Below are 57,120 nucleotides of genomic sequence, written 5' to 3'. Positions count from 1 at the left end.
ACTGATCTTTTCGAACTCGCCGTTTGTGTGCGGCTCGATCACCTTCCCCAGAAAGATCACCTCGCCGTCGGCAGGGGCAACCACGGTGTTCCCGTCGCCGGGCGTCGCGCGCTCGGGGTTTCTGAAGAAGAAGACGGCAAACACGGTAAGTACGAAGAAGAGAGTGGCAGGGACGAAGAATCCGCAGTGCAGGAACTGCCCAAGCAGCGCCAGCAGCAAGGTCACTGCGGCGAATCCGGCTATGAAGGGGTACCCCTCTACAGCGATCGGGGTATCAGTGTTGCGCATCAATGTACCTCATTGTCAGTAGTATCCGACGCCATCGGCGTCGTGAGCGGATCCCGCCCGGCGTAAGGGCGATAAAAAGGCCGGATTCGGGCGGACTCCACAACAACGCGGGAGTATAGCCCGAAAACGGCCTTCGGTGCAACGAAAGATTAAAGAGAAGGCGCGCCCGCGGGCTACCCCTTCCACCCCTTGGCGCCCCGCCCGATCACGACCGGCCCGGTGCTGACCAGTTCCTTGAGACCTAGCGGCCTCAAAAGTTCAACCATGGCGCTGACCTTGGCCGGAGCCCCGGTCGCCTCCAGCGTGTAGGACTTCGGGGTGACGTCGATGACCTTGGCGCGGAAGATATCGGCGATCCTCAGCACCTCGGCGCGGCTTTGGTCCTCGGCCGAGACCTTGACCAGCACCATCTCGCGCTCGATGGCGTTTTCCGGTTCGAAGTCTATGACCTTGATGACGTCGATCAGCTTGTTGAGCTGCTTGGTGATCTGCTCGATGATCTGCTCGTCGCCGCGGGTGACCAGCGTGATCCTGGAAAGCGCCTCGTCATTGGTGGGAGCGACGGTGAGCGAGTCTATGTTGAAGCCGCGGCCGGAGAATAGGCCGACCACGCGGGAGAGAACCCCGAATTCATTCTCTACGAGCACTGCTATGGTGTGTTTCATAAAACCCTCCAAAGGCGGGTCTAAAGGCAATTGACAATTGATAATTGACAATTGACAACGATAAACAACGCGCCTTAAAGAACTGAAGACATCGACAATGTGCAAATAGCAATCGTCAACGACTATCTAAGTGAATGGAAATCCCCTTTAACCGCAATGACAGTAATAACTGACTGATGACTTTTCGTTGTCAATTGTCAATCGTCAATTGTCAATTGGGTCACGCCGTCAATTGGGTCACGCCGTCAATTGGTTCTACGACGCCAACACCATCTCGGTGAGCGACGCTCCGGCGGGCACCATCGGGAGCACCTTCTCCTCGCGGGCGACCTTGAACTCCATCAGGACCGGGCCGTTGGTGGCAAACCCTTTCTTGATCACCTCGTCGACCTCGTCGACCTTGGTGGCCTGGAGACCGGTGGCGCCGAAGGCCTCGGCGAGCTTTATGAAGTCGATGGGGAGTTCCATGCAGGTGGAGGAGTAGCGCTTGTCGAAGAAGAGCTCCTGCCACTGGCGCACCATGCCCAGGAAGTTGTTGTTCAAAATGACGATCTTCACGTTGAGCCGGTTCTGCACTATGGTGGCCAGCTCCTGCAGGTTCATCTGGAAACCGCCGTCGCCGCAGACCACCATCACCTGGCGCTCGGGGAAGGCCGCCTGCGCGCCCATGGCCGCGGGAAGGCCGTACCCCATGGTGCCGAGGCCGCCGGAGGAAAGAAGGGTCCTGGGTGTGGTGAAACCGAAGAACTGCGCGGTCCACATCTGGTGCTGCCCCACGTCGGTGGCGACGATGGCGTCGGGGTCGGAAAGGGCGCGCAGCCTCTGGATCACGTACTGCGGCTTGATGGTGGTGGTGGACTGCTTGTAGGACATCGGGTGCTTCGCCTTCCACCCCTCGATCTCGGCGGTCCAGGGGGCGATGGCGTCCTGGCATACCTTCGCGTCGGGGCAAACCTGCTCGGCCGCCTTCAGCATCTTGGCGAGGACGTCCCGGACATCCCCCACGATGGGGAGGTCGACGCGGACGTTCTTCTTGATTGAGGTGGGGTCGACGTCGACGTGCACGATCTTCGCGTGCGGTGCGAACGAGGCGATCTTGCCGGTGACGCGGTCGTCGAAACGGGCGCCGATGGCTATCAGGACGTCGCAGTTCGACACGGCCATGTTGGCGTAGTAGGTGCCGTGCATGCCGAGAAGCCCCAGCGACTGCGGATCGTTCTCCGGGAAAGCGCCGAGCCCCATGAGGGTGGTGGTGACCGGTATGGCGAGGCGCTTGGCAAAGGCGGTCAATTCCGCCGCTGCGTTACCGAGGATGACGCCGCCCCCCACGTAGATCACCGGCCGCTTGGCCTGGGTGATCATGGTGACAGCCTTCTCCACCTGCTTCGGGTGCCCTTCGAGGTTCGGCTTGTAGCCGCGGATCTCGACCGTCTCCGGGTAGTGGAACTCGGCCTGCGCCATCTGCACGTCCTTCGGCAGGTCGACGAGGACCGGGCCGGGGCGGCCGGTTCGGGCGATGTAGAAGGCCTTCTTCATGATGGTGGGGAGTTCTTTGACGTCCTTCACCAGGAAGTTGTGCTTGGTGCAGGGACGGGTGATGCCGATGATGTCGGCTTCCTGGAAGGCGTCGTTGCCGATGAGCGCTGTGGGGACCTGCCCGGTGACGATCACCATCGGGATGGAGTCCATGTAGGCGGTGGCGATGCCGGTGATGGTGTTGGTGGCGCCCGGGCCGGAGGTGGCTATGGCGACGCCGACCTTTCCTGTCGCGCGTGCGTAGCCGTCCGCCGCGTGCACCCCTGCCTGCTCGTGACGCGGCAGGATGTGCCTGATCTCCTTGAACGAGAAGAGCTCGTCGTAGAGGTTGATGACCGTACCCCCGGGATAGCCGAAGATCGTGTCGACCCCCTCCCGTTTGAGGCACTCCAACAGAATTCGTGCGCCGTTCATTTTCATGTTATTCCCCCATGCCGCGGCAGTTTGCCTGCCTGCTATTGATCGATCCCGGGCTTGGTAAGCCTGGAACCACTAGTAATGAAGCCGTCCCCTGAGGCCGACGCCGCCATGGTAAAGGCGTGCCTGCCCCTGCCCCTTGGTAAAGGGGGTCGAGGTTTTATTCAGCGGTGGTGATGGCGCCGGTGTGGGCCGAGGTAACCACCTTCGCGTAGCGGGCGAGCCAACCCTTCTTGATCTTCGGCTCGGGGGCGACCCAGCGGGCGCGCCGTTCTGCCAGCACCTCGTCGCTCACCATGACCTTGAGCGAGCGTGCCGGAATGTCCAGTTCAATGGTGTCGCCGTCTTCGATGAGGCCGATCGGGCCGCCGGCCGCCGCTTCGGGCGCAATGTGGCCGATGCAGGGGCCGCGGGTGCCGCCGGAGAAACGCCCGTCGGTGATGAGCGCCACGGAATCCCCCAGACCAAGCCCCATGAGCGCCGCGGTGGGAGCGAGCATCTCGCGCATCCCCGGGCCCCCTTTGGGCCCTTCGTAGCGGATGACGACCACGTCTCCCCCCTTCACCACGCCACCCATCATGGCGGCCATCGCCTTGTCCTCGGAGTCGAAGCAGCGCGCGGTGCCGGTGAACTTCATCATCTGGTCGGATACGCCCGACTGCTTGACCACCGCCCCCTTGGGGCAGATGTTGCCGAAGAGGACGGCGATGCCCCCTTCCTTCTTGACCGGGTTGGTGAGCGGGTGGATCACTTCCTCGTCGACACCCTTCAGGCTCGCCGCGATCTCCTTGGTGCTGAGCCCCATGAGGGTCGGGCAGTCGTGGATCTTGTCGCCCAACTGCTTCAGCACACCGGCTACGCCGCCGGCGACGTCCAGGTCTTCCATGAAGTGCTCGCCGGCCGGGTTCATGGAGGCAAGCTGCGGGGTCTCCTTGGCGAGGATGTCGAAGGTCTCCAGCGGCAGTTCGACGCCAGCCTCGTGGGCGATGGCCAAGAGGTGCAGCACCGTGTTGGAGGAGCCGCCCAGCGCCAGGTCAACCCTGATGGCGTTCTCGAACGCCTCGCGTGTCAGGATGGAGCGCGGGGTGATGTTCTGGCGCACCAAGTCGACGATGCGCTCGCCGGAGGCGAAGGCGATGCGGCGCTTGAGCGCGGAGACGGCGAGTGCGGTGCCGCAGCGTGGCAGGCTCATGCCGAGCGTCTCGGTGAGTATGGCCATGGTGTTGGCGGTGAAAAGCCCCTGGCAGGAACCCATCCCCGGGCAGGCGTTCTCCTCGCAGCGAGCGAGCTCCGCGTCGTCGATGACCCCCGCCTTGTAGCGCGCCATGGCCTCGAAGGTGTCGGTGACGAAGGAATACTTACGACCTGCGTCGCCGCGGCCGCTCATCATGGGGCCGGCGGTGACCACGATGCAGGGGATGTCGAGCCTCGCGGCAGCCATGAGCATGCCCGGGGTGATCTTGTCGCAGTTGGTCAAGAGCACGAGGCCGTCCAGGCGATGCGCCTCGGCGACCGACTCGACCATGTCCGCGATCAGCTCGCGGGTGGGGAGGGAGTAGTGCATCCCCTTGTGCCCCATGGAGATGCCGTCGCAGACCCCGGGGATACCGAAGAAGAAGGAATAACCGCCTCCGGTGTGAACCCCCTTCTCGATGAAACGCTCCAGGTCGCGCATGCCTACGTGCCCCGGAATCAGATCGGTGAAGCTGGTAGCGATGCCGATGAACGGCTTCCCCATCTCGCTTTGCGGAAGCCCGGTCCCTTTCAAGAGCGCGCGGTGCGGGGTCCGTTCCAAACCTTGGGTGATAGTGTCGCTACGCATATAGATTTCCCCTTAAACCGGCGCGACCCTGTTCGGTATCGCCAAACCGGCAGTTGATATGGTTAAAAACAGAGTGTTTAAGAGAGGTTATAGGAGAACGAAGGATGGGACAACATAATACATTAAAACTGAACTGTCAACAGCTACCAAACGGCGTTAAAGTGCGTCGCGGCGGCGTTTGGCGATCTCCGCCTCGGAGGCGCGCAGGTAGGTGGGGTTCAGCAAAGCAAGCGGGGTGAACTTCCCGGAAAGCGCGGCTTCCCGCGCGATGACCGCACCGGCGCAGGCCCGGGGGAGGTTGGCGTGCCAGGGAGGAAAGATGGCGAGCTCCCCCAGGGTCGAGACGATCAGTTCGCGGTAGCGCACGGCGCCGTCGCCCACGAAGATGGTGGGCTTTACGATCCCCGAAAGAAACTCCTTCGGCCCGATCACCGCGTCTGGGCGGAGCGTTTCGGGAAGCGAACCGCAGCGGTAAAGCGCGGCGTAGACCTCGCCCTTGCGGGCGTCGTACATGGGCGCAACCGGGTGGGAGCTGAAGGGAAGGTTCATGGCCAGCATGGCCAAGGACGAGAAACCGACTACGGGCTTCCCGGTGGCCAGGGCAAGCCCCTTCACCGTGGCGATGCCGACCCGGACCCCGGTAAAGGAGCCCGGCCCCAGCGAGACCGCGAAAGCGTCGAGCCCCTCGGGGGTAAGCTTGGCCGCCTTCAAAAGGCCCGAAACCGACTCCAGCAGGCGCCCGGAGTTGGAACGGTCCTCGCCCAGGATGCACTCGCCCAAAAGGGTGGAGCCGTCGCTCAAGGAGACGGAGGAGCAGTTGCTGGAGGTGTCGATGGTGAGTAGCTTCACGTCGGTTTCCTGTGGCCGCTACGCCTTTTGGGCGAACATGCGGGCGATGTCGTTGTAAAAGGCGAGCATCATGAGGCCGATCAGGAGCACGAGCCCCACCTGCTGGGCGATCTCCCGGGCCCTCTTGCTGACCGGTCTCCCCGTCACCAGTTCGATCAGGAAAAACGCCAGGTGCCCGCCGTCGAGAATCGGCACCGGCAAAAGGTTCAGGACGCCCAGGTTCACCGACAAGAGCGCCACGAAAGCGAGGAAGCTCACCCCGCCGGCTGCCGCCTGTTCCCCCGCCATCTTCACGATCATGATCGGGCCGCCGATGTTGTCCAGCGGGATGGCGCGCTCGACCAGGCGCACCAGCGAGAGCACGGTGAGCCGGATCACGTTCCAGCACTGGGCGCTCCCCCTAGTTATCGCCTCACCCGGGGGGAAATGGTCGATCACGGTCTCGCCGGCTGCAACCACGCCTATCACCGGCTGGGTCACCGTGTCCCCCAAGAGGTTCTTGCTGGTGCGGCTCTCGGGGACCATGGTGAATTTCATGGGGGTCTGGCCGCGCTCTACCTCAACCTCGACCGGCGCGAGCTTCCCCTCCGAGATGATCTTCGCGAAGTCGTCCCAGCGCGCCACGGGCTTGCCGTTTACGGAGCGGATGGTGTCGCCGGCCTTCACGCCTGCCTTGGCGGCGGGTTTATCGGCAACGACGTCCCCCACCTTGGTGGTGACGGCGGGAACCCCAACCATGAAGATGATGATGAAAAGGATGTAGGCGAAGAGCAGGTTGAAGATGGGCCCCGCCGCGACGATCACGATCCGCTGTAACACCGGCTTTTCGGCGAAGGAGCGGGCACGGTCCTCTTCGGAGATCTCGACGTCCTCCCCCTCCCCGACCATCTTCACGTACCCCCCCAAGGGGAGCGCCGACAGGAGGTACTCGGTCTCGCCCACCTTCCTGCCGTAGATCTTGGGGCCGAAGCCGAGAGAGAATTTCTCCACCCCGACCCCGAAAGCCTTGGCGAAGAGGAAGTGTCCGAGCTCATGGAAGAAAATCAGAGCCCCGAGGGCGATGATCGCGAAAAGTATGCTCATAACGTTTCCTCAACCGGACGGCGGCCGGCAACCGGACCGCACCGGAAAGCTGGTGCCTTCGCGTGCCCTATTGCACCCGAAGAAAAGCCTTTGTTTCAGCAGCCTACGCCAAGGACTTCCTTGGCGGTTCTCCTACCCCAGCGGTCCGCCTCCAGCACCTCTTCGATCGATGCCAGCGTGTGCGGCTCGTGCAGGTCCATCACCTTCTCGATCGCCTCGGCTATGGCCATGAAGCCGATCCTTCCACCGAGGAACGCCTCGACGGCGATCTCGTTGGCGGCGTTCATGACCGCCGGCATGCTTTCCCCGGCGTCAGCCGCGCGGTAGGCGAGTTGCAGAGCGGGGAAGCGGTCCGTGTCGGGCTTGAAGAAAGTGAGTCCCGAAAGCGCGGTGAGATCGAGCGCCTTGACCCCGGAGGGGACGCGGCCCGGGTAGGTGAGCGCGTAGGCGATGGGCCCCTTCATGTCGGGTGTCCCCAGTTGCGCCATCACGCTCCCGTCCACGTATTCCACCATGGAGTGGATGATGCTTTGCGGATGGATGTTCACCCCTATTCTCTGCACCGGTATATCGAAGAGCCAGCGGGCCTCGATCACCTCGAGCCCCTTGTTCATCATGGTGGCGGAGTCAACCGTGATCTTCCTCCCCATGCTCCAGTTGGGATGGTTGAGCGCGTCGGCAACCGTCGCGGCTTGCAACTTCTCTCTTCCCCAGTTGAGGAAGGGGCCGCCGGAAGCGGTGAGGATCACCCGGGAAATGTCCTGGCTGCGGTGCCCCGCCATGGACTGGAACACCGCGCAATGCTCGCTGTCGACCGGGTAGAGCTTCACCTTCTTCTCGCGCACCATCTGCATCACCAGGTGGCCTGCGGTTACCAGCGTCTCCTTGTTGGCGAGCGCCACGTCCTTTCCCGCCATGATCGCGGCCGTGGTGGGAACGAGCCCGGCGGCGCCGACGATGGCCGCCACCACCATGGTGGTTTCGGATGCGGTCGCGGCGGCTATCATCCCCTCCACGCCGTGCATTATCTCGGGCTTTTTGCCGGTGAGCGACCGGCTGAGGGCCTGGGCCTTCTCGGCGGTCAGCACCGAGACCAGGTTCGGCCTGAAGGTCTCTATCTGGGTCTTTAAGAGTTCGAGGTTGTTCCCTGCGGTAAGCGCCACCACCCGGAACATGTCGGGATACGCTTTGACCACGTCGAGGGTGCTGACCCCGATGGAACCTGTGGAACCTAGGATGGTGAGGTTTTTCATTGTCCCTCGCAGTTATCTCGCCGGAAGGCGCCACGCTTTATCAGCGAAGCAGGAAATAGGCGTAGTAATACGCGGCAGGCGCCGCAAAAAGTATGCTGTCCAGCCGGTCCAGTATCCCGCCATGCCCGGGGACGATGGTGCCGGAATCCTTGACCCCGCAGCTTCTTTTGATCAGCGATTCGAAGAGGTCCCCCAACTGCCCCAACACGCCCAGAAGGAGCGCCGTGGCGATGCAGTCAGAGATTGCCAGCTCCGGGAAGAAGGTGTATCTGGCGATCACGGCGCCGATAAGGCTGCCCGCGAGCCCTCCCAGGGAACCTTCGATGCTTTTTTTCGGGCTCACCGCAGGGTAGAGCCTGTTTTTGCCGAAGGTGGAGCCGACGTAGTAGGCGGCGCTGTCGCCGGCCATGACGATGACCATGATCAGGAAGAGCCAGGAGATGCCGTGGGGGAGCATCCGGATCAGGACCAGGTGGGCAAGGAGCAGCGGCACGTAGAGGAACCCCATCAGCAAAAGGGCCGCGTCTGGTGCCGCCTGCCGGATCTCCTTCAGCCTGAAGAGCGAAACCAGACAGAAGGCGAGCACCAGCAAGGTAAGCGCCATGAGGGGGAGGACGGGATTCCCGGCGAAGATGGTGAAAAGGGAAAGCGCACCTGCCGCGGCGGCCGCCCTCCCCTCGCCGCGACGGGCAGGGAGCGCCATCCGGTAGAACTCGTCAAGCCCCAAAAGGGCGAGCAGGAAAACCAGCAGCGAAAATTGGAATGCCGAGGCCTTCAGGATGAACAGTATCACAAGCGGCAGCAGCACCGCTGCGGTGGCTAGTCGTTTGATGGCGTACTCCTATGGGGCTTCCCCCCGGGAAGATTAAGCCTCGGGCTCGCCTTGGCAGAGCTGTTCGCTGGTCAAGCCGAATCTGCGCTCCCTGGACTGGAAGTCCCGGAAGGCGCGGGCCAACTCGTTGCGGTCAAAGTCGGGCCAGTTCACCTCGGTGAAGTAGAGCTCCGCGTAGGCCAACTGCCAAAGGAGGAAGTTGCTGATGCGCATCTCCCCGCTGGTCCTGATCAACAGGTCCGGGTCCGGGATCCCGGCGGTGAAGAGCGAGCCGGCGAAGCTTGCCTCGTCGATCGCCTCGGGGTCGAGCCTTCCCGCCGCCGCATCCTTGGCGAGCCTTTTGGCCGCCGCTACGATCTCCTGGCGGCTGCCGTAGGAAAGCGCCAGGGTGAGCAGCATGCCGCGGTTCCCGGCGGTCTTCTCGATGGCGCTTTCGATCTCGCGGTTCACGTCCTCAGGGAGGTCGCCGCGGTTTCCTATCACGTTGAAGCGGATGTCGTTTTGCATCATCCGCGCGGTCTCGCCGCGGATGTATTGCTTCAGGAGCGCCATCAGTGCCTTGACCTCGGTCTTGGGCCGGAGCCAGTTTTCGGCGGAGAAGGCGAACAGGGTCAAATAGCCGATGCCCAGGCGCGAGCATTCCTCCACTATCACCCGGACAGTCTCAACTCCTTTTTGGTGCCCAACGATCCTGCGTAACATGCGCTGCTTGGCCCAGCGGCCGTTGCCGTCCATGATGACGGCGAGGTGCACCGGGAGGTTCTTCCGATCTAAGCTATCCATGACCATCCTGAAAACAAAAAATCCCCGGCGGGTCGGGGGTTTGCGCAAATGGAGAGGGGCCGGTCGGTCAGCAGGGGGGAGTGCGCCCCCCCTGCCGCACAGGCCGTTAGACCTCCATAACCTCTTTTTCCTTGTGGAGCAGCACCTCGTCCACCTTGGCGACGTGGCTGTTGGTGGAGTCCTGGACTTCCTTCTCGGCGCGCTTTTGCTCGTCCTCGGAAATGGATTTGTCCTTCTCCAGCTTCTTCAACTGGTCGATGGCGTCGCGACGGATGTTTCTCAGAGCGACCTTGGCGTCCTCGGCGTCACGCTTTAGCTGCTTCACGATATCCTTGCGCCTCTCCTCGGTGAGGGGGGGAAGAGTCAGGCGGATCATCTTGCCGTCGTTGGCCGGGTTGAGCCCCAGGTTGGAGTTCATGATGGCCTTCTCGATGGGCGCGATCATCTTCGAGTCCCAGGGCGAAATGGTGATGGTGCGCGCCTCGGGGATGGCGAGGGTCGCTACCTGGTTCAGCGGCGAAAGGGTGCCGTAGCTGTCGACCTTGATATCGTCCAACAAAGAGGTGCTGGCGCGGCCGGTGCGCACCTTCTGGTACTCTTTCCTGAGCGATTCTATGGATTTGTCCATGTGGACGTTCATGCTGGAGATGACATCCTTGACCATGCTATTCTCCTTCCTTGACGAGGGTACCGATCGGTTCACCGTTGACCACCCGGACGACGTTGCCGTCGGTGGTCACGTCGAAGACGATGATCGGGAGGCTGTTGTCCATGCAAAGCGAGATCGCGGTGGCGTCCATTACCTGGAGCCCCTTTCTCAGCACCTCGAGGTAGCTGAGCGTCCCGTACTTGGTGGCGGTCTTGTCCTTGGCCGGGTCTGCGGAGTAGACGCCGTCGACCTTGGTCCCCTTGAGGATCACGTCGGCGCCGATCTCCATCGCCCTGAGGCTTGCGGCGGTATCAGTGGTGAAGTAGGGGTTGCCGGTGCCGGCGCCGAAGATGACCACCCTTCCCTTTTCCAGATGCCTGACGGCACGCCTGCGGATGTAAGGCTCGGCCACTTCGGCCATGGCGATGGCGGACTGCACGCGGGTGTCTACACCGACCTTCTCCAGCGCGTCCTGCATGGCCAGGGAGTTGATCATGGTGGCCAGCATCCCCATGTAGTCGGCGCTGGCGCGGTCCATCCCCTTGGAGGAGGCCGCGAGGCCGCGGAAGATGTTGCCGCCGCCGATCACCAGCGAAAGCTCGACCCCCAGTTCGACCACCTGCTTCACCTCGCGGGCGATAGCGGTGATGGTGTTCGGGTCGATGCCATACCCCTGCTCGCCACCAAGGGCCTCGCCGGAGAGTTTCAGAAGTACTCTTTTATAATGAGGTTCTCCCATCGTTGTCACCTTACCTTCTTTGTTGCGGGAAAAAAACTGCTGTTGGATCGGATTGGGGAGCCGGATGGCCGGCTCCCTTGATCAGCGGGGAAAAACGGACGGTGCCGGGGCACCGGCCTTGCTGCAGATAGAAAAAGAGCCGCCCATGGTTCATGGCCGGCTCTTTTGGGACGTGTTACTGGCCGACCGCCGCAGCGACCTCAGCCGCGAAGTCGCTTTCTTTCTTGGCAAGCCCCTCGCCCAGGACGAACTTGGCGAAGCGGCGGATGCTCATGTTCTCGCCGATGGAGGCGATGGTCTCGTTGAGGAAGGTCTGGATGGTCTTGTCCGGATCCTTCACGTAGGTCTGCTCGAGGAGGCAGATGTCTGCGAAGAACTTGTTGATCTGGCCGTCGAGGATCTTCTCGATGATGGCTGCCGGCTTGCCGCTTTCCTTTGCCTTCTCGCGGTAGATCGCCTTCTCGCGCTCGATCAGTTCAGCCGGCACTTCTTCACGGCGAACGTAGAGCGGGGATGCTGCAGCGATGTGCATCGCGATGTCCTTCACGAAGCCCTGGAAGTTCTCGTTCTTGGCGACGAAGTCGGTCTCGCAGTTGACTTCCACCAGGACGCCGATCTTGCCGCCGGCGTGGATGTAGGAGCCGACGAGCCCTTCGGTTGCCGCACGGCCGGCCTTCTTGGAGGCGGCTGCCAGGCCCTTGGTACGGAGGTAGTCGATCGCCTTTTCGTGATCGCCGCCGGTTTCGGTCAGCGCCTTCTTGCAGTCCATGAGGCCTGCGCCAGTTGCTTTTCTGAGTTCGTTTACCTGTGCCGCTGTAATGCTCACGTTATCCTCCACAGTCGCCCGCGCCCAAGGACGCGGGCTTCATAGATGTTGTTATCGATCGGTACTGCAGTTTCGGCAGGAAGGGGCGGAGCTGATTAAGCCTCGGCCGGAGTCTCTTCCACGACCTCTTCGCCCTCGGTGGAGAACTCTTCCTCGGCGCCGGTCTGGAGGCGTGCGTTCCTTGCCTGACCGCCTTCGAGGACTGCGTCAGCCATCTTGCTGGTCAAGAGGCGAATGGCGCGGATAGCGTCGTCGTTGCCCGGGATGACGTAGTTGATGTCGTCCGGATCGCAGTTGGTGTCGACGATGGCGACGACCGGGATCCCCAGCTTCTTCGCTTCGCTGACCGCGATCTCTTCGTTTTTCGGGTCGACCACGAACAAAACGCCCGGGACCTTGCCCATGCCCTTGATGCCGCCCAGGGTCTTCTCCAGCTTCTCGCGCTCCTTGGCAAGCTTCAGCTGCTCTTTCTTGGTGTAAGCCTCGATGGTGCCGTCAGCGATCATGGCGTCCAGACGCTTGAGACGGTCGATGCTCTGCTTCACGGTGGAGAAGTTGGTGAGCATGCCGCCCAGCCAACGGTCGTTGACGTAGAACTGCCCGCAGCGCTGTGCCTCTTCCGCCACGGAGTCCTGTGCCTGCTTCTTGGTGCCGACAAAGAGAACGGTCTCGCCTGCCTGTGCTGCGTCGGTGACGAAGCTGTAAGCGTTCTTGAAGAGCCTTACGGTCTTTTGCAGGTCGATGATGTAGATCCCGTTACGAGCGCCGAAGATGTACGGCTTCATTTTCGGGTTCCATCTCTTGGTTTGGTGACCGAAGTGGACACCGGCTTCCAGCAGTTCTTTCATGGTGATGTTCGACATGGGGTGTTTCTCCTTTTTGGTTTTCCCTCCGCCACCTGGAATGCCGGAACCCGCGCTGCGGGCACCACCGGCAATGATTAGGGGGCGTGCGAATTTTAAACAGCGAACTTATATAGCACAGTGGAGAAGCGAAGGCAAGGCGAAAACCGTGTCACGCAAAGCCGCAAAGTCGCAAAGACAACAGAGCGGAAACTCCCCCATCAATGACTGTCGCATGGTTTACTTGGCGTCTTTGCGTCTTTGCGTGACCTTCTTTTGATTTATAGACTGCTCCTCAGCCAGTTGCCAGAAGGCCTTCACGCTGGGGCGCTGCAGGTTGCGCTTGCCGCAGCAAAGCCCCACCTCGTACGGTTTCAATGAAGGAGCCTTGTCCAGCACCGCCACTTCGTCCCTGAATGGGCTTCGCTCCAGCACCAGTTGCGGCACGATGCCGACCCCGCAGCCAAGCCGCACCATGGCGATGATGGCCTCGTTGCCCGAGACCTCGGAGGTGATATTGGGCGAAATGCGGTGCTCCTTGAGCCACTGGTCGAGCCTTCTTCGGGAAAGCCCTGTCTGCGGCAACACCAGCGGTGCCCGGGAGAGGTCGAGTTCGCCCCCCTCCTGCGGAACATCAGCAGCAATCGCGTGGCGCGGCGCGATGAAGATGAGCGGTATGGTGGCGATGGGGAGAAATTCCAGGTTCGAGCTATGCCGGTCGGGGAGTGCCGCCACGGCAAGGTCGATCTCCCCGTTTTGCACCTGCGTCACCGCCTGCTCCGCGGCCCCCGTCCTCAATTCCAGTTGAACCTCCGGGTACTTTTCCCGGTACGACTCCAGCAGTTCGGGAAGCAGGCTGTAGACCGCGGTGATGGAAGCGTATATAGATAACGTTCCCGCCACCGACTGCTCGTCCTTTATGGCGGCGCGGAAGCTCTGCCACTCCTGCAGGCAGAGGCGGGCGTAGCTTTTGAGGCGCTCCCCCGCCGGCGAAAGCGTTACCGTCCTGTTGTCGCGCAGGAAAAGCGGCTGTTCCAGTTGCTCCTCCATGCGCTGGATGGTCCGGGTCAAGGCCGACGGGCTCAGGTTGCAGGCCTGGCTGGCACGGCCGAAGTGGAGTGTCTCGGCGACGGTGAGAAATATTTCCAGCTCCCGCAGGTCCATGGTTGTCCTCCGGTGATCATCAGTTCAAGGTTGTCCATCGCGTCCATCGCGTCCATCAAATCCATGAGGTCCATCCCTCCTCGCCCTTCGGGAGAGGGCCGGGGCGAGGGTAAGCCCACGTTGCGCCAGCCGCAATACAATATGCACAATAATTCAATTTACGCAATGTGAAATATGGTATACAGTCGGCACACTTTCAGACTTGTAACCACACCACAACATAGATTCAGGAGGGAATACCGATGGGAGAGAACTATTTCAACACCCTGCCGCTGCGCCGCCAGCTCCAGGAACTGGGCACCTGCCGCTTCATGGACGCATCCGAGTTCGCCAACGGCTGCGAGTACGTCAAAGGCAAGAAGATCGTCATCGTCGGCTGCGGCGCACAGGGGCTCAACCAGGGGCTCAACATGCGCGACAGCGGGCTGGACGTCTCCTACACCCTGAGGAAAGAAGCGATCGAGCAGAAGCGTCAGTCCTACCTGAACGCCTCCGAGAACGGCTTCAAGGTGGGCTCCTACGAGGAACTTCTCCCCGGCGCCGACATCGTCATGAACCTCGCCCCGGACAAGCAGCACAGCAACGTCGTCGAGACCGTCATTCCCTTCATGAAGCAGGGCGCCGTGTTCAGCTACGCCCACGGCTTCAACATCGTCGAAGAAGGGACCCAGATCCGCAAGGACTTGACCGTCGTCATGGTGGCCCCGAAATGCCCCGGCTCCGAGGTACGCGCCGAGTACAAGCGCGGCTTCGGCGTCCCGACCCTTATCGCCGTGCATGGCGAGAACGACCCCAACGGCGACGGCCTTGAGATCGCCAAGGCGCTTGCTTCCGCTCAGGGTGGCGACCGCGCCGGCGTGCTGGAGTCCTCTTTCGTGGCAGAGGTCAAATCGGACCTGATGGGCGAGCAGACCATCCTCTGCGGCATGCTGCAGGCGGGCGCCCTTCTTTGCTTCGACAAGATGACGCAAAACGGCATCGACGCACCCTACGCCGTCAAGCTGATCCAGTACGGCTGGGAGACCATCACCGAGGCGCTCAAGCACGGCGGCATAACCAACATGATGGATCGCCTCTCCAATCCGGCGAAGCTCATCGCCTTCAAGCTGGCCGACGAGCTGAAGGACATCATGCGTCCGCTGTTCCAAAAGCACATGGACGACATCATGAGCGGCGAGTTCTCCCGCACCATGATGGAGGACTGGGCCAACGACGACGTGAAACTCCTCACCTGGCGCGAGCAGACCGGCCAGACCGCGTTCGAGAAGACCGAGGCAGCCGGCGAGATCTCCGAGCAGGAGTACTTCGACAAGGCGATCCTGATGGTCGCCATGGTCAAGGCAGGCGTGGAACTCGCCTTCGAGACCATGGTGCAGACCGGCATCGAGCCGGAAAGCGCCTACTACGAGTCCCTGCACGAGACCCCGCTTATCGCCAACACCATCGCCAGGAAGAAGCTGTACGAGATGAACCGCGTCATCTCCGACACCGCCGAGTACGGCTGCTACCTGTTCTCCCACGCCTGCGTTCCCCTGCTCAAGGACTTCATGTCCAAGGTCGGCACCGACGTGATCGGCAAGGGACTTGCGGCTAAGGACAACAGCGTGGACAACCAGCTCTTGGTCGCGGTGAACGCCGAGATCCGCAGCCACCTGGTCGAGGAAGTCGGCGCCGAACTGCGCGCCGCCATGAAGGGCATGCAGAAGATCGTCTAGCCTTAAGCTGCAGTTCCAAGAGGTAACAAAAAAGGCGCTTCCGTATAACCGCGGAAGCGCCTTTTTCATTTGAGATGGCGGGAAAGTCAGTCCGGGAACCCCATCATCGATTGCTGTTCCTCCACAGGCACCTTCCGCAACGGCCCCTCCAAAAGCGACCCCAGGAGGTACAGAATAGGCTTGATCACGCTGTCATCGGTCCAGTAGGCGGCGTGGCTGGTGGGGTTCCAGGCGGTCAGGATGTTGCCGACGCTCACCTCGATATCCTCGCTCACCGCTTTCCCATAGCTCCGACTGAGCGGCTTCAGCGGCCACCCCAAGACGTCGTCTGAGTCGTAGAGGTTCAACCACTTGGCCTTTTTCCGGTAATCCTCGGCAAGCGAGGAGGGAGGGAATTCTATCGCCGCCACCTCGTCCAAGGCCACAGTCATCATGGGGATATTGCTTCCCAAAGTGATCATGCCGGCCAGCGTCTCCATCCTTTCGAAGGGGGTCGCTCCGTAGTGCTCCTCATCCTTCCCTTTCTGCCGGTCCCAGATGTAGTCGGACATGATCACCGACCCGAGCGAATGGGCGATCACCAGCAGCGGCCGGTCGGCGCCGATGTTTGCGCGCAGCTCCTTGAGCGAGTCGCGGACCAACCCGTGTATCCTCTGATACAGGGAATCCGGCTTGTCTCTGTCAGATGCGTAGGCGGTGAGGGTGCCGAAGCTGTTTATGAAGAACTTGCGCAACTTGGCCCAGTTGAGGTCGTTGTCCGCGCAGAGGTCCACCCAGAGACGGTTCTCCTTGGCGGAGAGCAGCGGGTTCCAGTAGACGGATTGCCAGGCGATCTCGTCGCGGTTCAGGCCACGTCCGGCGATCCGCTCCCGCAGTTCATGCACCGTGTCGTGCGCAAAGTCGTCGGACACCGCACCCAGCCCATGCACCAGCAACACACCGACTTTCTTGTTCATTTATACCCCCTATGGTACCGGCTGGTTGAATGATCGATGCTGTGCCGGTACCTGCTCGTCCGACCCGTACGGTTTAATTTAACGCCACATTAAATTTCGCACATAAATATATCGGGAGAATCAACCTGTGCAAGTACGGGCTCTTGTCACCGACCATGGAACCCTACCCCTTTCCCGCACGAAACTCCCGATCGAAACGGAGCATCTCTTCCGTCGCGCCCCCCCCCAGCGCGAGGTAGTCGTCCACGCTGCGCCCCAAAAGAAATAGAGCCTCGTGACGCAGGTCCAGGTGCAGGTAGAGTTCGCTTTCATTCAAGGTGCCGGACGAAACGGGCTCTGTTTTGCGGCTGGTCAAGAGGTGCTTCACCGACTGGAACCCTCTTCTATCCTCCCCTTTCTTTTGGCGCAGCAGTTCGCCCAGTATCTCCTCTGCGGCCGCAGCCAGCGTGATGACGCTGAAGAGGTCAGCGCCGGCAAAGAAAAGCTTGAGCGCGGTCTGCAGTTGCCTGTAGGCGACATCCTTCTTGTGAAACTTTTCGATATTCATGCTCAGGCTCCGGTTTCGGGGTTCGCAGCCACTCTGGATAAAAAAAGGCCGCGCTCCTTGTCGGGAGCGCGGCCTTTTTGATGATGCCGGCGAACTGTGAAGCAGCTGGAACCGCAGCGCTTAGGCTTTGGTCACGGCCACTTTCAGGGTTGCGCTCACTTCCGGGTGGATCTTCACGGTTGCGGTGAAATCGCCCAGCTGCTTGATCGGCTCGGCGAGGACGATGCGCTTGCGGTCCACTTCGATGCCGCTTGCCTTGAGCTGCTCTGCCAGTTCCATGTTGGTGACGGCGCCGAAGAGCCTGTCGTCTGCGCCAGCCTGATGCGCGATGGAAAGGGAGAGACCTTCGATCTTGGCTGCCAGCTGCTTGGCTGCCTCGAGAACCTTGTTTTTCTTGTATTCGAGGTGACGCTTGGCGTGCTCGAGCGCTTTAGCGTTCTTCTCGGTAGCCTCGATGGCGAAGCCTTTCGGGAGCAGGAAGTTGCGGGCGTAGCCCGGTGCTACCTTCACGATGTCGCCGATGTGGCCGAGATTATCTACGTTTTCTTTGAGAATTACCTTCATGTTGCCTCCTAGCCTGGTTATTTACAGGTTTTCCTGTTTTTTGGGGGATCTGAAATCTCCCCAGAGGTCGAAAACACCCAGCACCGCGACCGCCAGCACCATGAAGGGCTGGATGATCAGGAACAGGGCGGACAAAAGCCTGATGAACTTCGGAACCTGGAGCCTGCGGAAATAGTGGCTGATGACGGCGAAACCCTGAACCGAGTAAAGGGCGCCAACCACGATCAGCACGTTCAGCGAGGCCAGGTAGACGGGGGTGCTCGGCGCCAGCATGCCGAACCCCGACGCAATCAAAAGCCACACCAGCGGCTCGGGATTGCGGTACTTCTTGAAATCTCCAACGTAGAGCGGAATCCGGACCCGGTTGGCAATCCTGGCCAGAACCAGGAGGTTCATGCAGGCCACAAGTCCAAGCGACACTGTGACGAGCGCGGGGTAGATGGTGATCACCAGTTCGCCCGCCTGCTGCATCGACTCCTGCATCGCCTTGAGTTCGTCCCCCTTGACCCCAGCCTTCTCATAGAGCAAAGCGGTCTGGGTGATGCTCGACTGCACCCCCTTGGCCACCTTGGCGTGCAGATCGGCCCCGGTGCCCAAGCTGTAGAGCAAGGCGGCAACGAGCATGACCAGCAGGTTAATGGCGACCGAGTAGACGATCGATCGGGCGCCCCCTTTCAACCGGAGCAAAAACTCAGGAAGCGCCAGGGACAGGACGCCTGCCTGCAGCAGGTAGACCAGCAGGAGCGTTGAATCCGCCAGGCCCAGGAGCAGCGCCGACGAGGTCAGCAGCACCAAAAGCCCGATCTTCCTGTCGTTCTTCAGGGCGTAGTAAGCGCCGGGGACCGGCGCGAAGAAACCCGGGATCATGCCGAGCACGGGGAAGTAAACGAAAGCAAGGAAGAGCGTCACCGTGGCGACGCTCCCCTTCACTACATCAAGAATCTGCCCCTGTACTGGGTTCACCTTAAGCGACACTAGGCGGTAGCGTGGCTGCCGGCGATCGGAAGCAGGGCGATGTTCCTTGCCCTTTTGATCGCTTCGGTGATTTCCCTCTGGTGCTTGGAGCAGTTACCGGAGATACGGCGCGGGATGATCTTGCCGCGCTCGGACACGAAGTAACGCAGGGTACGCGGGTCCTTGTAATCGATGGTTACCTGCTTGTCAGCGCAGAAACGGCAAACTTTGCGACGCTGAAACGGCCTTTTCTTCCTGGGGCCGCTGGTGCTTCTCTGGGGTGCTCTTTCGTCAGCCATCTTTTATCCCTCCACCGTAGTAGTCGTTTCGGCCGGTGCCTCGGTAGCAGCCTCAGCGGCAACTTCCTCGGTCCCTTCCTCGGCGCTCTTCACCGGAGCGGCAGCCGGGGCAACCACTTCAGTTTCGAGCTTGACGCTCTGGTACCTGATGACCTTGTCGTCAAGGCGCAGGCGGCGCTCCAGTTCGGCGATCAGTCCGGAATCGCCGTCGAAGCGGAGGTAAAAATAACGGCCGCGCGGGTTCTTGTTGATCGGGTATGCCAGCTTCCTGGTGCCCCAGTCTTCAAGCCTTTTGAAATCGCCGTTCATACCGGCGATCACGTCCTGTACCTTGGTGGAAAGAGCTTTGATCTCTTCATCACCGAGGTCCGGCTGGACGATGTAGATCGTCTCGTACATCCTGCTCATTGTTAAGCCTCCTCACGGTTAATTTAGCCCCGGTCCGACCCGGAGCAAGGAGATACGGCACTAGGCCGTTCTGGTGAACGCGTTTATTTACTACAGATAATCCTGTTTGACAACTAAAAAACAGAGGTGAGGCTGATAAAGATAAAGATTGAGAAAAGACACCCCCCTGCAGTCCGCCTTCCCTCAATCTCAACCACCTATCTCAAACAGCCTCCAACCCTGTCTTTCCTTTATCTTTATCTTTATCTTTATCTTTATCTTTATCTTTATCTTTATCTGTCTTTTAGACGTTGAATCTGAAGTGCATCACGTCGCCGTCCTGCACCACGTATTCTTTTCCTTCCAGACGCATGAGCCCCTTTTCCTTGGCGCCGGCCTCGCCGCCGGAGGCGATGTAATCCTGGTAGGCGATGACTTCGGCACGGATGAAGCCCTTCTCGAAGTCGGAGTGGATGACGCCGGCGGCTCCGGGAGCCTTGGTCCCCTTGGTGATGGTCCAGGCGCGGACTTCCTTGACACCGGCGGTGAAGTAGGTGATCAGGCCCAAAAGCTCGTAGCCGGAACGGATCAGGCGGTCAAGGCCCGACTCCGCCAGCCCCATTTCCTCGAGAAACGCCTGTTTCTCCTCGCCTTCCAGTTCGGAGATCTCGGCCTCGATGGAGCCGCAGATGAAGACGACGCCGTTTCCTTCCTTCGCTGCCAGTTGGCGCACTTCCTCGACGTACGGGTGCTTCCCTTCCAGATCGTCCTCGGCCACGTTCGCCACGTAAAGAACCGGTTTGGCCGTCATGAGGTGCATGTCGCGCAATATCAGCTTCTCGTCCTCGGTCTCGGCCAGGTCGCGCGGCGAGAGCCCCTGCTCCAGGGTGGATTTCACCTTGAGGCAGAAGTCTACGTCTTCCTTCGCCTTCTTGTCGCCGCTTCTGGCCTGTTTCTCGGTACGCTGCAGGCGCTTTTCCACCGTGTCGAGGTCTGCCAGCGCCAGTTCGGTCTGGATCACCTCGATGTCGCGCACCGGCGAAACGCTGCCGCTTACGTGCACCACGTTCTCGTTGTCGAAGCAGCGCACCACGTGCAAAATGGCATCGACGGAACGGATGTGCCCCAGGAACTTGTTCCCCAGCCCCTCACCCTGGCTTGCGCCTTTGACCAGCCCCGCGATGTCGAGGAACTCGATGGTGGTCGGCTGCATCCGCTCCGGGTGTACGATCTCGGCGAGCTTGTCCATGCGCGGATCGGGAACCGCCACGATGCCGACGTTGGGATCGATGGTGCAGAAGGGGTAGTTGGCGGACTCGGCCCCGGCCGAGGTGAGCGCGTTGAAGATGGTGGACTTCCCCACGTTGGGGAGGCCGACGATACCGCAATTGAAACCCATGACGTATCCTTTTGAAAACTCAACCCATTGCCGGGGGGAGTGCTATAAAGTCCACCTTCGTGAAGTGGGGGGATCTGCTACCTGGCGTTGAAGATGCTCATTGCCTTGGGCATCCCTTCCTTGATCATCATCTCCAGCGCGTCGACCGAGGTGTCCAGCACCTCGAGGAGAGAATCCATCTCCTCCTTGGCGAAGTTCGTGAGCACGAAGTTCACCACGTCGCCGTGCACGGGGCGGCCGATGCCGACGCGGATGCGCGCATAGGCTGAAGAACCGAGCTCCTGGGCCAGCGAGCGCAGGCCGTTGTGCCCGCCGTGGCCGCCTCCCTCCTTGAGCTTTACCTTGCCGAACGGGATATCCAGGTCGTCATGGATCACGATGAGATCAGAGAGGGACAACTTGTAGAAGCGAAGCGCCTCCGCGACGGAGCGCCCCGACAGGTTCATGAAGGTCTGCGGCTTGAGGAGGTAGACCCGCTCGGCGGACCAGTTTCCGTCACCAGAAAGGCCGGAGAAGGCCTTCCTGGTGACCTGGATTCCCGAGAGGCTGGCTAAGCGGTCCAAAACCATGAAACCCGCGTTGTGGCGGGTCCATGAGTACTTTGGCCCGGGGTTGCCGAGCCCTACGATAAGTTTTGCTGCCATACGATTCCTGGATTAGGCGGCGGGAGCGGCCTCTTCCTCTGCGGCAGCCTTGCGGCCGAGGATGCTGACCACGGACGCTTTGGGGTCGGAGAGGATTGCGGTGCCGATCGGAGCAACGATCTCGGCTACGTGCACGGAGTGGCCGATCAGCAGTTCGGTCACATCGACGTTGATGTGGGGCGGGATGTGGACCGGGAGGCACTCGACTTCGACTTCGTGCATGGCGAAGTCAAGGAAGCCGCCTGCTTTGACGCCGGCCGGGGTGCCGACCAGGTTCAGCTTGACATGAACCTTAACCTTGTCCGCCAGGTTGATCTTGTGCAGGTCGACGTGGCGCGGCACGTTCTTCAGGCTGTCGCGCAGAAGGTCGGCGACGATCACGTTGGCGCCGTTCAGCTCGCCCGCGCACTCAAGGGTCAGGATGTGGTTGCGGCCACCCTCGCCTGCGATGGCTTCGGAAAGTTCCTTCTGCCCCAGGGAAATGGATACGGGAGTGATCCCTTTGCCGTACACAACGGCCGGAACGCGGCCGGCAGCCCTCAGGCGGCGGCAGATACCCTTGCCAGTTTGCTCTCTCAGTTCAGCTTTCAGCACCTGCTTACTCATACATCCTCCGATGTCGATCTTGGTATTTAATGACCCAATGACGTTTTTATTATTTATTACACGAAAAGCGAGCTGACCGATTCATCCTCATGGATGCGGCGGATCGCTTCTCCCAAAAGTTCTGCAACGGAAAGCACCCTGATCTTGTCCGAAAGCTCAGCTTTCTCGCCCAAGGGAACCGTGTCGGTTATGACGACTTTCTCTATGACCGAGGCGTTGATCCTGTCGATCGCGGGACCGGAAAGCACGCCATGGGTGGCGCAGGCGTAGACGTTGGCGGCGCCGTGCTGTTTCAGGGCGAGAGCTGCCTGGGTCAAGGTCCCTGCCGTGTCGATCATGTCGTCCAGGATGATGGCGTTTTTACCTTTCACGTCGCCGATCAGGTGCATGATCTCGGCCACGTTCGGGCCGGTACGGCGCTTATCGATGACGGCCAGCGTGCAGCCGAGCCTCTTGGCGAAGGCCCTGGCGCGTTCGGTCCCGCCTGCGTCCGGCGACACCATGACCAGGTTGTCCGGATCGTCGGCGAAGCGGCTTTTCAGGTGGGCGAGCAAAACCGGAGCGGCGTAGAGGTTGTCCACAGGGATATTGAAAAAGCCCTGGATCTGCCCCGCGTGAAGGTCCACGGTCACCACCCTGGCGGCGCCGGCAGTGGTGATCAGGTCGGCCACGAGCTTGGAAGTGATCGGGGTCCTCGGTGCGGCCTTGCGGTCCTGGCGCGCATAACCGTAGTAAGGGATCACGGCGGTGATGGTAGCCGCCGAAGCCCTCTTCAGGGCGTCGATCATGATCAGCAGTTCCATCAGATTGTTGTTGGTCGGACAGCAGGTCGACTGCACCACGTAGATGTCACGCCCGCGGACGTTCTCGCCGATCTCGACCATGATCTCGCCGTCGGAGAAGGTCTTGACCTTTGCCTTCCCCAGGGGCACCTTCAGGCAATCACAGATCTTTTCTGCCAGAATAGGATTGGAGTTACCGCTGAACACCCTGATCTTGTTTTCCATTGAAGCTCTGCCCCTCATAACTTCTTTTATTTAGGTTCTGCGCGGCCTGCAGGCTTCCCAACCCCACCTAGACCGGCATCACAAATCCAGGAAACGCTACTTAATACAATAGTTGCCCCCTGAAGTCAATGGAAAAGCTGTCCGAACACGCGCCCGGCGGCCTTGCTGCAGAAGTCGACAGAGCCCCGCGCAACGGCAAAGAGAGTCGGCACCCGCACATCGTTAGGCTGTAATAATTTTTCCAAAAATTCCTATAGTCGGGTATCCTCTGTGACGATAAGAATCCTGCCCATTGTCTACTACACTGCAGAGGGGGATGCTATATGGAACAGCGGCGTTTTCACCGGATACAAAGCAGGGCGCCCGGCCAACTGTCACATTTTGGGATGGACTACAAGTGCCGACTGGAGAATGTCTCGTTGAGGGGCGCGCTGATCAGCGCGGACGAGTGCATAATGATCCCTGTCGGCGACTGCTGCACATTCTCTGTCGTTTTGGAACCCGAGACCGCGCCTGTAGTCATAACCGCCTGCATCGTGCACTGCTTTTTTTCCATGGTGGGGGTGAAATTCGTAAATTTTTCGGGGGACGCCGAGGAGCGGTTGCTCAGCTTCATGCAAAGGTTGACCACTGAACCGGACAAATTGAAGCAGGAGTGGGAAATGATACAGGAGAAAAGACGTAAAAGCCGCGAAGAGTGCTGCCTGCCCACAGCAACCAGATCCTGATCCCCCAAAAAAGAAAAGGCCCGCCGCCTTGTAGCGCCAAGCCTTCACGAATCAGTAAGCCCGCCTCCCCTTCCCTAGCTCACGCGCTGGTTACCGCCTCTCCCCTGGGAGCAGTTCACCCGCAGCTCGTAAGGGAGGCAGCTGTTGATGTTGAGGACCTCCTCGGCGAGGGCCAGGCTCTTGTATCGCAACGAGACCTGCTCCAGCTTGGACTTTAACTGCACCAGCACGACCAGATCCTCAGTTCTCGCGTACTCGTTGTACAGCTGCAACACCTCGTCAAATACCATATCTATCGACGCTTCGACCGGCGCCTTGGCGCCTGCCGCGTAGGTTAACACCTTATCCTTGTCATCTTCAAGTTCGCCCCTGAGCACTGCGGATTGCCGGGCTTCGCGCATGAATCTTTTCAGCGCGTCACAGTTGATCTCGTACTTGGCATTACCGATCTCGAGAATGGTTCTTACCATTTTATCCCCTCGTGCATCTCGATATAACATTGAAGCAATGTAAGTGCGTCCACGCAAATTCCGCATTCGCATTGATTATCTTCGGCAAATCTAGTGGAGACTTTAAGCCTTTTTACTGTCTGGAAAGTTGAGACACTACAATCCTTTCACAAAAGCGGATTCCCTCTGACAAAAGTCCCGGAACCAACTGATTGAAAAGCAGCCTTGACATGCTCCATACCTTGCGCTATGTTTCCAGCACATTTCAGCATAGATAGACGACAATACTAAACCATCCGCGAGGATGGGACGGAAAGCCTACAGGGTCTCCAAGAGACAGCCGGGTCGCCGAAATATCGATCGATATTTTTGGCCCCGGCTTTTTTGTTGCCGCAATCCCGGAGAAGGACCGGCTCGGCGACACGCCTGGCGCCCCTAAAACGGAGGAGAAAATGAATAAAGTCGTTTTAACCCTGGCGGTTGCAGCCGTCGCCGCCTTCGCCGTCGCTGGACCGGAAGCGGCCCAAGCCAGCTCGGTGGACCTGAACATCCAACTGGGCGCTTACATCCCGGCCCCTCCGGGGGTGAGGATCTACGTCGAAGCCGGGCGCCCCTACTACGTGGAGAACCACAGGCGCGTCTACATGAAAAAAAGGCACCACGAAGACCACGGCAGGCATCTGGGGCACTACAAGGAAGAAGACCATGACAGGGAAGAGGGGCACGGGAAAGAGCACGGCAAGCACGGCCGCGACTAAAAGCAAACTGTGACTAAAAGAGGAGGAGAGACCATGAAAAGAATAACCGCAGCATTCAAGCCGGCTGTCATAGCTATCTGCGTTATCGTGGCAGCCTTCGCGTACCTTGCCGGTTGCAGCGGCGGAGGAGGCGACGCCAGCAAAGGGACCCTCAAGCTTTCCATAACCGACAGGCAAAGCGACAACTTCGGCAAGGTAATCATCGCCATACGCGAGATACGGGTAGTCCCCAGAGGATTTGAAGGCGCAGCCGACAACGATGTCAACCTGCCGGTGCTGGTCCAGTTCACCACGCCTAAGGTTATCGACGTCATGGCCTTGCGCTTTGCCCAAGAACCGTTGGGAGAGATCGCCCTTCCCGCCGGGAATTACAGCCAGATCAGGCTGATACTGGAGCCCAACCCCACGGGCAACCGTCCCCCGGTCAACTACCTCACGCTCAGCAGCGACGTCAACGGCACCAATCCGATTCCCCTGGACACCCCCAGCGGGCAGCAGTCCGGGCTCAAGGTGCTCGGACCGATCGAGGTAAAGGCAGGAATCATCAATGCAGTCATGATCGACTTCGACCCCAACACCGCCATAGTTTCGCGAGGCAACGGCGGCTACAACCTGAAGCCGACCGGGATCAGGATGGTGCAGATGGCAAACGAACTGCCGCAGTTCGGTTCCATCGTCGGCAACGTCAGTTCCAGCTTCGGGCATTGGTCCAGCGCCACCGTCGCCATCAAGAGGCGCGGGACGGTTAACGACACCGACCCCATCGCCGCCGGGCGCATCTTCTCCAGTTACACCAGCGGCAGGTGGCAGGCCCCCTTTGCCGCCTTCGTACCGGCGGCCAGCGGCAGCCTCGGCTATAAGACGTTCATAACCACGAACGGCTTCGCCTTGTATTCGTCCCAGACAGTATCGGCGGTACAGAATCAGGCGACCGATCTGGGCGAGATAGTACTGACACCACGGTAAGAGCAAACCTGCGACGCCGGTCCTTCATAGAGGGCCGGCGCCGTTGTTGGGAGAGCGGTATGCCTATAATTCAATGGAATGTAAATCTTTTGGTGGGAATACAGGAAATCGACCGGCATCATAAGCAGTTGGTGCAATCGCTGAACACGGCCTACGACGAGTTTCGGGAAGGTAAAGAGATCGAGCTGTCATTCCTGCAGGAGTTGATCGACTACGCCGCTCACCACTTCACCTGTGAAGAGCAATGGATGAAGAAGACGGGGTACCCCAAGCTGCAAGCCCACCGGGAAGAGCATGCCCTCTTCACCAGCAGGGTCGCCGATTTCAGGACGGGCCTGAAAGACAACGGCAAGATATCAGTAGAGTTGATCTGGTTTTTGTGCAACTGGGTGACGCACCACATAGGCGAAAGCGATGCCGAGTTCGGCCGCTTCGTCGATGTCCACAACATCCGTACCAGAGGCGACCAGCCCGGCTAGAGCGCCGGCGACAGCTGACATCAGCGCACCGTTCAGGGCTGCGGCAACGAGTTCAGGTACGCCCGCAGCGCTTCCACATGCTCCCTGTCGTGGTCCATCATCGCCTGAAAGAGCTTCTCCAGTTCGCTATCGGCGAAGATCACGATGGTGGACATGTGCAGCACCGCCATCTGCTCCTCCAGCTTGATCGCCAGGTTGAGCGCCTCCACCTCCGACAGGGTCGACGCCATAAGCTGGTCGACCTTCTCTTCCAGCTTCTGCAGGCTGACCATCGCCTTGGTCAGATCAGTATTTACCCCTGACATCCCCACGCCCTGCATCCTGGCCGCCATGGCGAACTGCTGCGCGTGGCTCTCTTCCTCAAGTGCCGTCTTGCTCCAAAGCCTTGACAGCGGCTTGTTGTCGGCGAAGCTGCGTGCGAAGTGGTAGTAGAGCTCCGCACACTTAAGCTCGAACCGCTTGCACCTGTCGATGAAGTGGAGTTGGTCCATGGTCAATCTGGCTGCGGCTTCCTTTTCGATCATAAAAACACCTCGGAACAATACGTTTGCAGCATATAGGTCTATTCGGACAGAGGAAGATTTACTTGAACAAGCATACTCCCCCCTGCGGTTTCAGTGAGAGAGGGAGTAAAGAAACAGGGGACTAGCTGCATGTGCTAGTCCCCTGAATGGTTTGGCTGGGGCGCCAGGGATCGAACCTGGGAATGACGGGATCAAAACCCGTTGCCTTACCGCTTGGCGACGCCCCAATATTTGATTTTTAAATGGTCCTGACGGCGGCTGCGAACCAGCCAGGCGATTTTGCTATCTCAGCTGCCGCCAGTCGTGCCGCGCTTTCGTTGTCGAAAAGACCGAAAACGGTGGAACCGCTTCCAGACATCAGCGACCCGCGGGCACCTGCTGCCAGCAGTACCTCTTTCAGTTCGCTCACCAGGGGGAATCTCCCGCAGGTGACCGGCTCCAGATCGTTGGAAAGGAGCTCGCAGACCTCGTCGAGGCTGCTGTATGAACGCGGGATTATAGTGGCGGGATCCGGCGTTGTCAACCTTAAATTTTGATAGACCCAGGCAGTGGAAACATGTATCCCGGGGTTCACCAGCACCACCCAGAGGGAGGGAACTTCTTCCAGTGCGGTGAGGCGGTCGCCGATCCCCTCGGCCAGGGCGGGCTTTTTGAAGATGAAGAACGGAACGTCGGCACCGAGCTTGACGCCGATCTCCATCAGCCGCTCGTCCGTAAGACCCAATTCGAGGAGCTCGTTCACTCCCATCAGGACAGTGGCGGCGTCGCTGCTCCCCCCCCCGAGCCCTGCCCCTACCGGTATTTTCTTGGCAATGGTGATTTCTATGCCGACTTCCTTACCTGAAAGCTTCAACAGTGCGTCGGCGGCACGCCAGGCTATGTTCCCCGGCCCGTCGGGCACCCCTTTCCTGCCGCAGGTAACGCGGATTCCGGGGGAATCGGCAAGGGCAATCTCTATCTCGTCGCAGAGATCGACCCTCTGCATGATCATGCGCAGCTCGTGATAGCCGTCCGGCCTCTTGCCCAATACGTCCAGTCGGTAGTTGACCTTGGCCGGCGCCAGCAGTTGCAGTTTTTTCACAACGACTCTCCTTGAGGTATTTTCGAGTGCGGTAACCCCTCGCCCTATGGGAGAGGGATGTGAGAAGTCGGCCTGCCTCCCTTCGCCCTCTGGGAGAGGGGATGGATGATGGCTCATACCTATTCGCTCTTCATTATCTCGCTCATGACGCAGGTGGCGTAGGCTCCTCGCGGCAGCGAGAAGCCGACCAAAAGGTCGGCCCCCTCCTGCTGCACATCCGCCCCGGCAATAGGAACCCGCAATGGGCGCCGCTCCCCTTCCATACGCAGACCTCCCGAGAGGTTGAAGCTCTCAAGGGTTAACTCTTGCGCCGCCAGCACCTCGCGCTCCAGTTCGCCCTGCGCGCCGTGAGGCTCCATCATGGTGCAGCCGAACATGGGGCCGGTGGGGGAAATATCGAAGGCTTCGGCGCGCGGCGCCTCCGCTGCCAGATCCTGCACCAGGAAACAGGCGCCGTTCTCGTGCTTGAAGGCGATGTCGCCGACGTTCACCTTGTCGAAGCTATCAAGCCTTTTCTCCAGCACCAGGTCGAAGAGGGAGGACTGGAAGGCGGAGAGATACAGCCTCTTCATGCGCGGCTGCACCGAGTTGAAGGCCCTCTCGAGGCCGTCCGGCCGCTGCACCAGCCGGGTGAGCAGTTCGCGCTCGACCCGGAAATGCCCCGGGAACAGCGCCAGGCTTTCCTCCACTTCGCCGCGCCGGTACGCCTCGATGGCCTGGCGCCAGCGCTCGTCGGTCACCGCAGCCGGGTCGCCGATCAACCGGTCCACCGCCGACTTGAACTCGCGGCGCAGCATGGCAGCCCCGATCTCGTGGGTGTTGCCTTGGGCACCGTAGCGCTGGACCCCGAAACGGTTGGGTACCCCGCGCCTGGTCATGACCTCCAACGCGGCCCCCGCATGCTTCGCCGCGCCTTGGGCCACGTCGCGGACCCTGATGACGAAACGGTTTCCCTTGAGATGCCCGAGCCTTAGCTTGTTGCCATGCATACTGGCCGAGAGGATCTTGATCCCCGGAATCTCAAGCGCCAGCACCTTATCGGGCGCCACGCGCGGTATGGAGACGGTCTGGCGGGTGATGCCAATGGCATCCTTCATCCCGGCGTAGCCCAAATCGCGTTCCTGGACACCCAGGGTCTTCGCGATGCGGCGCAGCGCCTCAAGCGTCGCGATGCCGCGCTTTTCCAGGACCGCGAAACAGTGCTCCCCCTGCCCGCTTGGCAGATAGGCCGGGATCTCCTCGACCAGGAAATCTTCCGGGCTCCCCTTGATGGTGCCGCCGGTCCCCGGGACCTCGGCTGTAAGATATATGGACAATGCCCCTCCCTGAATCCGTTTCCGCAACCGCAGCATCATACCCAGTACCAGCTGCTCTTTCAACATCTTTCCATTCCACCCGCGGACAGAATCTGCAGGAAACGCGACTAAAGAATTCGCCCGTAATGCCGACCAATAAGCATCGTCATAATGCTTCTCTGACAGCAAGATTTATTTGCCGTGACAAAAACCACGATTGAGCAAAAAGGTACAAGTTCGATATACTGGCACCAGCAAAGACAACAGTTACGAGATAAGGGGAACTAAGCATGAGCAGCACGGACAATGTAAAAAAAGCAACATCTGCTGAGCTTGCCGCGAACCGTAAGTGGTTGAAAGAGTCGATAAGTCCATACTTCTTCAGTGCAATGCGCGACGAACCCGAAGCTTTGAGGGTTTTGGAGCTGGGTTTGGGAACGCTCAGGCACAACCGGCGCCTGATACTGGCCGACCGCGACAAATCCCTGATACTGGCACGCGTCAACGCCCCCGGGTCTCTGTACGACGCGTTGCGCCACTTCCAGGACCGCGAAATATCCTACGCCATGATCACCCACTCCGACGCGCCCATGCCCGGGATGCAGGAGGCGCTGGAGATTCAGCGTTTCGAGTTCGACCGCAAGAGAAACGAGGAGGTGCTCGCCTGGAAGGAAACGAAGGTTCCTGCCGGCATCGCGCGCAAGGTGGCGGCGGAACTCAAAAGGAGCTATCCCGAATTCGACCTGAAGGAATTCGACCGTCTGCTGCGTATCCTCTGGCTCAACAACGAAAGCTACGTCAGGGTCTCTTCGCCGCTGCGCGTGGCGCAGGTGCTCCAGTTGCATCAGAAAGCGAGCAGGAGCGGCGGACTCTACCTCTACGTCGAACCGAGCAGCATTCAAGAGGTATCTCGGGTCCACTTCGCCGTAGGCAACCCCCCGCAAAAAGAGTTCCTGCTGCAGCTCATGGAGGTGTTCAACCGGCTCGACCTGGCGGTGAACCGGGCCTATTGCCTCACCATCACCACAGGCGTCCACCCCTATTTCCTGGGGACCTTCCTGGTCAACCGGCGCCACGGCGGCGTGCTTGAGGCGGGGAGCGAGCTTTTCTCCCGCCTGCAAAAGGAGCTCTACAACACCCAGATCGTCTCCACCAGGGGATATACCTACCGCGAGTTCGTCACCACCGGCGTCATGTCCGGCGAGGACGCCTCCCTGACCAACGCCTTTATCGCCTTCTGCCACACGAACCTGGCCCACAACCAGCCCGACCGCTTCGGCCTGGACGACGTGCAAAGCGCCTTCCACTCCCACCCGGAGATGTCGCTGCAACTGGTGAAGCTCTTCCGCGCCCGCTTCGATCCCGCCGTCACCGCAAGCGACCCGCGCTACCAGTCAATCCTGGAGGAAACGGTCGAGGCGGTGGAGGGATACAACACGGGGCACCGCTACCTGGACGAGATGCGGCGCACCATCTACCGCTGCTGCCTCATCTTCATCACCCATACCTTGAAGACCAACTTCTTCGTACTGGAAAAGCAGGCGCTCGCCTTCAGGCTCGACCCGACCTACCTAGCGGCGCTGGAAACCTCGTCCACCTCCGACCTCCCGCCGGCGCAGCCCTTCCGGGTGACCTTCTTCTTCAGCCGCTACGGCTTCGGCTACCACATAGGCTTCTCCGACATCGCCCGCGGCGGCTGGCGCACCGTCATCGCGCGCAACGTGGACGACTACATCACCAACTCCAACACCATCTTCAGGGAGAACTTCGTGCTCGCCCACACCCAGCACCTGAAGAACAAAGACATCTACGAGGGTGGGTCCAAACTGGTGCTGATCCTGAACGCGGCCGACCTGCAACGCGGAGGGGAGCGCGAACTGGAAGTCTGCCGCCTCTACAAGCTGCAGCACGGTGTCGTCAACGCCTTCCTGGACGTCTTCGTCACCAGCGACGGCGTGGCAAAGAACCCAGCCGTGGTCGATTACTATCGCGAAGACGAGCCGATAGAACTGGGCCCGGACGAGAACATGCACGACTCCATGATCGAGAACATCGCCCGCATCTCCAAGCGGCGCGGCTACATCCTGGGGATCGGCATCATGTCCAGCAAGGAAGTCGGCATCAACCACAAGGAGTACGGCGTCACCTCCACGGGGGTGATCAAATTCGCCGAGATCACCATGGCCGAGCTGGGGACCGACATCTACCGCGACCCCTTCAGCGTGAAACTGACCGGCGGCCCCAACGGCGACGTCGCGGGAAACGCCATGCGCATCCTGTTGAACCGCGCCCCCAAGGTCGCCATCAGGCTGATCCTGGACGGGACCGCCGCCTTGTGCGACCCGGAAGGAGCCGACCATGAGGAACTGGGGCGTATCGTGCTCAAGCAGGACCTGGATGCGTTCGACCCGCTGAAGCTGCATCCCGGCGGCTTCATGCTCTTCAGAAGCGGCAGCCGCAGGGAGGGGCTGCGCGAACTCTTCCGGAAGGTCACCCGCACCGGCGACGGAGTGCGCGAAGAGTGGATCTCCACCGACGAATTTTCCAAGTGGTACGGAAGCCTCCCCTTCACCGTCAAGGCGGATCTCTTCATCCCGGCAGGCGGCAGGCCCGAATCCATCGACAAGGACAACTGGCAGAACTACCTGCTGCCCGGGGGCGCACCCTCGACCGCGGCCATCGTCGAAGGGGCGAACTCCTTCATCACCCCCGAGGCGCGCGTCCAGCTGCAGAAAAAAGGGGTCATCATCATGCGCGACGCCTCGGCCAACAAGTGCGGCGTCATCTCGTCGTCCTACGAGATCATCGCCAACCTGCTGCTGTCCGAGTCCGAGTTCCTGGCGGAGAAGGAGCGCTACGTGAGGGACGTGCTGGAAATCCTGGAAAAGCGGGCGGGAGACGAGGCGAGGCTGATACTGAAGAGGCGACGCGAGCAGCCCGGGCTTCTCTGCACCGAGATCTCCGACGCCCTAAGCGGCGAGATAAACGAGGAGTACGCCACCATTTACCGCTTCTTCCAGAACCGGCCCAACCTTTGCCTGCAGCCGATCTACCGCAAAGCGATTCTAGCCCACCTGCCGCGGATGCTGCGGGAAGAGCCGAAGTATTCAAAGAGGTTGAAGAACCTGCCGCGCAAGTACCTCTTCGCCATACTAGCTGCGGAAATAGGTTCGTCATTGGTTTACCGGGGAGACAAAGAGGCGGATCTCGAGGCGACGCTGAAGGGGCATCTGATGCGGCAGTTCGAATAGCGACGATACACGAAGTCCCCCTTTACCAAGCCGGTTTAGGGGGACTTTCAGTTTGCTCATCGGATATTTTTCAAAGGCTCACCGGGGAATACCAGGAAGCCTAGGATGTATCTGCCCACCAAGCATTGCGCGAGCACTCACGTCCCCCCCTTTGCGAAGGGGGGACAGGGGGGATTTGCTCCCCCTACCCTTCCTACTTCACCTTGTAATGCACGAAATAGATCTTTTTCCCCTCGGCCATGAATTTCCGCATGTACTTCGAGAGGTGATAGCCGGGGAACTCGTGCCGGTACAGGTCGGTCCCAAACTGGTTCTGCATCATGGAAACCTTGGGGAGCATCTCCGCCACGTCGATGCCGTAGTCATCGAAGTCGGTGGCGAAATAAAAGTCTGCGCCAGGACGCATGTAGTCCATCATAAACTCGACGAACTCCCGGTTCACCAGGCGGCGCTTGCGGTGCCTTTTCTTGGGCCAGGGATCGGGGCAGTTGATATATACGGCCGACAGCCCCCCTTTGGGGACCCGGTCGGTGACGAACAGGCGCGCCTCGTCGCGCAGCACGCGCACGTTTTTGACCTCGTGCCGGTCCATGCGGCGGCAGGTCTTGTAGCACCCCTTGTTGTAAAAATCGATGGCGACGAAGTTCACGTCCGGCTGGTCCAGCGCCGTCTTCAGCATGAAGTCGCCTACGCCGCAGCCGATCTCCAGCGCGAGCGGGTTGTCGTTGCCGAACACAGCGCTCCAGTTCGGCGGTTTCGGCAGGTCTTCCAAACGGATGTAATTGGGTGAATCAATGTGGATGAATGATTGCGTCATCTGCCCCTCTTGCGTTTTAGTCGCGGGGAAGATAGCACAGCGAGCCGTTGTGGTGAAGGGGATTTTTTCCAGTCTTTCGTCTTTTAGTTGAAGATAGGGAGCCGCCTCAGGTTGAGGCATCCGGAGTGTTGGTGAATCTTTAGCAGAAAGTCGGCGAAGTCTCTGTAACCGTCTGCAATTCGCTTAACCTCTTGATCTGTTGTTGATCACCTCGGAGATCGCCGAGGGGATCTGCTGTCGTCGGAGAGGTGGTCAGACTTCAATCCTGAATTCGGCCCCCTCACCGGTATTGCGCACCGTCAGTCTGCCTCCCATATTTTTCTCGATGATGGTCCTAGACATGTAGAGCCCGATGCCTGTCCCTTTGTCCGCCCCCTTCGTGGTGAAATAAGGATCAAAAATTCTACCCATGACCGCCTCGGGTACGCCGCCGGCATTGTCAGTTACGGTTACCACCGACCTGCCATCTTGCTCGAAGGCGCGTATCGAGATGAGGGCGGAGCCTACACCTCGGGCGACCAACTCATCACGGGCATTCATCAGGATGTTCAAAAGCACCTGGGCGTACTCGTTCGGGTGACCGAATATCTCCAGACCGCCTTCGTGCCGGAAACTGAGCTGGATCTGCTGATCTTTGAAGGTTCTTTCGACCAGGAGAAGCGTCCGCTCGATCACCTCGCCGACCTTGAACACGACTTTTTCCTTGTCAGACCTGAAGAAGTTCAGAAAATCGTCGATGGTGCGGGACATGTGATTGATCAGTTCCATCCCCTTGCCGACATTTTCTTCAAGGAACTCCCTGCTGAACTGGCCCGAGCCATAAAAAAAAGGCAGCTGCTGGAGGATGAGCCCCAGCATGTTCAGCGGCTGACGCCACTGATGGGCGATGTTGTTGATCATCTCTCCCATGACCGCCTGCCGGTCCTGCATGATCAGCATCTGGTCCCTTTGGCGCAGCTCGCTCACCGCCTGCGCGACGCGCTCCGAAAGGGACTTGTTCAGCTCTACAAGCTCCTGCCTGGTGCGGGCGATTTCCTGCCCCGCCCGCCTGCGTTCGGTGATGTCTATGATGGCAACCCGGCACTCCCCGCCCGATTCGTCCGCCACGGCTTCGACCTGCAGAAAGCGCGGGTTGTCCTCTCCAGTGGCGAGCGGCACCTCGCAGCTCACTTTGCCCGGGCCGGCAAACACCTCCCGCTGGAAATCGTTGAAAATCTGCTTGGTTGCCTGATTGAGGAACACCCCGAAGTTGCGTCCCACGAGCCTCGCGCGTTCGACCCCCAAAAGCCTGGCCCCGCTCAGGTTCGCTCCGAGGATGCTTCCCTTTCGGTCCAGGGTGAAATAGCCGATCGGGGCGAAGTCGTAGAGATCGGTATACTTCGCCAGCAGGGATTCTGCCTCATCCCTGGACCGGCGCAGATCGATATTCTGCAGTTCCAGTTCCACCTGGTGGACCCGCAGCTCATAGAGCAGCCGCTGCGTTTGCGGCCCCGACAGAGGGGGCTGGTCGGGGTGCTGTTGCTTCAGGCGCTCTTCGGCCTGACGGCGCAGCTCGGCGTGTTGGGTGCTACGCTGTTTGCCCGGATGCTTAGTCATTGGCTCGTACCTCGCCCGGCTTTCTGGTTCAGGGTGAAATAGAAGCAGGCGCCTTTGCCCGGCTCCGCCTCGGCCCAGATCTTGCCGTTATGGCGCGACACGATGCGCTGCACGATGGCGAGGCCGATGCCGATCCCCTCGTATTCCTGCATCCCGTGCAGCCGTTCAAAAGGGGTAAACAGCTTTGCCGTGTGCTGCATCTCGAATCCGATGCCGTTATCCCGCACGAAATATACGGCCTTACCGTCCAGCCAGCAGGTACCGAACTCGATCCTGGCAGAAACCCGGGCGCCTGTGTACTTCCAGGCATTGCCCAGCAGGTTTGCTAAGAGCTGACGCAACAGATGGGGATCGCCGCATACTGTTACCCCTTCTGCCTGGACGAAATCCACCGCTCGCTCGGGTTCCATCTCGCGCAGTTCGCTCATTATCTTGGACGCCAGCGCTCCCAGATCGACCGTACTTCTACTCAACTTGTGGCGGGTCAGTCCAGTCAGCCGCAGTATGCCGTCCACCAGTTGTCCCATTCTCCCGGCGGCAGCTCCGATTCGCCTCAAAAGCGCCTGGCCGTCTCCATCCAGATGGGCTGCGTGATCCTCCAGGAGAATGTTACTGAAACCGTTCAAGCTACGTAACGGGGTACGCAGGTCGTGGGCCACCGCATAGCTGAAAACCTCGAGCTCGTTGTACGAGGCCTCAAGCGCGGCATAGGAGGCCTCAAGCTCACAGGTGCGTTCGGCCACGCGCTGTTCCAGTTCGCTGTTTAGGCGGGTTATCTTCTCCTCGGAAAGCTTCTGCTTGGTGATGTCGATCACCGCAATGTGGCAAGCCGTGTCCGAATCGGCGACGGCCGCCTCCAGGCGCACGAAGCGGCGAGGATTTACCGGCGCCGCAAGCGGCAGAGCAGCAAGAACCTTTTCTTCCCGCTTGTATACCTTTTCGAGAAAGTGGGAGAAAACCGGAAGTGCATCGCCGGACACATGGAGTGCGAAGCGGCGGCCCCGCAACCTATCGCGCTCGACACCGAGGAGGCTCGCGCCTTTCAGGTTGGCCGAAACGACGATGCCGTCGCGGTCCAGGGTGAAGTAGCCGACCGGGGCGAAGTCGTAGAGTTCGGTGTACCTTTCAAGCAAGGTCTCCTGCTCGTCCCGCGTTCTGGTGATTTCGGCATTTTGCAGCTCCAGCTCGATCTGGTAGACCTGAAGCTCGTGCAGAAGACGCTGGGTCTCGTGGTGGGCTTGCGGAGGAGAGCCGCCCGCCCCCTGGTACAGACTCATCTCGGCCTGGCGGCGCAGCTCCAAGCCTTCCAAACGACGCTTGTTTTCCCGGCTCTTCATGCCTCGCCTCACTTTTATAAAAGGGATAACCTGCCGACCGACAGTCCCGCCGGTCCTAGCTGCCAGGCTCGTACCGGGCCTTGAGCGCGGCGATCTCCTCGCGCAGTTCCGCTTCAACTCTCTTCGCCGCGCTTATCTCCGAAAAGGTGATCACCACGCCGCGGATGGCATCGTCCATTGTGCGGTAGGGCATGATGCGCACCAAAAACCAGCGCCCGTCGTTGGTGGCAATCTGCTTTTCCGAAAAGGCGAGGGTGCGCAGCACCTCATGCGCTTCCCCAATCATATCGGGATAGGGCAGGTCGCTGGTGATCTCGGCCAAGGGACGCCCCACGTCTCCCGGGCGCAGCTTGAAAAGCTGGTTGGCACCGGCGGTGAAGCGCCGAATGTTGAGGTCGCTGTCCAGGAACACGGTTACTATCTCGGTGCTGTTCAGGAGGTTCCTCATATCGTCGTTTGTCCGCGCATACTCGTCCATCTTCGACTGTTGCTCCGCGTTCACCGTCTGCAGCTCTTCGTTCAGGGACTGCAGCTCCTCCCGTGAGGTGGTCAGCTCCTCGTTGGTGGATTGCAGCTCCTCGTTTGCGGACTGCAGTTCCTCGTTACTTGATTTGAGTTCTTCCTGCGAGGATTGCATCTCCTCGCGGGTGGTCTGCAGCTCCTCGTGCAGATGTTTCATTTCCTGTTCCAGCTCCTGAACCCTAACGTTCTCGGAGCCTTTCTGCCTGCCGCGGCCTGTGCCCTTTTTCACCTGCGGCGCCTCCGAGTCGCGGAAGACGATCAGCACCATCCCGCGCAGCGCCTCGGGTTCCTGGACCGGCTGCACCGTGAGATCGAAGGCCTGGGCGGCTGCACCCTCCCCGACGCTAAGCCCCCGCACCACGACGATTTCCTTTTGTACCAGCACCTTGTGGAAGGCGCTGCCCAGCTCGAAGCGGAGCCCTTCCCGGGCCATGGCGAAGACGTTCAAAGTGGCCTTGCCGGCCGCGGGTTCCAGGTACTTGCCGGTCCGCCCGCTGAAATAGAGGATGTCCCCATTGCCGTTTGCCAGCACGGCAGGCGGGGATACCTGCTGCAACAGGAGTTGGTCGGCAAGCGACTGGAGGTTTGCGGAAGTCGGCATTTTTTGCTCCTTTGAGGGTTCCCCCCGGGCCGGGACGAAAGAGGGGGGGAACACCAGATGTTCCGTCGACAAGGCGAATTTGCGGCGCCGGAAGATCCGCAGCTTGAGGTCCAAGGGCGCAAAGAGGTCGGCACAGGCGCTGACGGTCTCTGCGCTCCCCAGGAAAAGGATGCCATCGGTTTTAAGACTGTAGTGAAAAAGCGGCAGGAGCCTCTTCTGCAGCTCCGGCATGAGGTAGATCAGGAGGTTGCGGCAGACGAGAAGGTCCAGCTTGGTGAAAGGGGGGTCCATGATAACGTTCTGGGTGGCGAAGGTGATCATCTCCCTTATTTCCTTGCGGATTCGGTAGCCGTTTTCCTCCTGTACGAAAAAGCGCTGTAGCCGCTCGGGAGTCAGGTCCGCGGCGATGTTTGCCGGATAGCACCCCTGGCGGGCCTTGTCGATGGCGTCAGGGTCCAGGTCGGTGGCGAAGATCTGCACGGTGTATTTCCCCTTCAGATCGCTGCGCTCCAGCGTCTCCTTGAAGGCGATGGCGAGCGAGTAGGCCTCCTCTCCCGTCGAGCAGCCCGCCGACCAGGCCCGAAGCACCCCGCCTGCCGGGCATCGGGCCAAAAGCTCAGGAATAGCCTTCCCCTCCAGTTGCTCCCAGGCCGCGGGATCGCGGAAAAAAGCGGTCACGCCGATCAGAAGTTCCTTGAAGAGCAGTTCCACCTCCTGCGGGTTTTCCTGCAGGAAGCGGACGTAAGAAGCTATCCTGTCTATCTGGTGAATGTCCATGCGCCGCTCGACCCTGCGGTACACCGTGTTCTTCTTGTACAGCGAGAAGTCATGACCGGTATTGGAGCGCAGGAGCAGCAGGATTTTTTCCAGGGAGCTCTGGTCCTTCTCCGCCAGGATCAACCCGTTTTTGGCGATGGCATGGGCGTTGCGGAAATAGTCGACGATCTTCCCGGGAAGGTCCTCCGCCGGGGCCACCATGTCGGCAAGGCCGGCGCCGATGGCGCTTCGAGGCATGCTGTCAAACTTGGCGCCGGAGGGGTCCTGTACCAGAACAACTCCGGCCTTCTCTCTGATGGCCTTAAGCCCCAGGGTGCCGTCGGACCCCATACCGGAGAGGATGACCCCAGCGCTTCTATCCTGACGGTCCTCCGCCAGGGAGCGCAGGAAGAAGTCGATGGGGAGGCGCAGCCCTCGCCGCACGGTCGGCTGAAAAAGGTGCAGCACGCCGTGCAAGATGGACAGGTCCTTGTTGGGGGGGATCACGTAGACGCTGTTTGCCTTGACCCGCATGCGGTCACGTACCTGGTGTACTTGCAGTACGGTGACGCGCTGCAACAGTTCGGGCAGGATACCCGCGTGGGTCGGGTCCAGGTGCTGGACGATCACGAACGCCATACCGCTTTCCGCGGGGACCTGGCGCAGGAACTGCTCCAGCGCCTCCAGTCCGCCGGCGGATGCGCCGATGCCGACTATGGGGAAAGAAAGATCCAGTCGGGAAGCCGGCTCCTGAGAAGGTTTGGAGTTCGTGTCGGCACTTTGAGGCGTTTTCATGCGATTTTCCTATGGGGGTCTACCACGAGTTGACGGGTAATTCGCCATGTATCAACCTGAAAACTGGCGTGTTTCCCGGAGAAGCAACATATCACGACCAACTAATGATAATCAACTAAACAATTCATTGATTAGACGGTTGGGAGGACGAGCGCAAGCGGGAACCGAATGGGGGAAAAGAACCACCACCTCGTAAAGTATTTTTTAGAGTAAGGAGCTGAAGGCCCGGATACCTCAAGGCATGCCGAGACAGCCGATGCGTCAGTTGCACACCAGGCATTTAGCATGGCCGCACCCATTCCTTGCCATTTTTAACGGGACGTGTTAGTTATATCCGGTTGAAATAAGGCAAAAAAAGGAAAGCAAGCATGAAATTCACCGAGCTGCAGATACCCGCGGAGGTCCAAAAAGGGATCGACGAGACCGGTTTCACCCAATGTACACCAATCCAGGAAAAGGCACTTCCCCTGGCTCTCACCGGGAAAGACGTCGCAGGGCAGGCACAGACCGGCACCGGCAAAACGGCCACCTTCCTCATCTCCATCTTCACCAAGCTCCTCAGCCAGGCAAAAACCGGCGGCGAACACCATCCCAGAGCCCTAATCCTCGCTCCCACCCGCGAACTGGTGGTCCAGATCGAAAAGGACGCCCAGGCACTTGGCAAATACACCGGCTTCAACATCCAGGCGATCTACGGCGGCGTCGACTACATGAAGCAGCGCGACGCGCTGAAGGCTGGCGCCGACATCGTCATCGGCACGCCTGGCCGACTCATCGACTACTTGAAACAGAAGGTCTACTCCGTGAAGGACGTCGAGGCGCTGGTCATCGACGAGGCCGACCGCATGTTCGACATGGGATTCATAGCCGACCTCCGCTTCATTCTGAGAAGGCTTCCCCCCTACGACAAGAGGCAAAACCTCCTCTTCTCCGCGACCCTCAACACCCGCGTCATGGAACTCGCCTACGAGTTCATGAACATGCCGGAGAAGGTGTCGGTGACCCCCGAGCAGATGACCGCCGAGCGCGTCGAGCAGGTGCTCTACCACGTTTCGCGCAAAGAGAAATTTCCGCTGCTCTTAGGCCTGCTCAGGAAGATGGGGATGGAGCGGACCATGATCTTCGTGAACACGAAGCGCGAGGCGGAATACCTGCAGGACCGCCTGAACGCGAACGAATTCCCGGGCAAGGTCATCTCTGGCGACGTCGAACAGAGAAAGCGGATGAAGATCCTGGCGGATTTCAAGGATGGAACCCTTCCCATCATGATCGCCACCGACGTCGCCTCCCGCGGCATCCACATCGAGGGAGTCTCCCACGTCATCAACTACGACCTGCCCCAGGACTGCGAGGACTACGTGCACCGCATCGGCAGGACGGCACGCGCCGGAGCAGAAGGGATGGCGATCTCGTTCGCGGACGAGGACGGCGCCTTCTACATCGAGCCGATTGAGGATTTCATCAAGCAGAAGATCCCCACCGAGTGGGCCGAGGACGACATGTTCGTCCACGACTACAAAAGGACCAAGCCCCGCCCCCGCACCGAGTTGCCTGGCAGGGGCGGCAAGCCCGGCGACAGGGGAAGGTCGGGCGACAAGGGAAGACCGGCAGCACGAGGCAGGTCCGGCTCGGGGAGCAGCAAGCCCGCAGCAGGCGAGAAGAAAGTCGCCGCCGAAAAGCCCGCCACCGAGACAGCCGCAACGGCAGGTGAAGGAACCGAGGCAGCCAAGCGCAAGAGGCCGCGCCGCCGCAAGCCGAAGAAGGCTGCCGAAGGTACCGAGTCCAATCAACCGAGCCAGCCCGATCAGCCGTGACCGGGAAGGGACGCCCCGCCAAGAAGTATTCCCAGGCAGGGAGGGTGCATGACGTGATACGCCTCATCGAGGCGCGTCACGGCATCTCCATTTCCGAGCTCACCGAAGAGACCGGCGTCAACAAGCGCACCATCCATCGGGACCTCGCCGCCATCCAGGAGGCGGGGTACCCGCTCATTTCAGACTGGCAGGACGGCGAGAAGGTATATCGCTTCCTGACCCGCTTCAAGGATGTCCCCCCCATCAGCTTCACGCTGCAGGAGCTGATGACCCTCTCCCTGCTCCGCTCCCAGCTCGACCTGCTCAAGGGAACCCCGTTCCTGGAGGACATGCAAAGCGTCTTTAGAAAGGTGAACTCCGTCCTGCCGCCGCGGCTCGCCGCGCACATGGAGCGGATAGCCGAGGTCTCCCTCCCTCTTTTGCAGGGAAAGCGCGACTACAGCCGCTGCGCCGAATCGCTGCAAACGATCCGCCACGCCCTTTTGTACCAGCACAGCATCGTCATCACCTACCACCCCCCCAACCGCCCGGAAGCCGTCGAGTACCTGGTCGACCCGTACACCCTCCTGTTCCAGAAAGGCGGCATTTACCTGTTGGGCTACGCGCAACAGCGCCAGGCGCTGCGCACCTTCGCCGTCGAGCGTATCGCCAAGGTCGAGCCGCGCCAGGAACGGTTCCAGATCCCGGAGGGGTTCCGTCCCGGGGAGGCTTTGGGCGGCGCCTTCGGCATCGTGGCCGAGCCTCCCATGGACGTGGTGATACGCTTTTCCGCCGGCATCGCCCACGCCATCAAGGACCGCATCTGGCATGCCTCACAGCAGGTAAAAGAAGAGCGGGATGGCTCGCTCACCCTCACCTTCCACGCCGGCGGCAAGATGGAGATCCTCTCCTGGCTTCTTTCCTACGGCGCCCACGCCGAACTCATCTCCCCCCCCGCACTGCGCGAGGAACTGACCCGCCTGGTCCAGGACACCTCCCGGCTGTACCATTACCGTTAGGCTTTTACTAGACCGAAACGTCTCCTCCCGCGGCTGAACCTCTGCAGTTATCGTTTTGCTCCCACACTCTCACGCCTGACAACTTGCACAACCGAGCGAAGTCCCCTTGTCTCAAACTTTATTTCACCCTCGCTTTAAAGTATGATAGTGTCGATGACGCTTGTTTCGTAGTGAGTCAATGACAGTACACGCTTCGTCTCGTGCAAGAACCACTCTATCGATTGCCGCCTGACCTGACGCTTGCCAGCACCCGGTAAAAGGCTTGCAAGTATCAATCTATCTCACATCTGAAAGGGACTATGAACGACACTCTCTTGAGACGTTTTTCGTCTTGCTTCGGGACTTTGCTTTTCCACATTCCGCTGTCACCGCTGACGTCACTTGCAGCGACTACGGGTGAAGGAACAGGAATGCACACGCTGCTTTGGATGGACTGTTCAAAGGTCGCCATAGCGGCAGTGGTGGTGATCCTGGCCCTTGTGGCCCTGTTGATCGCCATGCTGTGCAAGATGCGTCGTTTGAAGGCCGCCTTCACATCGCTTGCCGAAGGCGAACGGCGCTTCCGCACCCTGGTTGATCAAGCGGGCGACGGTTTTGAGCTGCTGGGACCGGATGGGCAGATCCTGGATATTAACAACGCCACCTGCGACTGCCTTGGTTACGCAAGAGAAGAACTGCTCAAGATGAACATCACCGACATCGACCCGACAATCGCCAAGGAGACTTTCACCGCCCAATTAGCGGAATTGGTCGATAATCCGCCAGCCACTTTCGAGACGATACACAAACGCAAGGACGGCACTACTTTTCCCGTCGAGATCAACGCCTCCATCTTCAGACTGGGAGGCATGGTCGTTTCACTTTCCCTGACCCGCGACATCTCCAAGCGCCGGCGTCAACTGGAGGAACTCGACTTCACCAACCAGTGCTTTACCCAGGCATTGAACAGCCGGCATCATGTTCTATACCGTCTCAATGTCAAAGAGGGGAGGTATGACTACCTAAGCCCAGCCTTCGAGCAGATGACGGGCTATGCCGTGGACGAATTCAAAAAAAACAGAAGCCTGGAGCTGTTCAGGGAGTACCTCCACCCCGACGACAGGAAGCGCATCTTTGCCGCCATCGAGGAGGCGCTTCTCAAGCGGGATACGGCAACGGTCAATCTGGACCTTGAATACCGCCTGAGGAAGGCTGACGGAGCATATTGCTGGCTGCGCGATTCGACTACCGCCTGCTTTGACGAGCAGGGCGAGCTCGAGTACTTTTTCGGCTCGGCACATGACATCACCGAGTCAAAGCTTGCCGAAAAGGAACGGGAACAGTTCTATACGCTGTTCATGACTATCGATGACCTCATGTGTATCGCTGACCCAATGGGAAACATCCTGAGGGCGAATCCCTCCTGCTCCGAGATCCTCGGCTATTCGGAGGAAGAGATTGTGTCAAGGCCTTTCATTGATTTCGTGCATCCCGACGACAAGGAAAGGACCGTCGATGAAATGAAGCAGCAGGTACAATCCGGGCTCACAAAGAGATTCGAAAACCGCTACGTCCGCAAGGACGGTTCCGTGCGCTGGCTATCTTGGAGCGCGGTCCACAACCAGAAGGACGGGATGACCTACGGCACCGCCCGCGACACAACAGAGCGCAAGCAGGCCGAGGAGGAGCGCAACCACCTGGAGCAGCAGTTGCTCCACACCCAGAAACTGGAGAGTCTCGGCGTTCTGGCAGGGGGCATCGCCCACGATTTCAACAACATCCTCACCAGCATCATCGGCAACGCCGATCTGGCCCTCATGCATCTCGATCCCGCAGCACCTGCAATGGTGAACCTGAAGCGGATCGAAAAAGCGGCAATGAGGGCCGCCGACCTTGCCAAGCAGATGCTCGCTTACTCGGGTAAAGGCAGATTCGTGGTCGAAGCAACCGACATCAACCGACTCGTGGAGGAGCTGAAGCACATCCTGCAGGTATCCATTTCCAAGAAGGCGGTGATGAACTACAATCTCGCCGGTTCGTTGCCTGCCGTCGACTCCGATGCCACCCAGATCCGTCAGGTAGTCATGAACCTGGTCATCAATGCCTCCGAAGCACTCGGCGAGAAGGAGGGAGTGATCAACATCACTACAGGGTGTGTCCAGTACGATGTGAATCATCCACAGGAGTCCTGGCCCACGGATACCAGCCTCCAAGGTCGATATGTTTTCGTCGAGGTAGCAGACACCGGCTGCGGCATGTCTCCCGAGACTGTGAGGAAAATATTCGACCCGTTCTTCACCACCAAATTCACGGGTAGGGGACTGGGGATGGCCGCAGTGCTGGGGATCGTGAGAGGACATAAGGGCACTATCAAGGTTCACAGCGAACCAGGCAAAGGAAGCGTATTCACAGTGCTGCTTCCCGCCTCCGACAAAGCCCCAAACGTCGCCCTCCCCCATCCTTCCGCCGACGATGGCTGGTGCAAAAAGGAAGGAACGGTCCTCGTCGTGGACGATGAGGATGAGGTACGAAACATCGGCTGCGAAATGATTAAAACTCTTGGCTTCACGCCGGTATCTGCCGCCAACGGGCGCGAAGCGTTGGAGGTATTCAGGAATACCCCGAACATTGACTTGGTAATCCTCGATCTCACCATGCCGCAGATGGACGGGAAACAGTGCTTCCGGGAACTGCGGCTGCTGGACCCGGAGCTACAGGTCATTATGGCTAGCGGTTACAGCGAGTACGAGGTGGCTCCCCAATTCATCGGAATGGGGTTGGCCGGATTCGTCGAAAAACCGTTCAAGCTGGCGACCCTGAAAAAGACGATAGGACAACTCCTAGGAAAAAACTATCACCCTTGAAGAGCTGCAAGCTTTAATTCAGGAATTCGATCCTGTTTCTGCCCCCTTCTTTCGCCTTGTAAAGAGCGGCGTCGGCCTCCCCTACCGCAACACTTTCCTTGGTTCCGGAGCGCGGGTACTGAGTCGACACCCCTATGCTCACCGTGACGGTTCCCGCTGTGGGGGCGTTTGCATTGGGCAATTGCAAGCAGCGGATTTCCTCTATCAGTTTTTCCAGTTGCCGCCGCACCATGGCGGCGGTGCTGTTTCCGAAAGCCAGTACGAATTCCTCGCCGCCGTACCTGGCACAGATGTCACTCGGTCGCCGGGCATGGCGATTCAGCACCCCTGCCACCTTGATCAGGCACTGGTCCCCGTATTGATGCCCATATGTATCGTTCAGCAGCTTGAAGTGATCGATGTCTATCATGGCTACTGTCAAGGGAAGCCCCAAGCGGGCACACCGCCTCCATTCATCGCTCAGAAAATTATCGAAGTGGCGGCGATTGAAGAGACCGGTTAGCCCGTCGGTCAGCGACAGGTTGTAAGCATGTTCTTCCGCCAGTTTGCGCAAAGTAATGTTGACATGAGAAATAGCGACATATCGGCTGCGCTCGTGTTCCACCCCGACGACGTTCATCAGGAACCACCTTTTCTCGCTCGGGCTGTGGCAGGGGTACTCCAGTTGAAAGCATTCTTCTCCTCTTATCACTTTGGCGATACCAAACGCTGCGTGTTTGCCGAATTCATCACCTGTTCGTGCTGCATCTTCGCAGGCTTCCAGGTAGTTGACCCCCTCCCACCCGGATTCCCGGCAGCAGCGGTTTTCTGCCCCGAACCGGTTCCAGGCCTGGTTGGTGAATACGATGCATCCCTGACTGTCCAAAACAGCGATGTGATCTGACAACGAATGAATCACCTTCTGTAACAGTTCAAGATCGTGAAGAACTGTCATTGCTCCCTCCAGTTCAGGCATAGAAATACGCCGCCATCACCACTCCCCGAATTGCATCTTAGTGAGTGTAAAACCGTGGACGGGAGTATGATTCACCTTCAACTTGCTAGATGCAGTCAAAGACAAGATCGTCCTTACCCTTTTCTTTCACCTGATACATAAGTTCATCGGCCTTCCTGATGATGTCCTCCGCACCGCAAGCGGGGTCACCAACCGTGAGCACTCCAATACTTAAGGACACTGGCCACTGCTTTTCCTTGACAGCTTCCATTAGTTTCGCCCTGAGGTTGGCCATCGTGGTTTTTGCATGTTTCTCATCACATTTAGGCAGCAAAATGCAGAACTCGTCCCCACCCATACGCGCGAAAACGTCCGTTGCCCGCAAATTGGCCTTTACGCAATCGACAACCGCCTTGAGAAGTTGGTCTCCAGCAGCATGTCCCATCGTATCGTTTACGGCCTTGAAGTTATCCAGATCGAGATATGCAAGAGAACATCTGTAACGATCCCGCCGTTGTCTGGCAAGTTCGTACTCGACCATTTCAATGAAAGCCCTGCGGTTATAGGCGCCGGTGAGAGGGTCGGTCCTGGAAAGGGCAGCCGAGAGATCCAGCAGTACGCGGATTCTGGCTAGCGCCGCGACAGCTGCGAGGAAGACTCCGAGATTGGACAAAAAGTCGAAGATGATTGCGGAGACGGCAAAGTTCTTGTAGTGGTGGGATATCAGGATGCAGACCGTGAGCGAAAGGCCGACTGAGTATCGTGCGCCGGCAAACCAGGCAACGAACGACACCGGAACTAGATAAACGAAAGTGAACAGGTACTGGTCAGGAAGGTAGATATCGAGGAGGAATACAAGGCTCGTCGACAGCAGCGCGATGAGGCATATCCACTTCGCCTCCAGCGTCTCCAAAAAGCGGAAATACCCACCTATCAATTCAAGCATATTTTCGCCCCACCATAAATTTCTGCGAATGCCTAAGTGCAGACGACATTCCACGCCCATCACATGATCGATGCGAGACCTCGGCGATACCCGAGGCCGGTCCCGACGCGCCCCCTGTGCATTGGACCGTGCCCACTGAAGCCGAGTGACAAACTCCGCCCTTTTAAGCCGCAGAATGCTTTCTCAACTGCTTTAAAAAGCTTTTCGGCTCCCGCGATCACTATCTAAAGCGCCGCTGCACGGAAATCTGAAAGGACTGGTCCAATCTGTATTTCGGTTTGCCATTAATCCCAAGCTAGGTCAGTTATCTCGATAGCACCAGGCTTACCCAGAACCATTCATGTTCATCCTGTACGTCCCGTACTTGATCCGAACCAGCACGTTCTTTTCCAGCAGAACCTGAAATGTAGCGACGACTGTCGGCTTGCTGGCTCCAAGCGCCTCTGCTACCTCGTCATAGGTGCCATTGAACATGTTGTTGGCGTCGAGGTGGTTGATGACGTACTCGATGATCTCGGCCCGTCTGCCGCCAAGGGTGTCGAGAATCCTAAGAAGGAACTCGTTTTTCGCGCCCCCCTGAGTCGTTTCCATTTTTGCCGCTACCTTCTGGGTCGCTATGTCGGAGAGAAGTTCGAGCATCTCGTGGAAGTTGAACGGTTTCAAAAGGTAGCCGTCAGCCTTGTGGCGAAATGCATCCAGCAGGTAGTCCGGCTCGGAATGGGCCGAGACTATGACAACGGCGACTGCCGGGTCTTTTTGTTTTATTGCAGTAAGCAGTTCGATGCCGGACAGGCCGGGCATCCTGATATCGGTCAAGACGATATCGGGGCGACGCTCTTCCAGTACTTTCAGGGCATGGTCGGCACTACCGACACAGATGGTGCTTTTGCAAAAACTGCTCAGGACCAGCTTCATCTGCTCCTGCGCAACCTCCTCGTCGTCGACAAAGAGTATGGTCATATCCTGCAACGCAGCAACGTTCATATTTCCTCCGTTTTTATTTTGGCGAATTGCAGACAGATGCAGGCGCCATAGTGCTCTTTCCCTTGCAGCTCGAAGCGCCTGTTTTCCGCCCAGACCCTCCCCTGGTCGAGATTTTCGACAATCTGGCGACAGAGATAAAGTCCGAGCCCGGTGCCGTCCGCCTTGTCCTTGGTGGTTATATAGGGCTCGAAAATTCTTTTCAAAAGATGATCGGGAATCCCGCCACCGTTGTCCTGGAAGGTGACGGTTACCAGTGAACCGGCCTCTTCGCGGCTGGAGAGTAGGATAACGCGCTCACCTGCAACCAGGCCGAGTTGGTCCCGTGCATTCAACAGCACGTTGATAGTCAACTGCACCAAGTCGTTGACGAAACCCATAGTGTGCTCCGGGGAGGTGATCCGGTTTTCTATGGTCACCCGGCTCTGTTCCATGACCGGTGCCACCATCGCTATGGCCCGCTCGACAGACGCCTGGAGCTCGATCACGGCCCGGCTGCTGCCGGACATCAGCAGAGAGCGCCAGTCATCTATGATGTTCGACATGTACTCAATGTTCTGGTTCGCCTGGATAATCTGCTTGTTGAGCAGGGTGTCGTCCAGTTTGCCGAACTGGTTCTGCAGCCCGATATTTTGAACGATGAGCGACAGGTTGTAGAGAGGTTGCCGCCATTGATGCCCGATATGACCCAGCATCTCACCGAGAGCGCACTGTTTCGAGCGCTGGGCCAGCATGTTTCCCTGTTCGGTGATGATGCGCTCATACTTCCTGAACCCGACCATGTTAATACACAGCATGACGGAAGCGGTTATAGCAAAGAACAGCAACCAGATGTAGAAGTAACCCCAGTGACGGCTCCGCAGTTCGGTCATGTCATAGGCCACAAGATATTTCCCGACTTCATGACCTCTGTTGTCGCGAAGTATCTGGGAGGTACTTACCAGGTAATATTTGTCTCCGAGTTCTATATCGTTTTCCGCACGGTTGAAATCGATCCTGTCAATGAATTTACTGAAGAATTCCGCGTCATTCGCCTTCAGCTTCCTGTAGTAATCGTACACGTATTCTGCAGAATCTATCTTATAAGAGCCTTGATTATCTATGAGCTTACCGTTGGAAAAAATAGCCGTCTTGACGTCCTTGAAAAACCATTTGAGATTGTAGTGGAAAAAGGACACGTCGACACCTAATTCTATCGTTCCGACGACGTTTGAAAGACTGTCCCTGATAGGAATGACCGTGCAGAAGTAAAGGGGAACGATATTGGTTTCATACCCGTAGGTATATTTTTTGGCGGTAAAGACCCCTTTCGTGACAGTCGGCCTGAATTGTTCAGGGTCGTGGGCTATGGATGGGTGGATCATGTGATATCTGAGTTTTCCGGTGCCGTCATAGATCAGGACCGAGATAACCGGAACATACCGCTTTCCGAAATCCTGGAAAACCGGTTCGGCAGCCTTTTCGAGGGATTCCGCATCGCCGCGTTTCAACAGCTCGGCAAAGTTCCGCTCCTGTGCCACGGCGCTGACGTAGTTGACCAGCCGGGAGCAGAGGTACTCCGATTCGCTGTCGTGGGCATTCTTGATGAAAGTGTTGATCTTGTTGGCGAAATAGGCGTAATCGGACGTCCTTTTGTGCAGATCCATCAGGGAAAAGAAGCAGAACATGCAGAAGAGCAGGACATAGGTGACGATGACGATGCGGTTTTTGTTGGCTTCGAGGAATTTTCTCATGGGGCGGTCCCTCTTCGGGGTGGTTCCTGGTAGATTATCGAGCCGTTGCTCCTGGCGCCGCGGGAAGTGCTTCAGCCCACCGAGACCCCCAGGCGCCCAAAGCAAGTTTAGTTTACTTCACTTTACCAATAGCTGTAAATAGAAATAAGATAATTTTCCCAGAAATATACTAAAAGTCCCTCCGCCCTCTTCGAAGCTCCCCCTTTCCAACACTCCCAACCCTCGGTAAAAGCGTTGCAAACACTCTCCAGCGGCGGCTCGGTTTCGTTCCGGCAAAAGCGCGCGCTGGAACGGCTGCCGGGTTTGACTTTCACAAAAAAGTAAAAAACATGCTTGACATAGTCATTTTGGTTTTGTTAAATAAACTAAAACGACACGAACGGCTCTTGCTTTTTACCAAAACCACCAGTTAGTAGCATTAAATTAAATTAATAGTTGTAGTAGTACACTTTTACTGTCCTAAGAGCGACAGCACTATCACCAACCTGGCAGTCGGGAGAAAGGAGGAGACTCGACATTCAACACGACACGTCACACGAGGCCGGATTCTGTAGACAACCATATCCATCACAACAAAGGAGAAAGATCATGTCATTCAAATTTGCCAAGACAATCATCAAGAGTTTTGCTCTGGTAGCTTTTTTTGCCGGCACCAGCTTCGCCTTCACCGAAGGGACCGATTACGTCAAGCTGGCAAAACCGATCCCGAACGCACAGGGGACCCTGATCAAGGTGTTCAGCTACGACTGTCCCTTCTGCTACAAGTACGACAAAAAGGTCACCCCCAACCTGGTTCCCAAGCTGCCGAAGGACCTCACCTTCAGACCGTTCCACCTCAAAACCAAAGGGAAGTACGGCGTTCAGGGGAGCGAACTGTTTGCCGTGCTGCTGCTCAAGGACCAGAAGGCCGGACTCTCCGACCGTGATTTGTACACCGACAAGTCCCTGCTGAAAAAAGCCAAAATGGCCTACTACAACGCCTACCATGACAAGAAGGAGCGCTGGGATGCAGGCCCCGACGCCTACCTGAAGACCGGCCTCGACGCCGTCGGCATGACCAGGGCCGAATTCGACAAGGCGAAGAACGACCCCAAGGTCAAGGCGCTGCTGAAGGAATGGGACCAGTCCTATGACGTTGCCAAGGTGCAGGGCGTTCCCGGCTTCGTCATCAACGGCAAATACCTCATCATGACCAAGAGCATCACCTCCGTCGACGGCATGCTGAAACTTATCAACGAGCTGAAGACCAAATAAGGAGACTCGCCGTGAAACTCGCAGAAATATTCAGCAACTTCAGGTCAGAACCGGTAAAGAGCATCAGCCAATGGCAGGACAAGCGGTTTCTCTGGGTTTTCATGGCGGTGCTCAGCCTGTTCATGGTCATCCTGGCCCACTCCGTATTCCAGATCTGGCTCTACATGAGGCCCTGCGAACAGTGCGTGTACATCAGGCTCGCCTTCTTCGCCATCGCCTTCGGGGGCATCGTCGCAGCCATCAAGCCCTCCAACATCGGCCTCAAGATCGTCGGCTACCTGTTTGCCATCTGGGGTAGCGTCAAAGGGGTCGCCTACAGCATCAAGCTCAACAAGATCCACCATGCCGCCCACAGCGACGACCTCTTCGGCGTGCAGGGGTGCTCCCCCGAGCCCACCTTCCCGTTCCACCTGCCGCTGGACAAGTGGTCTCCGGAATGGTTCAAGCCGACCGGCGATTGCGGCTACGACAACCCCATAATTCCCGACGGGGTCCAGCTGAGTTCCATGCAGAAGGCAATCACGGACTTCTATTCCGAAGGGTGGTACCTCTGGCCTCCTTCCCACTTCATGAACATGGCGCAGTGCACCGTGATCACCTTCGGCGCCATCCTCCTGTTCCTGATCGTGGCGGCAGCCTGCTGGATCGTTACCCTGTGGCGCAAGCGCCAATCGGCAGCACAAACGGAAAGCTCAACATGCACCGGAAAGTTGGCATAACGAGGAATAAGGGCGAGAGGGGCGGCATGTTCGCCACAGACAACATCAAAAGGAGAACAGGTATGAACTGTCAAAAAGCAGCACTAGTGAAAACCGGAAGAATGGCGCGGCTCGTGTTGTGCTCTGCCATGCTCGCAGCAGCAGTCCCTACCATGGCCTTGGCCATCGGCGGGGCCAGCGGCGCAAAGGTTGACTACCAGGTCCAGGGGAAACTCGGCGAGGTCGTCATGAACCCCTATGACATCGCCCCCTTGACCGCCGTCATCAAAAACGGCGGATACGTCATCAAGGACGTCACGGTGCGGATCGTCCCCAAGAAAGACGGGCAGGAAATCAAATACACGGTCGCCAACCAGCATCTTCTGACCCACGGCGGCATCCCGGTCTTCGGCCTCTACGCGGACTACGTCAATACGGCCGAGGTCGAATACTCCAAGCTGTACAACGGGAAATGGGAGCAGGTCAAGGAAAGCTACACGCTGTATGCCCCCCCCGTGTATGCAGAGCCTAATGCCACCAAGACGCAGAAAGCGGCCCTCTTTTCCTCGGCTGAAGTCAAGAAAGTCGACAAGAAGTTCAGCGACCGGCTCTATTTCGTCAACAACTTCCTGCACAAGGCAGGCAAAGGCACCAGGGCGGTCTGGAACAACCCGACAGGCGGCGCGCTGGAGTGGAACTACTATCCGCAAAACTTCATCGTCGATACCAAGGGTGAAGTCCGCTGGTACATGAAAGCCGACAGCATCTACGACCTGAAGTCGATCTATAAGGCCGGCGTCATGATGGGCTTCAAGCAGAACAACGACGGCGCCATGAGCTGGGGTTTTGGCCAGCGCTACGTGAAGTACGACATCATGGGGAAAGAGATCTTCAATCGCGAGCTTCCTGCCGGTTACAACGATTTTTCCCACTCCATGGACAATTCCCCCAACGGCGACTACTTCCTGCGGGTGGGCAGCTCGAACCTGAAGCGGGCTGACGGCAAAAATGTCCGCACAGTGCGCGACGTGATCATCGAAATAGAGCCCGGCACCGGCCTCGTCAAGGATGAATGGCGCCTCTTCGACATCCTCGACCCCTATCGCGACGTCAACATGAAGGTGCTCGACCAAGGGGCCGTATGCCTGAACATCGACGCCAGCAAGGCCGGCCATACCATGACCTCCGAAGAACTGGCCAAGCAGGACGCAAACGACAAATTCGGCGACATCGTCGGTGTCGGTCCGGGCCGTAACTGGGCCCATGTGAACAGCGTCGACCACGATGCGGAAGACGATTCCATCATCATCAGCTCCCGCCACCAGTCGGCCGCAGTCAAGATAGGCCGCGACAAAAAGGTCAAATGGATCCTGGGCAGTCCCGAGGGGTGGAAGAAGGAATACCAGGACAAGTTCCTGACCCCGATCGACTCCAAGGGGAACAAAATCGAATGCGTCAGCGGCGGCTCGAAGTGCCCCGGTTACGAGAATGACGAGGGTGGTTTCGACTGGACCTGGACGCAGCATACCGCGTTCAAGATCGACAGTAAGTCCAAGGGCGACATCCTCTATCTGAGCGTCTTCGACAACGGCGACAGCCGCGGCATGGAGCAGCCGGCCCTGCCGAGCATGAAGTACTCCCGTGCCGTCATCTACAAGATCGACCAGAAGAAGATGACCGTCGAGCAGGTCTGGGAGTTCGGCAAAGAGCGCGGCAACGGCTGGTACAGCCCGGTCACCTCGCTGACCGAATACCAGAAAGACAAGGACTCCGTGTTTGTCTACTCCGCGACGGCCGGCGCCGATTTCGACATCGCTACGGGTGCATTCAAGAGCGACCCCAACCCCTACATCATGGAATTCAATTACGGCTCGACCGTGCCGGCGGTTGAAATCCAGCTGAAGGATACGACCGGCTACCAGGCCATGCCGTTCAGCGTGGAAAAGGCCTTCACCAAGTAAACACGTTGCTGCAAACCTCAGGCTGAAGGACCTCCTTCAGCCTGAGGCGCATTAAAGATCACGTAACCGAAAACAGCATCCGAGAGGTTGTCACCATGAACCCACTGTTCCGCTTTATCTGCGCCTCCCTTTTCACCCTAATGGTTCTCGCCGTGGCGGCGCCGGTCCAGGCTCAGGGCGATGGCTGGCCGGTCAGCACCGGCTCGCCGGCGCCGGACTTCAGGCTCCCCACGCTCGCGGGGGAGAGCAAGAGCCTGTCGCAGTATCGCGGCAAGATCGTCCTGGTGAATTTCTGGGCTTCCTGGTGCCCCTACTGCCGCGACGAGATGCCCTCCATGGACCGGCTGCTCAGGTCCTTTCCCAAGGGGGACCTGGTGATCCTGGCGGTCAACGTCGAAAAGCGGATCCCGGAGAAATACCGCAGGGCGCAGGTATCCTTCGACTTTCTCAGCGACGCCTCGGGCCAGGTGCAGCAGAAGTACGGCGCCTATCGTCTCCCGGACACCTTCATCGTCGACCGCAAGGGGGTGGTCCGGCAGCGAGTAACCGGCGGGATCGAATGGGATGCCCCCAAGGTCGTCAGCTACCTGAAGTCGCTATAGTGGAGAAGCCGATATGAACTTAGGACCGGACATCACCTACTGGATCGCCTTCTCCGCGGGATTCCTCTCCTTCTTCTCCCCCTGCGTGCTCCCCCTCATTCCTTCCTACATCACCTACATCACCGGGCTCTCCTTCGGCCAGTTGCAGGAGGCTCACCCTGGGACGAAAGTACGCCTGGTCGTTTTGGCCCACTCCCTTGCCTTCGTCCTCGGCTTCTCCGTGGTCTTCGTCGGCATGGGGGCTCTTGCCGGGGCCGCCTCCTCCACCTTCCAAACGGTCATGAAGGACGGTCTGATCTGGCTGCAGCGGGCTGGCGGCCTGCTGATCTTCCTCTTCGGCATCCACATGTCGGGACTGTTCCATTTCGGGCTGCTGCTAGGGGACAAGAGGGTCCGTATCCAGAACAAGCCGGGAGGTCTCGCGGGGACGTTCCTCGTGGGAATCGCCTTTGCCGCCGGCTGGACCCCCTGTATCGGCCCCATACTCGGGGCCATCCTCGCCATGGCGGCCGGCACGTCGGGCTCGACCGCAAAGAGCATGCTGCTGCTCGGCTGCTATGCGGCGGGGCTTGGGATACCTTTCGTCATCTCCGGACTGCTGTTCCACGGTTTTCTCGATTTTTTCAAACGGTTCAAGTCGCACATCCGGAAGATGGAGTTCTTTACCGGGATTCTGCTGATGGCCGTAGGCATCCTCCTCTTCTTCGGCCTCTTCAACGACTTGACCACGTTCCTCTACCGGTTGCTCCCGGCGGGGGAGTGATTCAACCCACAGGATTCACCGCAGTTCGGCAGAAACGCGATGCCGCACAGAAGAAAGGAGCACGTTATGAAATTCAGCAAGCGCATCATCCCGCTTTCCTTAGCGGCACTTTGCACCTTTGCCGGCCTTTCCTGGGGTGCTGATGCCCCTGTCGTCCCGCAGCCCTTCGGCCCTGCCATTTCCGCCTTCGGTCCTGCCGGGACAGGATTCCCGGTGGGGAAGCTTGGTGTCCTTCTCAATTACCAGTACTGTGAGACCGACGGCATCCGCAAGGGAGGCAGTGAAGTAAGCGACGCGATCAAATTGACTAAAAACGTAGGAGTCGTGAAACTCCGCTACGGCATCACCGAAGGTCTCGACGTGCGCACCGCGACCCCCATCTACGACGTTTACAAAAAAAACCGGGCCACCGGCCAAGGGGAGCATCTGGGTTGGGTCGGCGACACCGCCATTGCACTGCACAAGGTACTGCTGAAGCAGGCGAAAGGCGCCCCCCTTGACCTGGCGGTGGACGTCGGCCTAGTCGTGCCGACGACCGATGTCAGCAACAAGAGTGTCGATTTCGTCGGCAACGGTGCCTGGGGCGCCGGCGGCGCCGTCGGTGTTACCTACACGAACGGCTCACATCGCCTTGACCAGGAGATCCACGTGTACACCTTTACCGAAGGGTCGCACGACTACCGGAAGCCGATGTACATCCGGAGCACCACAGCCTGGGGCTACGCCGTGAACAATTATTTCGACATGGGGGCTGAATCGCAGTTCGACTGGAATGACGAGAGCGAAAAAAACGGAAAAAGCCAGAACGATTCGAAGAACGAATGGTATGCCGGGCCGAAGGTGGCATTCAAGTACAAGCCGGCCGGTTTCGCGGCCGGCCTGGCGGCCATGTTCCCCTTCGCTCGCTGGTATGAGGCCAATACCCCCTCCGAGGGTTTCCGGATCGAGCTGAAACTGAGCAAGACCTTTGACCTCATGTAGCACAAGAAGTGCAACCAGCGGCGATCCGTTACTCAAAGCTGAAATTTAGGCAAGGGGAAGGGGCATAAGGCAGGAGGGAGGCGCAGTAAAGGTAAAGTCCGACTCGGTTCTGCCTTGCTGCCCCTCCCCTTCTTTATGTTAGCGTCCCTCCTGCCTCTCATTCAGCACGTCCCACCATTTGACATCTCACCCAACCTTGATAAGTTTCCATCCCCCCGAGCTGCGCGAGGAACTGACCCGCCTGGTGCAGGACACTTTCCGGCTTTACCAAGCCAGGTAGAAGCCATATCAGACCGAGACTTCCCGTCTCGCCAATGACGCCACAAACGCCTGCAGCTTCCAATTCGTCCCCATTTACAAAATTCTGTACAGGCTCGCCTTTCCCAAAAGTCGCGGTTGAGTGCTTGCTAGTCGTGAGTGCGAGCTTCGTAGTCGTGGATTCCGGCCGATTGCGACCGGCATTCCGATCTGATTGCGACCGCTGTTCCGGCGTGATCGCGACCGGCATTCGGCTGGGAGCATCTGAGCATCTGGGGGACGCCCATCAAAATATAAATTACTGACTGCCGTTGCTGCCTGGGTATCTGCCGTTGATGAAATCTTGCAGACGCAACCCCATCTCCGCAGCAAGTTTCTCTCCGCAGCATCTGGGGGACGCCCATCAAAATATAAATTACTGACTGCCGTTGCTGCCTGGGTATCTGCCGTTGATGAAATCTTGCAGTCGCAACCCCATCTCCGCAGCAAGTTTCTCTCCGCGGCTGACTGCAACGCTTATGGCAGGTTGGGTCATCCCGAGTCGGTGACCCAAAAAGGTCGTGGTAGCACCTAACTCACGAACTGCCCAATAGCAGAATAAACTGCGAGCTTGTACTTTCTTTGGCTGATTACCGTGCGTCTCAAAATCCTCCTTGCTTGTGCCAAGCACGACAGCAACGATATCCGCCACCCTCTCTAGATCAACTCCTTGATTGATGTACTTGAACTTTCTTTCCATCTCCTCTTCAGCAAGGTGAAGAACATTCTCCACGAAGTCGCTGTCTCCCAGTATCCGCTCGTCACTCTTAAGGAAGACTCCCGCTTCGCGAGCAGACACTACTTCACGCCATCCCCCTGCGCTACGCAATAATCCTCCGCCTGTAAGGTCGTCACGTTTGCCAAGGGCAGCCCCATCCGAGATGAACTTTTCATAAGCACGAATAGCAGCCTTTTCTCCATCTGAAAATCGCCGCAGAACTTGCTCTGTTGCCATCCAAGGCACGGTACTACTTTGGTTGACGATACGACTATGGCCGCTATAGCGGAACCTCTTCAGTTCATCGAGAGATGTCACAATGCCAGCACGAAGTGGATTTAGGTGGATGTATCGCACCAGCTCAAGAAGGTATAGCTCCTCTTGGCAAAGAATGGACTTATAACGGTTTTGAAACAAGTGCCCGTGTCGGTTGTGCCGGTGGTTAAAATTAGTAGCATATCCCGTGAGGAGACGACTCATTATGGTAGAAACAGGACATGATCCTGTCTGCAGCAGCAGATGGAAATGATTCGGAATCAATGCCCATGCATAGCAAATGGTCGATGTTTCACTAAGAATATTCCCCAATCTCTCGACAAAATCATCCCGGTCACAGTTGTCGTTGAAGACATCCCTGCGTTCGATGCCGCGGCAAATTATATGGTGCAGTGCACCAGATCCATCTATGCGAGACTGGCGAGGCATACCAATTCCTAGTTTTTTATTTATTAATGGGCGTCCCCTTATTCTACATCAAAATATAAATTACTGACTGCCGTTGCTGCCTGGGTATCTGCCGTTGATGAAATCTTGCAG

The 57,120-nt window shown here is 58.8% G+C and carries 52 protein-coding genes, 1 tRNA gene and 1 riboswitch (1 of these 54 only partly in view); of the genes, 15 read left to right on the top strand and 38 right to left on the bottom strand.

Annotation, left to right across the window (positions count from 1 at the left end):
• The 14 genes from K419_RS0120930 to ilvY form a co-directional block, all read right to left on the bottom strand.
• Window positions 1–288, bottom strand: the 5' end (the start) of a protein-coding gene (locus tag K419_RS0120930; protein WP_026843242.1) for a phosphatidylserine decarboxylase family protein. Its footprint begins 372 nt before the window's first position; 288 of the gene's 660 nt are visible here — the first part of the coding sequence; the start codon lies at window positions 286–288; the stop codon falls past the left edge of the window.
• A gap of 173 nt (window positions 289–461) precedes the next feature.
• Window positions 462–953, bottom strand: coding sequence for an acetolactate synthase small subunit (gene ilvN, locus K419_RS0120925; RefSeq protein WP_012531175.1), 492 nt, complete (start codon window positions 951–953; stop codon window positions 462–464).
• A gap of 255 nt (window positions 954–1,208) precedes the next feature.
• Complete coding sequence (gene ilvB, locus K419_RS0120920) at window positions 1,209–2,909, bottom strand: biosynthetic-type acetolactate synthase large subunit (RefSeq protein ID WP_026843241.1); 1,701 nt, start codon at window positions 2,907–2,909, stop codon at window positions 1,209–1,211.
• A gap of 157 nt (window positions 2,910–3,066) precedes the next feature.
• Complete coding sequence (gene ilvD, locus K419_RS0120915; RefSeq protein ID WP_026843240.1) at window positions 3,067–4,728, bottom strand: dihydroxy-acid dehydratase; 1,662 nt, start codon at window positions 4,726–4,728, stop codon at window positions 3,067–3,069.
• A 156-nt stretch (window positions 4,729–4,884) separates the two neighbouring features.
• On the bottom strand, window positions 4,885–5,577 hold the full coding sequence (tsaB, locus tag K419_RS0120910) for a tRNA (adenosine(37)-N6)-threonylcarbamoyltransferase complex dimerization subunit type 1 TsaB (protein ID WP_026843239.1): 693 nt from the start codon (window positions 5,575–5,577) through the stop codon (window positions 4,885–4,887).
• A gap of 18 nt (window positions 5,578–5,595) precedes the next feature.
• Window positions 5,596–6,660 (bottom strand): RIP metalloprotease RseP, encoded by a 1,065-nt coding sequence (gene rseP / locus K419_RS0120905; protein WP_026843238.1) that lies wholly within the window; start codon window positions 6,658–6,660, stop codon window positions 5,596–5,598.
• A gap of 95 nt (window positions 6,661–6,755) precedes the next feature.
• On the bottom strand, window positions 6,756–7,913 hold the full coding sequence (locus K419_RS0120900) for a 1-deoxy-D-xylulose-5-phosphate reductoisomerase (protein ID WP_026843237.1): 1,158 nt from the start codon (window positions 7,911–7,913) through the stop codon (window positions 6,756–6,758).
• A 40-nt stretch (window positions 7,914–7,953) separates the two neighbouring features.
• The gene (locus K419_RS0120895) at window positions 7,954–8,745 is read right to left on the bottom strand and encodes a phosphatidate cytidylyltransferase (protein WP_026843236.1); all 792 of its coding nucleotides are present in this window, start codon (window positions 8,743–8,745) and stop codon (window positions 7,954–7,956) included.
• 33 nt (window positions 8,746–8,778) lie between these two features.
• Window positions 8,779–9,528, bottom strand: coding sequence for an isoprenyl transferase (locus K419_RS0120890; RefSeq protein ID WP_026843235.1), 750 nt, complete (start codon window positions 9,526–9,528; stop codon window positions 8,779–8,781).
• 106 nt (window positions 9,529–9,634) lie between these two features.
• Window positions 9,635–10,192, bottom strand: a complete 558-nt coding sequence (gene frr, locus K419_RS0120885; RefSeq protein WP_026843234.1) for a ribosome recycling factor — start codon at window positions 10,190–10,192, stop codon at window positions 9,635–9,637.
• A gap of 1 nt (window position 10,193) precedes the next feature.
• Window positions 10,194–10,916 (bottom strand): UMP kinase, encoded by a 723-nt coding sequence (gene pyrH, locus K419_RS0120880; RefSeq protein ID WP_012531184.1) that lies wholly within the window; start codon window positions 10,914–10,916, stop codon window positions 10,194–10,196.
• Window positions 10,917–11,091: 175 nt separating this feature from the next.
• A complete protein-coding gene (gene tsf / locus K419_RS0120875) occupies window positions 11,092–11,742 on the bottom strand; it encodes a translation elongation factor Ts (protein ID WP_012531185.1) in 651 nt (216 codons plus the stop codon).
• Between the two features lie 95 nt (window positions 11,743–11,837).
• Window positions 11,838–12,605, bottom strand: coding sequence for a 30S ribosomal protein S2 (rpsB, locus tag K419_RS0120870; protein ID WP_015836791.1), 768 nt, complete (start codon window positions 12,603–12,605; stop codon window positions 11,838–11,840).
• A 219-nt stretch (window positions 12,606–12,824) separates the two neighbouring features.
• Entirely contained in the window at window positions 12,825–13,748 is a 924-nt protein-coding gene (gene ilvY, locus K419_RS0120865; protein ID WP_026843233.1) for an HTH-type transcriptional activator IlvY, read from the bottom strand.
• A 242-nt stretch (window positions 13,749–13,990) separates the two neighbouring features.
• On the opposite strand from ilvY, the gene ilvC reads away from it, so the two are divergent.
• Entirely contained in the window at window positions 13,991–15,463 is a 1,473-nt protein-coding gene (gene ilvC / locus K419_RS0120860) for a ketol-acid reductoisomerase (protein WP_026843232.1), read from the top strand.
• Between the two features lie 86 nt (window positions 15,464–15,549).
• Here the strand turns inward: ilvC and K419_RS0120855 are convergent, their stop codons facing one another.
• The 10 genes from K419_RS0120855 to K419_RS0120810 all read right to left on the bottom strand — a co-directional run bounded on the left by K419_RS0120855 (window position 15,550) and on the right by K419_RS0120810 (window position 22,826).
• Window positions 15,550–16,419 (bottom strand): hypothetical protein, encoded by an 870-nt coding sequence (locus K419_RS0120855; RefSeq protein ID WP_026843231.1) that lies wholly within the window; start codon window positions 16,417–16,419, stop codon window positions 15,550–15,552.
• Window positions 16,420–16,582: 163 nt separating this feature from the next.
• A complete protein-coding gene (locus tag K419_RS0120850; protein ID WP_026843230.1) occupies window positions 16,583–16,966 on the bottom strand; it encodes a hypothetical protein in 384 nt (127 codons plus the stop codon).
• Window positions 16,967–17,086: 120 nt separating this feature from the next.
• Entirely contained in the window at window positions 17,087–17,530 is a 444-nt protein-coding gene (gene rplI / locus K419_RS0120845) for a 50S ribosomal protein L9 (RefSeq protein ID WP_026843229.1), read from the bottom strand.
• Window positions 17,531–17,551: 21 nt separating this feature from the next.
• Entirely contained in the window at window positions 17,552–18,493 is a 942-nt protein-coding gene (locus K419_RS0120840) for a YybS family protein (protein ID WP_226377751.1), read from the bottom strand.
• An 11-nt stretch (window positions 18,494–18,504) separates the two neighbouring features.
• The gene (gene rpsR, locus K419_RS0120835) at window positions 18,505–18,783 is read right to left on the bottom strand and encodes a 30S ribosomal protein S18 (RefSeq protein WP_012531193.1); all 279 of its coding nucleotides are present in this window, start codon (window positions 18,781–18,783) and stop codon (window positions 18,505–18,507) included.
• Window positions 18,784–18,786: 3 nt separating this feature from the next.
• Window positions 18,787–19,191 (bottom strand): 30S ribosomal protein S6, encoded by a 405-nt coding sequence (gene rpsF, locus K419_RS0120830; RefSeq protein ID WP_026843227.1) that lies wholly within the window; start codon window positions 19,189–19,191, stop codon window positions 18,787–18,789.
• A 283-nt stretch (window positions 19,192–19,474) separates the two neighbouring features.
• A complete protein-coding gene (gene ychF, locus K419_RS0120825) occupies window positions 19,475–20,569 on the bottom strand; it encodes a redox-regulated ATPase YchF (protein WP_026843226.1) in 1,095 nt (364 codons plus the stop codon).
• Window positions 20,570–20,646: 77 nt separating this feature from the next.
• A complete protein-coding gene (gene pth / locus K419_RS0120820; RefSeq protein ID WP_026843225.1) occupies window positions 20,647–21,213 on the bottom strand; it encodes an aminoacyl-tRNA hydrolase in 567 nt (188 codons plus the stop codon).
• A gap of 12 nt (window positions 21,214–21,225) precedes the next feature.
• Window positions 21,226–21,819 carry a 50S ribosomal protein L25 gene (locus tag K419_RS0120815; protein WP_026843224.1) on the bottom strand — a complete coding sequence of 198 codons (594 nt, stop codon included), beginning with the start codon at window positions 21,817–21,819 and terminating at the stop codon, window positions 21,226–21,228.
• 56 nt (window positions 21,820–21,875) lie between these two features.
• Window positions 21,876–22,826: a ribose-phosphate pyrophosphokinase gene (locus K419_RS0120810; protein ID WP_012531198.1), complete on the bottom strand. Its 951-nt coding sequence runs from the start codon at window positions 22,824–22,826 to the stop codon at window positions 21,876–21,878.
• Window positions 22,827–23,149: 323 nt separating this feature from the next.
• Here K419_RS0120810 and K419_RS0120805 point away from each other — a divergent pair, with 323 nt between their 5' ends.
• Complete coding sequence (locus K419_RS0120805) at window positions 23,150–23,554, top strand: PilZ domain-containing protein (protein WP_026843223.1); 405 nt, start codon at window positions 23,150–23,152, stop codon at window positions 23,552–23,554.
• 74 nt (window positions 23,555–23,628) lie between these two features.
• Here K419_RS0120805 and K419_RS0120800 read toward each other — a convergent pair whose 3' ends face one another.
• Window positions 23,629–24,024 carry a hypothetical protein gene (locus K419_RS0120800; protein ID WP_026843222.1) on the bottom strand — a complete coding sequence of 132 codons (396 nt, stop codon included), beginning with the start codon at window positions 24,022–24,024 and terminating at the stop codon, window positions 23,629–23,631.
• Between the two features lie 255 nt (window positions 24,025–24,279).
• A riboswitch (cyclic di-GMP riboswitch) is annotated at window positions 24,280–24,356 on the top strand.
• A gap of 99 nt (window positions 24,357–24,455) precedes the next feature.
• On the opposite strand from K419_RS0120800, the gene K419_RS0120795 reads away from it, so the two are divergent.
• Genes K419_RS0120795 through K419_RS0120785 form a run of 3 tightly spaced genes read left to right on the top strand, consistent with a single transcriptional unit; the run spans window position 24,456 to window position 26,206 of the window.
• Window positions 24,456–24,761, top strand: a complete 306-nt coding sequence (locus K419_RS0120795; protein WP_026843221.1) for a hypothetical protein — start codon at window positions 24,456–24,458, stop codon at window positions 24,759–24,761.
• A gap of 33 nt (window positions 24,762–24,794) precedes the next feature.
• Entirely contained in the window at window positions 24,795–25,727 is a 933-nt protein-coding gene (locus tag K419_RS0120790; RefSeq protein WP_026843220.1) for a DUF4382 domain-containing protein, read from the top strand.
• Window positions 25,728–25,786: 59 nt separating this feature from the next.
• Entirely contained in the window at window positions 25,787–26,206 is a 420-nt protein-coding gene (locus K419_RS0120785) for a bacteriohemerythrin (protein ID WP_026843219.1), read from the top strand.
• A 32-nt stretch (window positions 26,207–26,238) separates the two neighbouring features.
• Here the strand turns inward: K419_RS0120785 and K419_RS0120780 are convergent, their stop codons facing one another.
• The 4 genes from K419_RS0120780 to truD all read right to left on the bottom strand — a co-directional run bounded on the left by K419_RS0120780 (window position 26,239) and on the right by truD (window position 29,163).
• Window positions 26,239–26,730 carry a rubrerythrin gene (locus tag K419_RS0120780; protein ID WP_026843218.1) on the bottom strand — a complete coding sequence of 164 codons (492 nt, stop codon included), beginning with the start codon at window positions 26,728–26,730 and terminating at the stop codon, window positions 26,239–26,241.
• 152 nt (window positions 26,731–26,882) lie between these two features.
• Window positions 26,883–26,957 (bottom strand) — tRNA-Gln (locus K419_RS0120775).
• Window positions 26,958–26,968: 11 nt separating this feature from the next.
• Window positions 26,969–27,811: a 4-(cytidine 5'-diphospho)-2-C-methyl-D-erythritol kinase gene (ispE, locus tag K419_RS0120770; RefSeq protein ID WP_026843217.1), complete on the bottom strand. Its 843-nt coding sequence runs from the start codon at window positions 27,809–27,811 to the stop codon at window positions 26,969–26,971.
• A gap of 119 nt (window positions 27,812–27,930) precedes the next feature.
• Window positions 27,931–29,163 (bottom strand): tRNA pseudouridine(13) synthase TruD, encoded by a 1,233-nt coding sequence (gene truD / locus K419_RS0120765; protein ID WP_051293177.1) that lies wholly within the window; start codon window positions 29,161–29,163, stop codon window positions 27,931–27,933.
• A gap of 233 nt (window positions 29,164–29,396) precedes the next feature.
• Between truD and K419_RS0120760 the strand changes: the two genes are divergently transcribed.
• A complete protein-coding gene (locus K419_RS0120760) occupies window positions 29,397–32,357 on the top strand; it encodes an NAD-glutamate dehydrogenase domain-containing protein (RefSeq protein ID WP_026843215.1) in 2,961 nt (986 codons plus the stop codon).
• A gap of 193 nt (window positions 32,358–32,550) precedes the next feature.
• On the opposite strand, the gene trmB is transcribed toward K419_RS0120760, so the two are convergent.
• From trmB to K419_RS22585, 4 genes are all read right to left on the bottom strand, one after another.
• On the bottom strand, window positions 32,551–33,174 hold the full coding sequence (gene trmB, locus K419_RS0120755; RefSeq protein ID WP_026843214.1) for a tRNA (guanosine(46)-N7)-methyltransferase TrmB: 624 nt from the start codon (window positions 33,172–33,174) through the stop codon (window positions 32,551–32,553).
• Between the two features lie 252 nt (window positions 33,175–33,426).
• Window positions 33,427–34,770, bottom strand: a complete 1,344-nt coding sequence (locus K419_RS0120750; protein ID WP_051293163.1) for a sensor histidine kinase — start codon at window positions 34,768–34,770, stop codon at window positions 33,427–33,429.
• Window positions 34,767–36,107: a sensor histidine kinase gene (locus tag K419_RS22925; protein WP_051293161.1), complete on the bottom strand. Its 1,341-nt coding sequence runs from the start codon at window positions 36,105–36,107 to the stop codon at window positions 34,767–34,769. Before K419_RS22925 ends, K419_RS0120750 begins: the two co-directional genes overlap by 4 nt.
• A 55-nt stretch (window positions 36,108–36,162) precedes the next feature.
• Window positions 36,163–38,781: a chemotaxis protein CheB gene (locus K419_RS22585; RefSeq protein ID WP_035497727.1), complete on the bottom strand. Its 2,619-nt coding sequence runs from the start codon at window positions 38,779–38,781 to the stop codon at window positions 36,163–36,165.
• A 368-nt stretch (window positions 38,782–39,149) separates the two neighbouring features.
• Between K419_RS22585 and K419_RS0120735 the strand changes: the two genes are divergently transcribed.
• The 3 genes from K419_RS0120735 to K419_RS22580 all read left to right on the top strand — a co-directional run bounded on the left by K419_RS0120735 (window position 39,150) and on the right by K419_RS22580 (window position 44,436).
• Entirely contained in the window at window positions 39,150–40,595 is a 1,446-nt protein-coding gene (locus tag K419_RS0120735; protein ID WP_026843212.1) for a DEAD/DEAH box helicase, read from the top strand.
• Window positions 40,592–41,593, top strand: a complete 1,002-nt coding sequence (locus tag K419_RS0120730; protein WP_026843211.1) for a helix-turn-helix transcriptional regulator — start codon at window positions 40,592–40,594, stop codon at window positions 41,591–41,593. Before K419_RS0120735 ends, K419_RS0120730 begins: the two co-directional genes overlap by 4 nt.
• Window positions 41,594–42,003: 410 nt before the next feature.
• A complete protein-coding gene (locus tag K419_RS22580) occupies window positions 42,004–44,436 on the top strand; it encodes a hybrid sensor histidine kinase/response regulator (RefSeq protein ID WP_051293159.1) in 2,433 nt (810 codons plus the stop codon).
• Between the two features lie 13 nt (window positions 44,437–44,449).
• Here K419_RS22580 and K419_RS0120720 read toward each other — a convergent pair whose 3' ends face one another.
• The 4 genes from K419_RS0120720 to K419_RS0120705 all read right to left on the bottom strand — a co-directional run bounded on the left by K419_RS0120720 (window position 44,450) and on the right by K419_RS0120705 (window position 49,030).
• Window positions 44,450–45,370: a sensor domain-containing diguanylate cyclase gene (locus tag K419_RS0120720; RefSeq protein WP_026843210.1), complete on the bottom strand. Its 921-nt coding sequence runs from the start codon at window positions 45,368–45,370 to the stop codon at window positions 44,450–44,452.
• Between the two features lie 106 nt (window positions 45,371–45,476).
• On the bottom strand, window positions 45,477–46,316 hold the full coding sequence (locus K419_RS22920; RefSeq protein WP_051293157.1) for a GGDEF domain-containing protein: 840 nt from the start codon (window positions 46,314–46,316) through the stop codon (window positions 45,477–45,479).
• 324 nt (window positions 46,317–46,640) lie between these two features.
• Complete coding sequence (locus K419_RS0120710) at window positions 46,641–47,300, bottom strand: response regulator (RefSeq protein ID WP_026843209.1); 660 nt, start codon at window positions 47,298–47,300, stop codon at window positions 46,641–46,643.
• On the bottom strand, window positions 47,297–49,030 hold the full coding sequence (locus tag K419_RS0120705; protein WP_026843208.1) for a sensor histidine kinase: 1,734 nt from the start codon (window positions 49,028–49,030) through the stop codon (window positions 47,297–47,299). The genes K419_RS0120710 and K419_RS0120705 overlap by 4 nt, the downstream gene beginning before the upstream one ends.
• Before the next feature lie 588 nt (window positions 49,031–49,618).
• Between K419_RS0120705 and K419_RS0120700 the strand changes: the two genes are divergently transcribed.
• The 6 genes from K419_RS0120700 (at window position 49,619) to K419_RS0120675 (ending at window position 55,289) form a co-directional block, all read left to right on the top strand.
• Window positions 49,619–50,284, top strand: a complete 666-nt coding sequence (locus K419_RS0120700; protein ID WP_026843207.1) for a thiol:disulfide interchange protein DsbA/DsbL — start codon at window positions 49,619–49,621, stop codon at window positions 50,282–50,284.
• An 11-nt stretch (window positions 50,285–50,295) separates the two neighbouring features.
• A complete protein-coding gene (dsbI, locus tag K419_RS0120695) occupies window positions 50,296–51,003 on the top strand; it encodes a protein-disulfide oxidoreductase DsbI (RefSeq protein WP_026843206.1) in 708 nt (235 codons plus the stop codon).
• A 62-nt stretch (window positions 51,004–51,065) separates the two neighbouring features.
• Window positions 51,066–52,943, top strand: a complete 1,878-nt coding sequence (locus K419_RS0120690) for an aryl-sulfate sulfotransferase (protein ID WP_035497724.1) — start codon at window positions 51,066–51,068, stop codon at window positions 52,941–52,943.
• 95 nt (window positions 52,944–53,038) lie between these two features.
• Window positions 53,039–53,545 (top strand): peroxiredoxin family protein, encoded by a 507-nt coding sequence (locus K419_RS0120685; protein WP_026843204.1) that lies wholly within the window; start codon window positions 53,039–53,041, stop codon window positions 53,543–53,545.
• Between the two features lie 13 nt (window positions 53,546–53,558).
• Window positions 53,559–54,308, top strand: a complete 750-nt coding sequence (locus tag K419_RS0120680; RefSeq protein WP_026843203.1) for a cytochrome c biogenesis CcdA family protein — start codon at window positions 53,559–53,561, stop codon at window positions 54,306–54,308.
• A 66-nt stretch (window positions 54,309–54,374) separates the two neighbouring features.
• Window positions 54,375–55,289, top strand: a complete 915-nt coding sequence (locus K419_RS0120675; RefSeq protein WP_026843202.1) for a transporter — start codon at window positions 54,375–54,377, stop codon at window positions 55,287–55,289.
• 673 nt (window positions 55,290–55,962) lie between these two features.
• Here the strand turns inward: K419_RS0120675 and K419_RS22570 are convergent.
• Window positions 55,963–57,009 (bottom strand): transposase, encoded by a 1,047-nt coding sequence (locus K419_RS22570; protein ID WP_035497722.1) that lies wholly within the window; start codon window positions 57,007–57,009, stop codon window positions 55,963–55,965.
• Window positions 57,010–57,120: the final 111 nt, after the last annotated feature.

The organism is Citrifermentans bremense R1 (genome assembly GCF_000426865.1).
In the GTDB taxonomy this organism is placed as follows: domain Bacteria; phylum Desulfobacterota; class Desulfuromonadia; order Geobacterales; family Geobacteraceae; genus Geomonas; species Geomonas bremensis.
This window is presented reverse-complemented; position numbering and strand designations above follow the sequence as displayed.

Coding starts and splice junctions, on each gene's coding strand:
- ilvN (WP_012531175.1), bottom strand. CDS start 953: ATGAAACACACCATAGCAGTGCTCGTAGAGAATGAATTCGGGGTTCTC.
- ilvB (WP_026843241.1), bottom strand. CDS start 2,909: ATGAAAATGAACGGCGCACGAATTCTGTTGGAGTGCCTCAAACGGGAG.
- ilvD (WP_026843240.1), bottom strand. CDS start 4,728: ATGCGTAGCGACACTATCACCCAAGGTTTGGAACGGACCCCGCACCGC.
- rseP (WP_026843238.1), bottom strand. CDS start 6,660: ATGAGCATACTTTTCGCGATCATCGCCCTCGGGGCTCTGATTTTCTTC.
- K419_RS0120900 (WP_026843237.1), bottom strand. CDS start 7,913: ATGAAAAACCTCACCATCCTAGGTTCCACAGGTTCCATCGGGGTCAGC.
- K419_RS0120890 (WP_026843235.1), bottom strand. CDS start 9,528: ATGGATAGCTTAGATCGGAAGAACCTCCCGGTGCACCTCGCCGTCATC.
- frr (WP_026843234.1), bottom strand. CDS start 10,192: ATGGTCAAGGATGTCATCTCCAGCATGAACGTCCACATGGACAAATCC.
- pyrH (WP_012531184.1), bottom strand. CDS start 10,916: ATGGGAGAACCTCATTATAAAAGAGTACTTCTGAAACTCTCCGGCGAG.
- rpsB (WP_015836791.1), bottom strand. CDS start 12,605: ATGTCGAACATCACCATGAAAGAACTGCTGGAAGCCGGTGTCCACTTC.
- ilvY (WP_026843233.1), bottom strand. CDS start 13,748: ATGGACCTGCGGGAGCTGGAAATATTTCTCACCGTCGCCGAGACACTC.
- ilvC (WP_026843232.1), top strand. CDS start 13,991: ATGGGAGAGAACTATTTCAACACCCTGCCGCTGCGCCGCCAGCTCCAG.
- K419_RS0120855 (WP_026843231.1), bottom strand. CDS start 16,419: ATGAACAAGAAAGTCGGTGTGTTGCTGGTGCATGGGCTGGGTGCGGTG.
- K419_RS0120850 (WP_026843230.1), bottom strand. CDS start 16,966: ATGAATATCGAAAAGTTTCACAAGAAGGATGTCGCCTACAGGCAACTG.
- rplI (WP_026843229.1), bottom strand. CDS start 17,530: ATGAAGGTAATTCTCAAAGAAAACGTAGATAATCTCGGCCACATCGGC.
- rpsR (WP_012531193.1), bottom strand. CDS start 18,783: ATGGCTGACGAAAGAGCACCCCAGAGAAGCACCAGCGGCCCCAGGAAG.
- rpsF (WP_026843227.1), bottom strand. CDS start 19,191: ATGAGCAGGATGTACGAGACGATCTACATCGTCCAGCCGGACCTCGGT.
- ychF (WP_026843226.1), bottom strand. CDS start 20,569: ATGGGTTTCAATTGCGGTATCGTCGGCCTCCCCAACGTGGGGAAGTCC.
- pth (WP_026843225.1), bottom strand. CDS start 21,213: ATGGCAGCAAAACTTATCGTAGGGCTCGGCAACCCCGGGCCAAAGTAC.
- K419_RS0120815 (WP_026843224.1), bottom strand. CDS start 21,819: ATGAGTAAGCAGGTGCTGAAAGCTGAACTGAGAGAGCAAACTGGCAAG.
- K419_RS0120810 (WP_012531198.1), bottom strand. CDS start 22,826: ATGGAAAACAAGATCAGGGTGTTCAGCGGTAACTCCAATCCTATTCTG.
- K419_RS0120805 (WP_026843223.1), top strand. CDS start 23,150: ATGGAACAGCGGCGTTTTCACCGGATACAAAGCAGGGCGCCCGGCCAA.
- K419_RS0120800 (WP_026843222.1), bottom strand. CDS start 24,024: ATGGTAAGAACCATTCTCGAGATCGGTAATGCCAAGTACGAGATCAAC.
- K419_RS0120795 (WP_026843221.1), top strand. CDS start 24,456: ATGAATAAAGTCGTTTTAACCCTGGCGGTTGCAGCCGTCGCCGCCTTC.
- K419_RS0120790 (WP_026843220.1), top strand. CDS start 24,795: ATGAAAAGAATAACCGCAGCATTCAAGCCGGCTGTCATAGCTATCTGC.
- K419_RS0120785 (WP_026843219.1), top strand. CDS start 25,787: ATGCCTATAATTCAATGGAATGTAAATCTTTTGGTGGGAATACAGGAA.
- K419_RS0120780 (WP_026843218.1), bottom strand. CDS start 26,730: ATGATCGAAAAGGAAGCCGCAGCCAGATTGACCATGGACCAACTCCAC.
- truD (WP_051293177.1), bottom strand. CDS start 29,163: ATGCTGCGGTTGCGGAAACGGATTCAGGGAGGGGCATTGTCCATATAT.
- K419_RS0120760 (WP_026843215.1), top strand. CDS start 29,397: ATGAGCAGCACGGACAATGTAAAAAAAGCAACATCTGCTGAGCTTGCC.
- trmB (WP_026843214.1), bottom strand. CDS start 33,174: ATGACGCAATCATTCATCCACATTGATTCACCCAATTACATCCGTTTG.
- K419_RS0120750 (WP_051293163.1), bottom strand. CDS start 34,770: ATGACTAAGCATCCGGGCAAACAGCGTAGCACCCAACACGCCGAGCTG.
- K419_RS22925 (WP_051293161.1), bottom strand. CDS start 36,107: ATGAAGAGCCGGGAAAACAAGCGTCGTTTGGAAGGCTTGGAGCTGCGC.
- K419_RS22585 (WP_035497727.1), bottom strand. CDS start 38,781: ATGAAAACGCCTCAAAGTGCCGACACGAACTCCAAACCTTCTCAGGAG.
- K419_RS0120735 (WP_026843212.1), top strand. CDS start 39,150: ATGAAATTCACCGAGCTGCAGATACCCGCGGAGGTCCAAAAAGGGATC.
- K419_RS22580 (WP_051293159.1), top strand. CDS start 42,004: ATGCACACGCTGCTTTGGATGGACTGTTCAAAGGTCGCCATAGCGGCA.
- K419_RS0120720 (WP_026843210.1), bottom strand. CDS start 45,370: ATGACAGTTCTTCACGATCTTGAACTGTTACAGAAGGTGATTCATTCG.
- K419_RS22920 (WP_051293157.1), bottom strand. CDS start 46,316: ATGCTTGAATTGATAGGTGGGTATTTCCGCTTTTTGGAGACGCTGGAG.
- K419_RS0120710 (WP_026843209.1), bottom strand. CDS start 47,300: ATGAACGTTGCTGCGTTGCAGGATATGACCATACTCTTTGTCGACGAC.
- K419_RS0120705 (WP_026843208.1), bottom strand. CDS start 49,030: ATGAGAAAATTCCTCGAAGCCAACAAAAACCGCATCGTCATCGTCACC.
- K419_RS0120700 (WP_026843207.1), top strand. CDS start 49,619: ATGTCATTCAAATTTGCCAAGACAATCATCAAGAGTTTTGCTCTGGTA.
- K419_RS0120690 (WP_035497724.1), top strand. CDS start 51,066: ATGAACTGTCAAAAAGCAGCACTAGTGAAAACCGGAAGAATGGCGCGG.
- K419_RS0120685 (WP_026843204.1), top strand. CDS start 53,039: ATGAACCCACTGTTCCGCTTTATCTGCGCCTCCCTTTTCACCCTAATG.
- K419_RS0120680 (WP_026843203.1), top strand. CDS start 53,559: ATGAACTTAGGACCGGACATCACCTACTGGATCGCCTTCTCCGCGGGA.
- K419_RS0120675 (WP_026843202.1), top strand. CDS start 54,375: ATGAAATTCAGCAAGCGCATCATCCCGCTTTCCTTAGCGGCACTTTGC.
- K419_RS22570 (WP_035497722.1), bottom strand. CDS start 57,009: ATGCCTCGCCAGTCTCGCATAGATGGATCTGGTGCACTGCACCATATA.